Source organism: Paenibacillus sp. FSL R5-0486 (assembly GCF_037975155.1).
In the GTDB taxonomy this organism is placed as follows: Bacteria; Bacillota; Bacilli; order Paenibacillales; family Paenibacillaceae; genus Paenibacillus; species Paenibacillus amylolyticus.
Map to the genome: position 1 here is coordinate 5,017,411 of NZ_CP150237.1, position 57,671 is coordinate 5,075,081.

At 40.8% G+C, this 57,671-nt stretch carries 47 protein-coding genes and 2 pseudogenes (1 of these 49 running past the window's edge); 6 read left to right on the forward strand and 43 right to left on the reverse strand.

Annotation, left to right across the window (positions count from 1 at the left end):
- Window positions 1-393: 393 nt before the first annotated feature.
- A complete protein-coding gene (locus tag MKY01_RS22230; RefSeq protein WP_127545218.1) occupies window positions 394-1,395 on the forward strand; it encodes a Na/Pi symporter in 1,002 nt (333 codons plus the stop codon).
- Window positions 1,396-1,452: 57 nt separating this feature from the next.
- On the opposite strand, the gene MKY01_RS22235 is transcribed toward MKY01_RS22230, so the two are convergent.
- From MKY01_RS22235 to gpr, 18 genes are all read right to left on the reverse strand, one after another.
- A complete protein-coding gene (locus MKY01_RS22235; protein WP_127545215.1) occupies window positions 1,453-1,887 on the reverse strand; it encodes an NUDIX domain-containing protein in 435 nt (144 codons plus the stop codon).
- Between the two features lie 113 nt (window positions 1,888-2,000).
- Window positions 2,001-3,347 carry a tRNA (N(6)-L-threonylcarbamoyladenosine(37)-C(2))-methylthiotransferase MtaB gene (gene mtaB, locus MKY01_RS22240; protein ID WP_047843791.1) on the reverse strand — a complete coding sequence of 449 codons (1,347 nt, stop codon included), beginning with the start codon at window positions 3,345-3,347 and terminating at the stop codon, window positions 2,001-2,003.
- 2 nt (window positions 3,348-3,349) lie between these two features.
- Window positions 3,350-4,114 carry an RsmE family RNA methyltransferase gene (locus MKY01_RS22245; protein ID WP_127545212.1) on the reverse strand — a complete coding sequence of 255 codons (765 nt, stop codon included), beginning with the start codon at window positions 4,112-4,114 and terminating at the stop codon, window positions 3,350-3,352.
- A 137-nt stretch (window positions 4,115-4,251) separates the two neighbouring features.
- Window positions 4,252-4,932, reverse strand: a complete 681-nt coding sequence (locus MKY01_RS22250; protein ID WP_100527023.1) for a site-2 protease family protein — start codon at window positions 4,930-4,932, stop codon at window positions 4,252-4,254.
- Window positions 4,933-4,935: 3 nt separating this feature from the next.
- Entirely contained in the window at window positions 4,936-5,901 is a 966-nt protein-coding gene (prmA, locus tag MKY01_RS22255) for a 50S ribosomal protein L11 methyltransferase (protein WP_127545209.1), read from the reverse strand.
- Window positions 5,902-6,091: 190 nt separating this feature from the next.
- On the reverse strand, window positions 6,092-6,484 hold the full coding sequence (locus MKY01_RS22260; protein ID WP_076318852.1) for a hypothetical protein: 393 nt from the start codon (window positions 6,482-6,484) through the stop codon (window positions 6,092-6,094).
- Window positions 6,477-6,656, reverse strand: coding sequence for a YfhD family protein (locus MKY01_RS22265; protein WP_017687220.1), 180 nt, complete (start codon window positions 6,654-6,656; stop codon window positions 6,477-6,479). The genes MKY01_RS22260 and MKY01_RS22265 overlap by 8 nt, the downstream gene beginning before the upstream one ends.
- Window positions 6,657-6,877: 221 nt before the next feature.
- Window positions 6,878-7,246, reverse strand: a complete 369-nt coding sequence (locus MKY01_RS22270; protein WP_017687219.1) for a hypothetical protein — start codon at window positions 7,244-7,246, stop codon at window positions 6,878-6,880.
- Window positions 7,247-7,486: 240 nt separating this feature from the next.
- Entirely contained in the window at window positions 7,487-8,611 is a 1,125-nt protein-coding gene (dnaJ, locus tag MKY01_RS22275) for a molecular chaperone DnaJ (RefSeq protein ID WP_036615086.1), read from the reverse strand.
- Between the two features lie 129 nt (window positions 8,612-8,740).
- Window positions 8,741-10,585 (reverse strand): molecular chaperone DnaK, encoded by a 1,845-nt coding sequence (gene dnaK, locus MKY01_RS22280; RefSeq protein WP_047843796.1) that lies wholly within the window; start codon window positions 10,583-10,585, stop codon window positions 8,741-8,743.
- Window positions 10,586-10,746: 161 nt separating this feature from the next.
- The gene (grpE, locus tag MKY01_RS22285; RefSeq protein ID WP_036668567.1) at window positions 10,747-11,310 is read right to left on the reverse strand and encodes a nucleotide exchange factor GrpE; all 564 of its coding nucleotides are present in this window, start codon (window positions 11,308-11,310) and stop codon (window positions 10,747-10,749) included.
- Between the two features lie 44 nt (window positions 11,311-11,354).
- On the reverse strand, window positions 11,355-12,386 hold the full coding sequence (hrcA, locus tag MKY01_RS22290) for a heat-inducible transcriptional repressor HrcA (RefSeq protein WP_036615092.1): 1,032 nt from the start codon (window positions 12,384-12,386) through the stop codon (window positions 11,355-11,357).
- 254 nt (window positions 12,387-12,640) lie between these two features.
- Complete coding sequence (locus MKY01_RS22295; RefSeq protein WP_017687214.1) at window positions 12,641-13,111, reverse strand: N-acetyltransferase; 471 nt, start codon at window positions 13,109-13,111, stop codon at window positions 12,641-12,643.
- Window positions 13,112-13,229: 118 nt separating this feature from the next.
- Window positions 13,230-14,414, reverse strand: coding sequence for a radical SAM family heme chaperone HemW (gene hemW, locus MKY01_RS22300; protein WP_036668565.1), 1,185 nt, complete (start codon window positions 14,412-14,414; stop codon window positions 13,230-13,232).
- A 222-nt stretch (window positions 14,415-14,636) separates the two neighbouring features.
- Window positions 14,637-16,451 carry a translation elongation factor 4 gene (lepA, locus tag MKY01_RS22305; protein WP_036615097.1) on the reverse strand — a complete coding sequence of 605 codons (1,815 nt, stop codon included), beginning with the start codon at window positions 16,449-16,451 and terminating at the stop codon, window positions 14,637-14,639.
- A 145-nt stretch (window positions 16,452-16,596) separates the two neighbouring features.
- Window positions 16,597-16,956: a hypothetical protein gene (locus tag MKY01_RS22310; RefSeq protein WP_282320696.1), complete on the reverse strand. Its 360-nt coding sequence runs from the start codon at window positions 16,954-16,956 to the stop codon at window positions 16,597-16,599.
- 53 nt (window positions 16,957-17,009) lie between these two features.
- Window positions 17,010-18,305 (reverse strand): stage II sporulation protein P, encoded by a 1,296-nt coding sequence (locus MKY01_RS22315; RefSeq protein WP_282320695.1) that lies wholly within the window; start codon window positions 18,303-18,305, stop codon window positions 17,010-17,012.
- A gap of 144 nt (window positions 18,306-18,449) precedes the next feature.
- Window positions 18,450-19,451 (reverse strand): GPR endopeptidase, encoded by a 1,002-nt coding sequence (gene gpr, locus MKY01_RS22320; protein WP_282320693.1) that lies wholly within the window; start codon window positions 19,449-19,451, stop codon window positions 18,450-18,452.
- A gap of 175 nt (window positions 19,452-19,626) precedes the next feature.
- Between gpr and rpsT the strand changes: the two genes are divergently transcribed.
- A complete protein-coding gene (gene rpsT / locus MKY01_RS22325; RefSeq protein WP_024628504.1) occupies window positions 19,627-19,899 on the forward strand; it encodes a 30S ribosomal protein S20 in 273 nt (90 codons plus the stop codon).
- A 188-nt stretch (window positions 19,900-20,087) separates the two neighbouring features.
- Here rpsT and holA read toward each other — a convergent pair whose 3' ends face one another.
- The 3 genes from holA to MKY01_RS22340 form a co-directional block, all read right to left on the reverse strand.
- A complete protein-coding gene (gene holA / locus MKY01_RS22330; RefSeq protein ID WP_036668560.1) occupies window positions 20,088-21,104 on the reverse strand; it encodes a DNA polymerase III subunit delta in 1,017 nt (338 codons plus the stop codon).
- Between the two features lie 256 nt (window positions 21,105-21,360).
- Entirely contained in the window at window positions 21,361-22,644 is a 1,284-nt protein-coding gene (locus MKY01_RS22335) for an anti-sigma factor (RefSeq protein ID WP_282320689.1), read from the reverse strand.
- Window positions 22,641-23,189, reverse strand: coding sequence for a sigma-70 family RNA polymerase sigma factor (locus MKY01_RS22340; RefSeq protein WP_017687205.1), 549 nt, complete (start codon window positions 23,187-23,189; stop codon window positions 22,641-22,643). The genes MKY01_RS22335 and MKY01_RS22340 overlap by 4 nt, the downstream gene beginning before the upstream one ends.
- Window positions 23,190-23,540: 351 nt before the next feature.
- On the opposite strand from MKY01_RS22340, the gene MKY01_RS22345 reads away from it, so the two are divergent.
- Window positions 23,541-23,843: a hypothetical protein gene (locus MKY01_RS22345; RefSeq protein WP_017687204.1), complete on the forward strand. Its 303-nt coding sequence runs from the start codon at window positions 23,541-23,543 to the stop codon at window positions 23,841-23,843.
- A gap of 136 nt (window positions 23,844-23,979) precedes the next feature.
- On the opposite strand, the gene MKY01_RS22350 is transcribed toward MKY01_RS22345, so the two are convergent.
- The 4 genes and pseudogenes from MKY01_RS22350 to MKY01_RS22365 all read right to left on the reverse strand — a co-directional run.
- A complete protein-coding gene (locus tag MKY01_RS22350; protein WP_282320687.1) occupies window positions 23,980-24,369 on the reverse strand; it encodes a hypothetical protein in 390 nt (129 codons plus the stop codon).
- A gap of 1,343 nt (window positions 24,370-25,712) precedes the next feature.
- On the reverse strand, window positions 25,713-26,201 hold the full coding sequence (locus tag MKY01_RS22355) for an NUDIX domain-containing protein (RefSeq protein ID WP_282320686.1): 489 nt from the start codon (window positions 26,199-26,201) through the stop codon (window positions 25,713-25,715).
- Window positions 26,202-26,592: 391 nt separating this feature from the next.
- A complete protein-coding gene (locus MKY01_RS22360) occupies window positions 26,593-26,763 on the reverse strand; it encodes a hypothetical protein (RefSeq protein WP_339283536.1) in 171 nt (56 codons plus the stop codon).
- Between the two features lie 576 nt (window positions 26,764-27,339).
- Window positions 27,340-27,431 (reverse strand): annotated as a pseudogene (locus tag MKY01_RS22365) (IS5/IS1182 family transposase); the annotation flags it as partial.
- 104 nt (window positions 27,432-27,535) lie between these two features.
- Here MKY01_RS22365 and MKY01_RS22370 point away from each other — a divergent pair.
- Window positions 27,536-28,642, forward strand: a complete 1,107-nt coding sequence (locus tag MKY01_RS22370; protein WP_339283538.1) for a hypothetical protein — start codon at window positions 27,536-27,538, stop codon at window positions 28,640-28,642.
- Window positions 28,643-29,506: 864 nt separating this feature from the next.
- On the opposite strand, the gene MKY01_RS22375 is transcribed toward MKY01_RS22370, so the two are convergent.
- From MKY01_RS22375 to MKY01_RS22405, 7 genes are all read right to left on the reverse strand, one after another.
- Window positions 29,507-30,349 carry a hypothetical protein gene (locus tag MKY01_RS22375; RefSeq protein WP_339283540.1) on the reverse strand — a complete coding sequence of 281 codons (843 nt, stop codon included), beginning with the start codon at window positions 30,347-30,349 and terminating at the stop codon, window positions 29,507-29,509.
- Between the two features lie 4 nt (window positions 30,350-30,353).
- Window positions 30,354-31,925: an AAA family ATPase gene (locus MKY01_RS22380; RefSeq protein ID WP_339283542.1), complete on the reverse strand. Its 1,572-nt coding sequence runs from the start codon at window positions 31,923-31,925 to the stop codon at window positions 30,354-30,356.
- Between the two features lie 974 nt (window positions 31,926-32,899).
- The gene (locus tag MKY01_RS22385; protein ID WP_339283544.1) at window positions 32,900-34,348 is read right to left on the reverse strand and encodes a S8 family serine peptidase; all 1,449 of its coding nucleotides are present in this window, start codon (window positions 34,346-34,348) and stop codon (window positions 32,900-32,902) included.
- A gap of 28 nt (window positions 34,349-34,376) precedes the next feature.
- Window positions 34,377-34,799 carry a hypothetical protein gene (locus MKY01_RS22390; RefSeq protein ID WP_339283545.1) on the reverse strand — a complete coding sequence of 141 codons (423 nt, stop codon included), beginning with the start codon at window positions 34,797-34,799 and terminating at the stop codon, window positions 34,377-34,379.
- Between the two features lie 837 nt (window positions 34,800-35,636).
- Window positions 35,637-36,542, reverse strand: a complete 906-nt coding sequence (locus MKY01_RS22395) for a DNA/RNA non-specific endonuclease (RefSeq protein ID WP_339283547.1) — start codon at window positions 36,540-36,542, stop codon at window positions 35,637-35,639.
- A gap of 47 nt (window positions 36,543-36,589) precedes the next feature.
- Entirely contained in the window at window positions 36,590-37,645 is a 1,056-nt protein-coding gene (locus tag MKY01_RS22400; RefSeq protein ID WP_339283549.1) for an NAD(P)/FAD-dependent oxidoreductase, read from the reverse strand.
- Entirely contained in the window at window positions 37,632-39,941 is a 2,310-nt protein-coding gene (locus tag MKY01_RS22405; protein WP_339283551.1) for a hypothetical protein, read from the reverse strand. The genes MKY01_RS22400 and MKY01_RS22405 overlap by 14 nt, the downstream gene beginning before the upstream one ends.
- Window positions 39,942-40,369: 428 nt before the next feature.
- Here MKY01_RS22405 and MKY01_RS22410 point away from each other — a divergent pair.
- Window positions 40,370-41,507: pseudogene (locus MKY01_RS22410) on the forward strand (IS3 family transposase).
- 264 nt (window positions 41,508-41,771) lie between these two features.
- On the opposite strand, the gene MKY01_RS22415 reads toward MKY01_RS22410, so the two are convergent.
- A complete protein-coding gene (locus MKY01_RS22415) occupies window positions 41,772-42,764 on the reverse strand; it encodes a DGQHR domain-containing protein (protein ID WP_339283553.1) in 993 nt (330 codons plus the stop codon).
- A 38-nt stretch (window positions 42,765-42,802) separates the two neighbouring features.
- Window positions 42,803-43,195 carry a hypothetical protein gene (locus tag MKY01_RS22420; protein WP_339283555.1) on the reverse strand — a complete coding sequence of 131 codons (393 nt, stop codon included), beginning with the start codon at window positions 43,193-43,195 and terminating at the stop codon, window positions 42,803-42,805.
- 128 nt (window positions 43,196-43,323) lie between these two features.
- On the opposite strand from MKY01_RS22420, the gene MKY01_RS22425 reads away from it, so the two are divergent.
- Window positions 43,324-43,656, forward strand: a complete 333-nt coding sequence (locus MKY01_RS22425; RefSeq protein WP_339283557.1) for a helix-turn-helix transcriptional regulator — start codon at window positions 43,324-43,326, stop codon at window positions 43,654-43,656.
- A gap of 735 nt (window positions 43,657-44,391) precedes the next feature.
- Here MKY01_RS22425 and MKY01_RS22430 read toward each other — a convergent pair.
- From MKY01_RS22430 to MKY01_RS22470, 9 genes are all read right to left on the reverse strand, one after another.
- Window positions 44,392-46,062, reverse strand: coding sequence for an ATP-dependent helicase (locus MKY01_RS22430; RefSeq protein WP_339283559.1), 1,671 nt, complete (start codon window positions 46,060-46,062; stop codon window positions 44,392-44,394).
- The gene (locus tag MKY01_RS22435) at window positions 46,055-47,824 is read right to left on the reverse strand and encodes an AAA family ATPase (RefSeq protein ID WP_339283560.1); all 1,770 of its coding nucleotides are present in this window, start codon (window positions 47,822-47,824) and stop codon (window positions 46,055-46,057) included. Before MKY01_RS22435 ends, MKY01_RS22430 begins: the two co-directional genes overlap by 8 nt.
- Before the next feature lie 201 nt (window positions 47,825-48,025).
- Window positions 48,026-49,081 carry a DUF3298 domain-containing protein gene (locus MKY01_RS22440; protein WP_339287226.1) on the reverse strand — a complete coding sequence of 352 codons (1,056 nt, stop codon included), beginning with the start codon at window positions 49,079-49,081 and terminating at the stop codon, window positions 48,026-48,028.
- Window positions 49,082-49,109: 28 nt separating this feature from the next.
- On the reverse strand, window positions 49,110-50,267 hold the full coding sequence (locus tag MKY01_RS22445) for an ATP-binding protein (RefSeq protein WP_339283562.1): 1,158 nt from the start codon (window positions 50,265-50,267) through the stop codon (window positions 49,110-49,112).
- A gap of 833 nt (window positions 50,268-51,100) precedes the next feature.
- The gene (locus tag MKY01_RS22450) at window positions 51,101-51,562 is read right to left on the reverse strand and encodes a DUF6262 family protein (protein ID WP_062835552.1); all 462 of its coding nucleotides are present in this window, start codon (window positions 51,560-51,562) and stop codon (window positions 51,101-51,103) included.
- A 1-nt stretch (window position 51,563) separates the two neighbouring features.
- Complete coding sequence (locus MKY01_RS22455; protein WP_339283564.1) at window positions 51,564-53,141, reverse strand: tyrosine-type recombinase/integrase; 1,578 nt, start codon at window positions 53,139-53,141, stop codon at window positions 51,564-51,566.
- Window positions 53,142-53,156: 15 nt separating this feature from the next.
- The gene (locus MKY01_RS22460; protein WP_339287228.1) at window positions 53,157-55,517 is read right to left on the reverse strand and encodes a site-specific integrase; all 2,361 of its coding nucleotides are present in this window, start codon (window positions 55,515-55,517) and stop codon (window positions 53,157-53,159) included.
- Between the two features lie 36 nt (window positions 55,518-55,553).
- A complete protein-coding gene (locus tag MKY01_RS22465) occupies window positions 55,554-56,669 on the reverse strand; it encodes a tyrosine-type recombinase/integrase (protein WP_339287230.1) in 1,116 nt (371 codons plus the stop codon).
- Between the two features lie 86 nt (window positions 56,670-56,755).
- Window positions 56,756-57,671: the 3' portion of a ComEC/Rec2 family competence protein gene (locus MKY01_RS22470; protein ID WP_339283565.1), read on the reverse strand. The gene runs 1,772 nt beyond the window's last position; the window shows 916 of its 2,688 coding nt (coding positions 1,773-2,688); its start codon lies beyond the right edge, outside the window; its stop codon occupies window positions 56,756-56,758.

The window sequence follows — 57,671 nt, forward strand, 5'->3', positions numbered from 1 at the left end:
TTAAAGGGGAAATCCGGAGACAAAGGCGCACGCTTCGCTTCTTCAGATTCGATTTCGTCCCCTCCACTACGTTTGCATGAATCACCGTATCTTTCGAATTGGGGTGCAACAGTTAAGTGACGTTCCGGTTACGAATCGATCTTCCGATCGCTGTTGTCTCCAGATTTTATTGATTCCCTTTTTTAAAGGGAAAATCCGGAGACAAAGGCGCACGCTTCGCTTCTTTAGATTCGATTTCGTCCCCTCCACTACGTTTGCACGAATCACCGTATATTTCGAATTGGGGTGGGGTAATTTAGGTCGCTTCCCTCTGAATTCCTTTAGGCTTGTCATGGTTGTCTTTTCTTACTCATAGGATGAGTTAAGGAACCGGACGGAAGGAATGATATTTCTATGTTTAGAGATGTTATATTGCCCCTACTCTATGGGCTTATTATCTTTTTTGGTGGCATGAAGCTGATGGAAACGGCCTTGCAGCGCATGGCAGGGCCCATGTTGGCAGATTGGCTCAATCGTGCCACCTCTGCTCCATGGAAAGGCATGGCCTTCAGTGCAGGTGCAACGGCCCTGTTACAGAGCAGTACTGCGGTCACCGTACTCACCATTGGACTGGCTAATGCCAGATTAATTACCTATGGACGAACACTTGGCATCATCCTCGGCACCAACATCGGGACATGCCTGACGACGGAGCTGGTGGGACTGCAGATCGGACGTGCTTCCCTACCGCTACTCGTCCTGTCGCTAACGGGCTGGGCCATGTTTGTTGTTCTTGGTGAACGCAATCTGGCCGCTCCTAAACGCACGCGTCAGACTCTGTTTAACATCCAGTACAGTTTCCTCGCAGCTGCCGGATTTGCACTTGTTATGACAGGCATTCAGGTGATGCAATCCATTGCCTTACCCTTGCGGAGCATGGGCGTATTTCAATGGTTTCTCGACCGCTCGGCCGACAGCTTGTGGTGGGGCTTCCTGGCAGGTGCCTGTCTGACAGCTCTCATTCACAGCAGCGCAGCTGTCATTAGCATGGCGATTACGCTGGCAGCCACAGGGGTATTGCCTGTGGAGATCGGCATCGCCATTGTGATCGGGTCCAATGTGGGGACCTGCATCACCGCTGTGATTGCTGCCGCGGGTGGAGCATCCGCAGGCAAATTTGTCGCAGCCTCCCATGTTGTATTAAACATTGCGGGAGCGCTGCTGTTTATGCCGCTGATCGGCCAGCTGCATGCAGCTTCGGCCTGGCTGTCAGCGGACAACGGGGCACAGATTGCGCATGCCCAGACCCTTTTTAACATCACCAGTTCACTGCTTGCTTTGCCATTTTGTTACTTGCCAATCTGGCACAAAAAACCACCGATCCACGCCCCCGCGGCGAAGTCACCCGTGGCTTGATGATCTGCCTATCGAGACCCACAGAGCTCGCGGCTAACTGACTCGAACAATAGTGCGTTATACGTTAATGCCTAACTTGTTCAGGGCTACACGCAAGATATCATCGTTATTATCATATCCGCTCTGCTGCTGTAAGGACCATGCTTCTTCCGGAGCATACCAATCCACACCCTTGATTTCTTCAATCTGAGGCTGTAAATCACCCCTCTCGGCTTCAACGAGATAATAATGAACTTCCTTGTCCACCGGGCCAAAGTCTGCATGTTGGTACGTGTAAGCAATGATATCAACCGGCTCTACAATGCGGCCCACCATACCTGTCTCTTCCAAAATCTCGCGCAGTGCCGTCTGTTCAATTGTTTCTCCATCTTCCATTTTGCCCTTGGCGAGAGTTGTTTTACCATAACGATCTACGATAAGCTGAATTTGAAGACGTCCGTCTTCCCCTGTTCTATAAACAACTCCGCCTGCTGAAATTTCTTTTTTGTTCATCGTGCTCTCCCCCATCAACTTCGATATCTTTATCTTATTTTTTGCAAAAGAAGGACCTCATCTCCCCGGGTAAGCTCCCCAAGGAAATGAAATCCTTGTTTCTGACGCCTCGATCACATCGCGGCGGACTTAAGATTCTCTTCCAACACACGTACCAGCGTAGCCTGACTCTCGTTGACGCCAGCTTCAACCACTTTGACTCGGCACACTTTACCGACCATATCCATCGTTCCATCAAAGACCAGTTGAATGTAGTTGTCGCTATAACCGTGCAGCTTGCCACTTCCCTCGCGGCCCTTGGCTTCCCCTTCGGGAATAACATCCAGTACCTGTCCAACAAACTGCTCAGCGTACTCCAGCTGCATCTGCTCAGACAAGTCAATCAGTTCATGCACACGTGCATTTTTGACCTCTTCGTCCACCTGATCTTCCATTCGTGCTGCTGGCGTACCCGTACGCTTGGAATAAGGGAATACGTGCATTTCGGAAAAACCGATCTTCCGCATCAACTCATAGCCATTACGGTACATCTCATCCGTCTCACCTGGAAATCCAACAATGATGTCTGTTGTAATCGCTACATCCGGCATTGCTTCCCGAATGCGAAGCATTTTGTTGTAAAACTCTTCTGTCGTATATTTGCGGCGCATGCGTTTCAACACCGTATCATCACCCGCTTGCAGCGGAATATGGAAGTGACGAACAAGTTTGTCCGAACGTTTGATCACGTCGAGCATGCGGTCATCGATCTGACTGGCTTCAATCGAGCTGATTCGAATACGCTCCAAACCCTCTACCTTATCCAAATCCCACAGCAGATCGGTCAGATCATAGTTCTCCATGTCATCGCCATACCCACCTGTATGAATACCGGTCAGAACAATCTCCTTGTATCCTGCGTGTACGAGTTGATGCGCCTGTTGAATAATGCTGTTCGCCTCACGGCTGCGTGAGAGACCACGAGACCACGGAATGATGCAGAACGTGCAAAAGTTATTGCAACCATCCTGAATCTTCAGGAACGCGCGGGTACGGTCAGCAAAATCCGGTACGTCCATTTCTTCAAATACACGGGTTTTCATAATATTACGTACCGCGTTAACCGGTTGACGGGACTCCTGAATTTCATTAACATATGGCAGAATCTTGTCACGGTCCTGTGTACCGATAACCAGATCCACCCCTGGGATGTCCAGAATCTCTGCCGGAGAAGTCTGCGCATAGCAGCCTGTAACGGCCACAATCGCCTCCGGGTTGCGCCGAATGGCACGACGAATAATTTGACGGCTCTTTTTGTCGCCGGTATTGGTTACTGTACAAGTATTAATCAAGTATACATCCGCTGTCTGTTCATCAAAGTCCACTTGATCGTAACCTTCGTTTTTGAACAATTGCCAAATCGCCTCTGTATCATAGAAATTAACTTTGCAGCCTAAGGTGTAAAACGCCACGGATGGCATAATTACATTCCTCCCATTTCTCCGGATTCATATAGCACGCAAGTTAGTGCTGCCATTCCAGCTGTCTCAGCACGCAAAATGCGTTTGCCCAGTCCAACAGATACAGCACCTGCCTGATCAGCCTCTGCCGTCTCCTTCTCAGAAAATCCACCTTCCGGTCCAACCACGATCAAAACTTCTGCACTTGCATCAGGTGCAAGCTGCTCTATAAACGGCTTCAATGCATCTCTCAGCTGTTTACCATTTTCTTTCTCATAACAATAACATACCAGGCTATAGCCCTCAAAAGAAGATAACAGCCCTTTCCAGGAAAGCGGCTGCTCAACGGATGGAATGCGATTCCGGTGACTCTGTTCGGCAGCTTCCTTGGCAATTTTCCGCCACCGCTCCAACCGTTTGCCTTCTTTCTTGGCATCATATTGCACAATCGTACGTTCTGATAGGAAGGGTACAAATGATACCGCCCCAATCTCAGTACATCTCTGGATGACTGTTTCCATCTTGTCGCCTTTGGGCAAACTCTGTGCCACGGTTACACGAATTCGTGCTTCATGGTCCATCTCGAGAGGTTCCACAATATTGGCTGTCACTTGGCCAACTTCAATACTCTCAATTTCCACGAGTGCTTCTCTGGAGTTTCCGTCACTGACAATCAGTTTATCTCCAGGTTTACCACGCATGACCTTGCCAATATGGCGTGCATCATCACCTGTGATAATCACAGCGTGTTCATTAAACTGTTCTGCAGATATAAAATATCGCTGCATTAGTCAATCCACCCATTCTGTCCTGTTATGATTGGAATTCACCCCACCTGATGACAGGCATGAATCCAATCGCCACAGATGATCATACAACTTTTACGTGTTTCTGACCAGTATTCCGGTTCATAAACAATGCGCTTTTAGCGATATAATTCGATAATCACCTTTGCTAGATCCACATACATCGTTTGCGCAAACTCATACAAAGGTTGAATCGTCACATTTTGCAACGGAGGTATAACAAGAATCAATAGGAAGATAAAAACAGACCATTGCTCCACCCCTTGCAGCTTGCGGCTGATTGAAGGTGGCAGTAGATCCTCTAGAATCCGATAACCATCCAGTGGTGGCAACGGAATCAAGTTAAACAGGAACAGGAAAAAGTTGGTTAAGTTAAAGATAGCGAAAAACGTCGTGATTGCTGTGAGCAGACGCTCATTATCAATGCCGCCGAGAGCTCCCGAACCAACCAGTGAAGCATAGATGATTGTACCGATGATCGCGAGCAAAAGATTGCTCAGAGGCCCTGCTGCAGATACGATGATGCCCATCAATCTAGGTTTGTCGAAGTTAGCCCGATTAACGGGAACTGGACGTGCCCAACCAAAGCCGGCAATAATGAGCAGCAGCACACCTAACAAGTCAAAGTGTACAACCGGATTCAGCGTGACCCGACCCAACAGCTTCGCTGTTGGATCACCAAATTTGTTAGCAAAATACGCATGCGAGAATTCATGCACCGTAAATGCGATCAGAATGGTCAGCAGGAAAAACGGAAGCTGATCGATCGGATAACGAAAGAACGAATTCCAGAAGTCCATACGTTACCCCTTTCTGGCTACAAACGCCAGCCAATCCTCATCACGGTGGATCGCACTCACTTCAAACCCGGAGGCTACCAGTGCATCATGTACAACCTGCTCTTTGTTCTTCCAAATGCCGGATACAATATAGGTCCCACCAGACTCAAGCGCATTATAGACATCGTCTACGAACAACAAAATAATCTCAGCCAGAATGTTCGCCACGACAACCTTAACCGGTAGTTGTACACCAAGTGCAGGGTCCTGACTCCCAAGGACGGACAACAGATCACTCTCTTTAACCGTAATTTGTTGTTCCAGCCCATTCAGTTCCACATTATCCCTGGCACTGATTACCGCAACCGGATCAAGATCAAGCGCCAGTACATGTTTTGCCCCAAGTTTTATCGCTCCAATAGCCAAAATACCAGAACCTGTACCTACGTCAATGACTTCCTCGCCGCCCTGAATAACCGTTTCCAGTGTGCGCAAGCATAGGGAGGTCGTTGGATGTGTTCCTGTACCAAAGGCCATGCCTGGATCAAGCTCAATAATTTTCTCATCCGGACTTTCAGGCGTATACTCTTCCCAAGTTGGCTTGATCGTCAAACGTTCCGATACACGTACCGGCTTGAAATATTGTTTCCAGGCTGTTGCCCAGTCATCTTCATCCACTGTACGCGTCTCATAACGAACCTCACCTGTATCAATTCCGAATTCGGAGAGTTCCTCAATTCTCGGATTAACTTCTGACTGTAATGCAACCATATCCGTACCTTCGGAGAAGTACCCTTTGATGACTGCAAAGCCTTCCGGAATATCATTCAAAGGAACGTCGTATAACTCACCATACGTTGTGTCCCGTTTTTTATTTAAAGTACCGGACTCTTCAATCGAAACCCCTCCAGCACCCGCTTCATGTAAAAAATTCGAAATCATCTCCACAGCTTCTTCTGTGGTATGTATTGTTAGTTCATGCCATAACATACTTGGTTTTTCCTCCTCATTATTCAAACATCCCAACTATTGTACTACACAAGCTAGCCGGAGCACAAAGCCGCACCAGTAAAAGAAAAACAAAACAGGATATCCGCAGCCTAACTGCTCGAATATCCTGTCATCTATTCATACATATCTGTTTCATTTACTTCAGCATTTTGCATAATTCGAATCTCAGTTAGCAAAAACGCCCACCATTCTGCGTGATCATCTCTGCGGCTTGCGGGAGCGAATCGTTGGATACGGACACGGTCAGCAAAATTTCTTGTTTTAGCCTGTTGGCCGAGTCCTCTTTGGGTGTATCATACACCTGACCATTGGACAACATTTCCGTTTCATCACTAATCAAGGCAAGTACATTCAGTTCGCCACTAAATCCTCCGACGACGGCCGTAGGAGAATTATCGGAGCCCGTAACATCGTTTGAGCCCAATGTGGATGCTTCATTGCCAAGGCTCTCGATGCTTAATTGGTTCGGGTGCAGCAATTCCAGGGCTCTCCGTGCAGACTCGGCCTCAGTCCAGCTTGTAAAAACAGCTTCGAGGGTCACTGCCGAGCGATCTTCAGTCATGAAGCTCCCGTCCCTGTCTTCGATCAGCCGCTTCACTGCGGCGTAGTGCTTCGATATCTTCATGATCCGCAGCTTCAGCGCTGAATTCCACGTCCTCATTTTTTGCGGATTGCATACGTTTCATCTTTTCCGTTTTCGTTAAAATCTTGCCTGGACGTTCATGTTCAGCCATTGTAATGCTCCTCCTTCAAATTAAAATGAACTAATATTTGTTACACTGTAAGACTCCGATTGTAGCCCCATCCTCCGATCGCTGTTATCCCCAGATTCCTTCAACTCCCTCCTTAAAGGGAGAAATCCGGGGATAAAGGCGCACGCTTCGCTTCTTCAGATTGGTTCTACACTCTCCGTTAAAGTGTAATTATCTGTCCATCTTATATGGATTTCTTGAAACTAGATCATTCCACCGGCTTGTTCGATAATAGACATAGCGCGGTGATGTACCGATTCATCTACGATGACAGTTAGCAATACATCTCTTCCTGTAGGTCCACCCTGTCCACCATCACTCATGCCGCTTGCAGAAGGGTCCGCCGCAGCCATAATTCCAGCACTGGCATTTGTTTGCATCGAATCGGGCACCCATGATGAAAAACTGCCGGAAACGCCCGGCTTGTAGGAAGCCCCGCTTGGTCCTACACCCGCATATCGGCTGAATCGATTAATTGACAGGTCCTCCACTCGCAATGCCTCCAGTTTTTTGGCCGCCCCTTGAGCCTGCTCCGGGCTGTGAAAGTACGCCAAAATATTTTTCTCGGTCATCCGCTTCACCTGCTTCCCTAATTTCTCGCATATCAGCTATGCATATCATTCTCGCCATGCTATCTTTCCGCAAGTTCGCTCAGAATATACCGAAATGCTCCCACAAATTGCTGTCGTTCTTTGTAGCATAAATCCATGGATTTCACAAAAACCACTGAACCACTAAAAAAGGCGTACAAAAAAGGACACCCCGCGTTAAAAACCGCTGTGGTGTCCTTTTGAACTTACTTTATTTTATTCTCAGTCACCGCGGAAGGCGCGTTTCACTCTATCAAAGAAAGATTGTTCATGCTCATGTGTTTGCTCTCCATCCAGCGAAGCAATTTGGCGAAGCAGATCCTTCTGCTCGTCATTCAGCTTACTAGGTGTAACCACAACCACTTTCACATGCTGATCCCCCTGCCCCATACCGCGCAGGCGTGGTACACCTTTGCCTTTGAGGCGGAAATACGTTCCCGTTTGTGTACCAGCTGGTACTTTCAACTTCACTTTCTCGGTCAACGTTGGGATCTCAACTTCATCTCCCAGAGCTGCCTGAGCAAAGGTAAGTGGGATTTCGCAATAAATATCGTCGCCTTCACGCTCGAAGAAATCATGTGATTTCACGCGAATGACAATATACAGATCTCCCGCTGGTCCGCCACGCAGGCCGCCTTCACCCTCACCTGTCATACGCAGTTGCGCGCCATCATCTACACCCGCTGGAATGCGAACATGGATTTTGCGTTGCTTGCGGACTTTACCGCTACCACTGCACGTTGTACATTTTTCTTTGATAATTTGGCCTGAACCGCTACAGTTCGAACATGCACGACGATTAACCATACGACCAAACGGTGTATTTTGCACGACTTCCTGCTGACCGCTACCTTGGCAGACCGAGCAGGTTTCCGGTTTCGTTCCAGGTTTGGCACCTGAGCCATGACAGGTATCACAGCCTTCGGTACGCGGAATCGTAATATCGGTTTCTTTACCGAATACAGCTTCCTTGAACTCAATTGTCATCGTGTACTGCAGATCATTCCCCCGTTGCGGAGCATTTGGATCACGTCGTCCACCGCCACCGCCGCCAAAGAACATGTCGAAGATGTCGCCAAATCCGCCGCCGCCAAAATCACCGCCACCACCGAATCCACCTTGATTCGGATCGACATGACCATATTGATCATATTGTGCACGCTTCTGACCGTCACTCACTACGTCGTAAGCTTCTTTAACTTCTTTAAATTTAGCTTCCGCATCAGCAGCCTTGTTTACGTCAGGGTGATACTGACGGGCAAGCTTACGGTAAGCCTTTTTAATCTCATCGTCGTTAGCCGTTTTACTAACGCCAAGCACCTCATAATAATCACGCTTTTCAGCCACTCTTCCACCCCCATATCATTCACCATATCGCACATCGTGACAAAAGGAAAGCCAAAGCGCGGGAGCCCCGGCTATGACTTTCCCTCTAATTCGAACGTCACCGATGTTTAATTCGCGTAGAACTACGAATTAGTTTTGTTTTTTATCTTCATCCACAACTTCGTAATCAGCGTCTACGACGTTGTCACGTTTAGCAGAACCTTGTTGCTCTTCAGCACCTTGTGCTTCTTGCTCTTGCGCCTGAGCTTGCTCATACAGTTTCACGGACAGTTGTTGAACGATCTCTGTCAGTTCTTCTGTAGCAGCTTTGATATCTTCCAGGTTGTCGGAAGCCAGAACGCCTTGCAGTTTTTCTTTGGCAGCATTCGCTTTTTCAACTTCGCCAGCATCTGCTTTTTCGCCAAGATCTTTGATCGTTTTGTCAACAGAGTAGATCAATTGATCTGCACTGTTTTTCGCTTCAACGAGTTCTCTGCGTTTTTTATCTTCTTCAGCGTGCAACTCAGCATCTTTCATCATTTGCTCAACTTCAGCATCGCTCAAACCGCTGGAAGAAGTGATTGTGATTTTTTGAGTTTTGTTCGTACCTTTATCTGTTGCAGATACGTTAACGATACCGTTGGCATCAATATCGAAGCTAACTTCGATCTGTGGAACGCCACGTGGAGCTGGTGGAATATCACCCAACATGAAACGTCCAAGCGATTTGTTACCCGCTGCCATCTCACGCTCACCTTGCAGAACATGAATCTCAACGCTTGGTTGATTGTCTGCATACGTGGAGAACACTTGAGATTTGCTTGTAGGGATCGTAGTGTTACGCTCGATCATTTTAGTGAATACGCCACCCGCTGTTTCGATACCCAGGGACAATGGCGTTACGTCGAGCAATACAACGTCTTTAACGTCACCTGTCAGTACGCCCGCTTGTACAGCAGCACCCAAAGCTACAACTTCATCCGGGTTAACGCCTTTGTGTGGCTCTTTACCCGTCAGTTTTTTGATTGCTTCTTGTACTGCTGGAATACGTGTCGAACCACCAACCAATACGATCTTGTCGATATCGTTAGGCGTCATACCCGCATCACTCAATGCACGACGAGTTGGTTCAAGCGTACGCTCAACCAGACCTTCAGAGATTTCTTCAAATTTCGCACGGCTCAGGTTCAACTCCAAATGCTGAGGAACGCCATCAGCAACTGTGATGAACGGCAAGGAGATCGTTGTAGTCAATACGCCGGAAAGTTCTTTTTTCGCTTTTTCCGCTGCATCTTTCAAACGTTGAACCGCTGCTTTATCTTTACTCAAGTCAATGCCTTGATCTTTTTTGAATTCACTTACGAGGTAATCAATGATCACTTGGTCAAAGTCATCCCCGCCTAGTTTGTTGTCCCCGCTAGTTGCTTTAACTTCGAAGAAGCCATCACCCAGTTCAAGAATGGATACGTCGAACGTACCGCCACCCAGGTCATATACGAGGATCGTTTGGTCTTCGGATTTCTCCATACCGTATGCCAAAGCTGCTGCTGTTGGCTCGTTGACGATACGCAGAACTTCCAAACCTGCAATTTTACCCGCATCTTTAGTCGCTTGGCGCTGACTGTCATTGAAGTAAGCTGGTACAGTGATAACTGCTTGAGTTACCGTTTGACCCAGATAAGCTTCAGCATCGGATTTCAATTTTTGCAGAATGATTGCAGAGATCTCTTGTGCGGAGTAGTCTTTGCTATCGATTGTTTCCTTGTGGGAAGTACCCATGTGACGTTTGATCGACATGATGGTACGATCCGGATTGGTGATGGCTTGACGTTTTGCTGTTTCACCAACAACGCGCTCTCCATCCTTTTTGAAACCAACTACGGATGGAGTTGTACGTGCGCCCTCCGGATTTGGAATTACGACAGCCTCGCCGCCTTCCATTACTGCTACGCATGAGTTTGTTGTTCCTAAGTCAATACCAATTACTTTGCTCATCCGAAAATTTCCTCCCTCAACAATTTAAAATGAATGGGTCTGATCTGACCCTTATTTAGATGTTCATGTTGCTAATCGTGCTCTATGTGTACAAACCTTTATATTAAACTTCGCCCACATTGTTCAACCATGGAGCCGACTCATTCCTTCCTATAAGGAATTTATGAGCTGACTTTAACCATAGCTGGACGAAGCACTTTATCTTTCAGCATGTAGCCTTTTTGGACTTCCTCAACAACGATACCTTCTTCGTACTCGTCGCTCTCCACTTGCATAATTGCTTGGTGGAATTCAGGATTGAACGGTTGTCCTACCGATTCCATAGCCGTCAGACCTTCATTATTCATCACGGTTTCCAATTGACGGAAAATCATTTGGATGCCCTTGGAGAAAGATTCGACCTCTGCTCCTTCCGGTACAGTAGCCATGGCGCGCTCGAAGTTATCAATAACCGGTACCAGTTCGGTGACCAGCTTCATCGAAGCGTATTTAGCCAATTCTTCTTTTTCCTTCTGCGTACGACGACGGAAGTTATCAAAATCAGCCTGTGCACGGACATAACGCTGTTGTTGCTCCTCAGCTTCTGCCTTCAGACGTGCAAGCTCATCCTGCTCCTGACCAGCCATCTCTTCAGCTTGTGCTTCTGCAGCGCCAGCTTCATTAATAGGCTCCTGCTCAGTTGCTGTTACCTCTTGTTCTTCTGTAAATGATTGCTCCTCTTTCAAGATGTTCACCTCCTTATACGAATGAAATGGTTCATTCCCGAATCTTATTTGAAACGATGTGTTAGCATCGCCGTCAAGTCACGGGATAGTGTATTTAAAATATGAATGACACGTGCATAATCCATCCGCGTGGGTCCTAAAATACCGATCGACCCCAAAGCCTCACCGTCCAATGAATAGGAGGCTGTAATCAGGCTGCAGTTGGCAAAGGCTTCATGATCATTCTCAGTGCCGATTCGCACTTGAATACCAGATCCACCCGGCACGGGCATCATCAATTTCATGAGTGTTGGTGTCTCTTCCAGCAGGTCAAGAATATCTTTTACCTTTTCGATATCTTTAAACTCCGGTTGAGTCAACATATTGGTGGCACCACTGAGGAACAGACGATTATCATGTTCGTTGTCAAAGGCACTGTTCAGCACCTGCATAACTTCCTCGTAACGTGTAATATGCCGTTCCATCTCTTGCCCAAGTTCGGTATAAAGACGGGATTTCAATTTGTAGATTGGTACGCCCACAAGCTTGGTATTTAACAAGCGAACCACATTTTCCATCTCGGCTACCGAGATTTCTGGTGGAATCTGAACCGTCTTGTTCTCCACTTGACCTGTATTGGTCACGATAATTGCCACAGCTTCACTCTCGTTCAACGGAAGCAATTGGAAGTGACGTAAGGACGTATGGAATACTTCCGGTCCAAGCAGGATCGAAGTATAATTCGTCATATGTGACAAAATATTGGATGCATGCTGAATAACTTGTTCCATGACGTTCAATTTTTCAGCGAAGAACGACTTGAGATCATCCAACTCCTGAGGCTCCACCTGATTCCAAGGGACCAAATGATCGACATAATATCGATAGCCTTTATGAGAAGGAATGCGTCCTGCCGATGTATGCGGCTGTTCCAGGAAACCCATATCTTCAAGGTCCGCCATTTCATTACGGATCGTCGCCGGACTGTATCCAACATCTCCCCTTTTGGAAATGCTCCGGGACCCTACGGGCTCAGCTGAACGGATATAGTCATCCACTATAGCGTTCAGAATCATTCGTTGACGCTCTGTTAACATGGTGAGTATCCCTCCTTCTGACTGTACTGTCCCATGTCGTTAGCACTCCGGTTAGATGAGTGCTAAGCGGTAATACAAAAATACCAAACTGACGTGAACATTGTCAAGTGAGTTTGATGAGTGGGCTCATCTATTTATAGTATAGACCAATGTCAACGAGTCCTAACAACTTTATTGAACATACTTTGAAGTAAAAAAGGACTGCATGTAGGGCAGAGGCTGACTCGGCTCGATTCATGCAGTCCATTCAGTTGTTATGCTGAAACGTTAAGCTCTTTTAATACCGCGATCTCATCGCAACAATCCTGCTTGCTGCAATGAACACAGTCGGTCCATACTTTCTCAGGGAAAATCTCTTTTTCCACCACGGCAAAGCCGTTTTTGAGGAAGAAGGATACTTCATATGTCAACGCCATAACCTTAGGAATCTGTTGTTTCTCTGCTTCTTCTACCAGTCGGTCCAGCAATCGGGAGCCAATACCGAGCCCTTTGTGTCCTTCCGAGATACCGAGTGATCTGACTTCCACCAAATCATTCCCCAGACGACAAAGCGATCCGCAACCCACCACTTCACCATCAACTTCGGCTACAACAAAGTGCTCCAGCTGTCGGTGCAGTATTTCCCGTGATCGCGGAAGCATGATCCCACGCTCTGCATAGCCCTTAATCATTTCATACAGTGGTTCAACATCTTCCGGCACGGCTTTTCTGCATATTACCGACATCCTGCTCTCCTCCTATTACCAAGCTTTCCAGAGGAAAGCTGACTTCGTAGTTGTTAAATTAACACGCTCTGTAAAATCAATATGAATAAATATACAACAGAGCGTATAGAATTTCAAGCTATGAATTCAGCGATATGGACCCGATAAACTCCGCAAAAACGTCATTTCCGAACAGGATGCCCTGCTCGCTCAGTCGGAAGCCGTCTGCCGTCCGCTCAAGCAACCCTGCGTTCAACATTTTGCCCAAAGGCTTCGCAAACACTTCTTCCATCGACTCTCCGAACTGTTCGCTAAAGCGTGAGGCCGAAGCCCCCTCCAACATTCGCAGTCCAACCATCAGATAATCTTCCATGGCTTCCGGGCGAGCAATCTCAAAATGATCCAGACGAGGCAGCCCTGCTCGTGAAGCTTCAACATAAGGATTTATACCTTTAATATTCATATGCCGTTCGCGGCCCACATATCCGTGTGCCCCTGCACCCAGACCGTAGTAGTCCTCATTACGCCAGTAGGTAATATTGTGACGACTCTCGAAGCCCGGCTTGGCAAAGTTACTAATCTCGTATTGTCCATAGCCCGCTTCTTTCATACGTCTCATTAATAGAAGATACATCTCCAGCTCATCATCTTCATGAGGAAGTGGTAACTGGTTCTTCTGATACAGGGTATGGAAAAGTGTATTCTCTTCCACTTTCAGGCTGTAGATGGAGTAATGCGGCAGATCCAGTTCCAGCGCTTTGTCGATACTCTCATTCAACATTTCAACAGTCTGGTTTGGCAAACCAAACATCAGGTCAATGGACAGGTTATTCAAGCCTGCTTTTCGAGCATTCTCCAAACTGCGATATACATCATCCGTATTATGAATACGGCCAATGCCTGTCAGCAGATCATTCTGAAAAGCCTGCACGCCAAAGCTGACACGGTTGACGCCGCCTTCTTTCATCGCAGCGAGTTTCTCCGCATCCGTTGTTCCCGGGTTGGCTTCCATCGAAAATTCAATATCGTCCGCCCAATTTGGGAAATACGTCTTCACGGAACGAAGAAATACGGCCATCTCATCCGGTTTCAGAGCTGTTGGCGTACCCCCACCTACAAATATCGTCTTGATCTCGCCCGGTGGATTGGCCTTAACTGTATGTTCCATCTCCCGTTCCAGCGCTTCGAGATATTGCATCACGGGCTGATCTTTCAGAACGTAAGAGTTAAAGTCGCAATAAAAACATTTATTCGTGCAAAAGGGAATGTGAAGATACACCGCTTGGGGCGCACCTGTCTTCCGGCTGTGTGCTGCCAATGTCATGGCAAGTCCCCCTCTATTTGAAAAAAGGAAAGCCATCCGGCTTCCCTTTCAGCTTAGTTATTTAATATTCTGTGTTGTACCCATGTTTGCAAGCAAACGTCCTACAATTCAATTTCGATACACACATTATGTGATGTACCCGAGACAAAATATCGTTTATCCTTTCATACACAAATTATTGATATACCAAAAGGATTCACGTGACGTTTGCAAGCAAACGTCCTAGTCATCAATTTTCAGTACCGCCATGAATGCCTCTTGTGGCACCTCAACGTTACCAACCTGCTTCATCCGCTTCTTACCTTCCTTCTGCTTCTCAAGCAGTTTCCGTTTCCGCGAGATGTCACCACCATAACACTTGGCAAGTACGTTTTTACGCATTGCTTTTACCGTCTCACGAGCAACGACCTTGGTACCTACAGATGCCTGAATTGGCACCTCGAACATTTGCCGTGGAATCAGCTCGCGCAGTTTCTCACAGACAATGCGTCCGCGATTATAGGCACGGTCACGGTGAACGATGAAGGACAGAGCATCCACCTGTTCGCCATTGAGTACAATATCCATTTTCGCCAGATTGGACTGACGGTAACCGGACAGCTCATAATCCAGGGATGCATATCCTTTGGTACCGGATTTCAACTGGTCGAAGAAGTCATATACAATCTCGGACAACGGAATCTCATAGGTAATGGTAACCCGGGTTGTGTCCAGATATTCCATATTTACATATTCACCGCGTTTAGTCTGACACAGCTCCATAATCGTACCTACATAATCATTCGGTACGATAATATCTGCCTTGACGTATGGTTCCTCGACGTAATCAATCCGTCCCACCTCAGGATAGTTGGATGGGTTGTCGATTTTCATCACTTCACCATTCGTTAAGGTGACGTGATAGATTACACTTGGTGCCGTTGTGATCAACGGAATGTTAAACTCCCGCTCGATCCGCTCCTGAATAACGTCCATGTGAAGCAGTCCAAGGAATCCGCAACGGAATCCAAAACCGAGTGCACTGGATGTTTCCGGTTCAAAGCTCAGAGACGCATCGTTCAACTGCAATTTCTCCAATGCTTCACGCAGATCAACATAGTCCGATGTTTCGATCGGATAGAGACCACAATACACCATTGGGTTAATTTTACGATAACCCGGCAAAGGTTCCGGTGTTGGATTTTTGGCATCCGTTACCGTATCCCCGACTTGTGTATCGCCAACATGCCGGATACCTGCAACGATAAATCCAACATCCCCGACGTTCAGCTCGTCCACGATGGTCATCCGAGGTTTGAACGCTCCAACTTCAATGACTTCAAATGATTTTCCTGTTGCCATCATTTTGATTTTGGAACCGGATTTGATTTTGCCGTCAACAACACGCACATATACGATTACACCTTTGTACGGGTCATAGTGCGAGTCAAAAATCAGCGCTTTCAAAGGCTGGTCAGGATCACCAGTTGGTGCTGGAACACTTTTCACCACTTGTTCCAAAATTTCTTTGATTCCGATTCCTGATTTGGCCGAAGCCAAAACCGCATTACTTGTGTCCAAACCAATAACATCTTCCACTTCCTGCTTCACCCGTTCAGGATCAGCGCTCGGAAGGTCAATTTTGTTGATAACCGGTAAAATTTCAAGATTGTTATCCAATGCCAGATACACGTTGGCAAGTGTTTGGGCTTCAATTCCCTGAGCCGCATCCACAACCAGCAGAGCACCTTCACATGCAGCAAGACTGCGTGATACTTCATACGTGAAGTCTACGTGTCCCGGTGTATCAATCAGATTCAATAAATACTCTTCACCATCATCCGCTTTGTAAGTCAAGGCTACTGCTTGTAGCTTGATCGTTATTCCACGTTCACGTTCAAGGTCCATTTTATCCAGAACTTGTTCCTGCATTTCACGTGAAGTGAGCGCACCTGTGTGCTCCAAGATCCGGTCCGCAAGTGTTGATTTACCGTGATCTATATGTGCAATAATAGAAAAGTTACGAATTTTACGTTGTCTTGCCCGAATGTCAGTCATTCCTTACCCCCAGAAACAGCCTAGTGTCAATCACTTCATTATAACAGTTGAAGCACAGTGCATCAATCCCGTGATGTCTCAACTTTATAATAAAGTGTTATCATGCACCCCCAGAGGTTATATTGTACCTTAAAATTATAGTATTTTATTCAGCAACGCCGCTAAAAAGAGAGACTACCCACTTGATTCCACTGTGTGAGAGATTTTGCAATAATCCAGCCGTTTTGTCTGCCAACACATCAACCGGAGCCTTATCTTGATCTGCCCCAAGCACTTGGCTTGGTGACTGAACAGGTACAAATGGTGGTTCTTTGATTTCCTTTTGGACAGGTGCAGTCGGGACAGATTCGGTAACCTGTGAAGTTGGCTCTGTTGTCACAGCGGTTGACGTGCCTCCCGATGGATTGCCCATATGAAAGTTGCTGCCAGCCAGCTGCATTCCAAACAGAACACCCAGCAACATTAATACAGCGATGGATAACAGTCTTTTCCCGAATCTGGACATGTGCATTGCCTCCTGTCACTCTCTACTATTTTTCCTTCTTACATATATGGTTCCTATCCACCCTGCGACGAGGTTTTGGCACTGGCTTTGTCCACCTTCTGATCTTCCCAATACACTTGGGCAATCATGTCTGCTAGAATCTTCGATGTCCGTTGGAGCTCAGCTCCTGTGTTGTCGATGCCGCCAATCTCAATCAAAATGCTGTTGGGTGAAAGGGTTTGGTTATACTCTCCATTGTTGGCTCCTCCGCCATCTTTGCCCCACACACCACGGGATACCCCAGGATACTTGGCTTCCAGTTTCTTATGAATTTTCGCTGCAAAGGCTTCATTCTGCCGCCAATTTGGATTTTCATGTCCAATAATGAAATACACTTTGGCGTAGCCCAAGTCATTAATAGTTGTTGTTGTTTTGCCATGACGCTGTGAATCGCGATGAATGTCTATGAGATATGTCAGATCATCATTTTGAGCGAGTGCCGCTTTTACCGTTTGACGGGAGTATTTATAAGAATAGTTCCAGTTATAGTCTTTTACTTTAGTGGGGTAATCATCTTTGGCGTGTTCTACGCCGATTCCCAGCTTCTCCAGACTGTCTGAGAGGTAGGTTCCCACTTGAAATACATTGCCTGTTGATTTGCCTGATGATGGATTATCACTTTTCGTACCTAGCAGTGGATTGTAGCCTTCCCGTGGATGGGAATGATAGATAAGAATTGACTTTTGGCCTGTTGTCGGTGAGCCTGAATTGTCTTTCTCACCATTCTTCGCTGGGGGGTCCTCTTTACCTTCTCCATCTCCAGGCTCACTTGACTCAGGTGGATCCGTATTGTCCTGGCCTGGTGGAATATGCAGCTCACTACCGGGTTTTCCTCCACCTGCCGAAGCCGTGTCCGTAAGACCGGGACCGGGCTGATAATCTTCGGGAGCCTCGGCTTTTTCGTTACCAGATCCAGGACGGAGCAGAACAGGTTGGTTGGAACCCATGCCCGGCATTTCTCTCGCAATCAGGCTCTTCGGATCTTGAGGATTTACATTCGTTAGTAATTGAAAAACAAATGAGGTGAGGTTTTCACCGGATATAGCAGACGTCTGTTCCTTCTGAGTGAGATGGGGCATCTCCATACCGAGCATATCAACAAAAAAGCGGCTTGATACGGCACTCGCAAATCCTTTCATGGAAGAAACGGGTGAATTATTCAAGCGTTTCTCTGCCATCCCCCCCAGACCCAGTACGACAAAAAACAAGGCAGATATGATCATAAGCAACAACAACGTACGGCCCATGGCCAGCACGTGCAGACATCTTTTTTTCCACTTCCCAATATTCCAGGCCAATATCTTGTTCATTCTGCTGTCTCCTTCCCTGCTGGACAACTCTTATACTTCAACTCTATGAGCCCGCCCAATTTGATAGAACAGGAAAATGAAAGATTCCAAAAACAAAAAAAGAAAGTCCGATAGATTCGGACCTTCTTTTCAGCAGTTTTAGTTTTAATGTGTATAAGCAGCTACGTTATCCGGATTCACGGCATCATGGAGTGCAGCGTTAAGTCCTGTAGCGATAACATTGGCAATTCCCTCAATAAACTCATCGATTTCCTTTGGGGTAACAATGAGGTCATGACCCAGTGGCTCCAGTACCTCTTTCACCAGACTCAAGCGATCTTGCTCACCGATGTCGTCCAGCATACCCATGATCTGTTTGGTCTGATCCGTTTCCTGGCGGAAGTGTGAGCGCATCATCTCAATCACATTGTTCACAATGGTGGACGCATAACATACGGTTGGTACTCCGATGGCGATGCAAGGCACACCTAATATCTCACGAGTTAGGCCACGCCGTTTATTTCCAATACCGGAACCCGGGTGAATACCAATGTCCGCTACCTGAATCGTTGTATTTACACGTTCCAAGGAACGGGAGGCCAGCGCATCAATCGCAATAATGGCATCCGGCTTGGTCCGATCTACAATCCCCTGTACGATGTCACTGGATTCAATGCCCGTTGTACCTAACACGCCGGGAGCAATCGCGCTGACTTCCCGATACCCTGGCGCAACCTGATCTGGCACCAATTCGAAATACTGACGCGTCACCATCAGATTTTCCACAACAAGTGGACCGAGTGAATCCGGGGTGACATTTAAGTTGCCCAAGCCAACAATCAAGACCTTGGATGTTTTGTTAATTCCGGCCTTAACCATAAAATCTTCCATTTCACGGGTAAACTCGGCAGCAACTCGCTCCTGTAACTCGGTATCACCATTCCGTAGTGAAGGTACTTCCAAGGTGACATAGTGGCCTTTTACCCGACCAATGGCCGTGGCTGCTTCTTCATTCAGGACATCAATACGTGTAATCGTAATACCCTCTTTTTTCTCCACATCTTCCCGCAGTCCGGGAATCGTCTGTTTCTGTCCACCTTGCGCCATTTCCTTGGAGTCGATCGCCAAATCGGTACGAACTGTATAGTTTTGCAAATCCAGTGTCATTCTGTCCTTGCCTCCCTTACCGCATTTGAGCATATTGTGTGGGAAAAAGGGTTTCTTTATACAGCATGTCGAACATCGTAGGAATATCTGTTGCATTTTACATGCTAGCGTGATAGAATATTTTAAGTTGTGAAACGTTTGTATTCATGCAAATGCCTTACAGGAGGTGAATGTAATGCCAAACATCAAATCCGCTGTTAAACGCGTAAAAACGAGCGACAAGCGCCGCGCACTCAACGCTTCTCAGAAGTCTGCACTCCGTACAGCTGTTAAAGCTGCTGATGCTGCTCTGGTAAGTAACGAAGTTGATACTGCAAAAGCTGCGATTCAAGCTGCTTCCAAAAAGCTGGACAAGGCTGTAACTAAAGGTCTGGTTCATAAAAATGCTGCAGCACGCAAAAAGTCTCGCTTGGCGAAAAAACTGAACGCTCTTTCCGCACAAGCGTAAGAAGCGTTACTTATACGATCCAATGGAAAAATCCTGAACAGCATAGGCTTTCAGGATTTTTTAGTATCTGATTCGATAAGTATAAGACAAAGATAAAGCGACCTTTATTCCGATGATTTAACGATCATGGAGCAAAGGTCGCTTTGTTTGTTATTCACACTAGTAATCTATTACGTTTACTTATCCATTCATGCACCAAGTCTCAATAAGAACAGCTCCAGACCAAGTACTTTATCCACCGCTCCTGTTTTCATCTGGTAATCCAGTTCGCTGAGGTGACTCAAAATCATTCTCAGACGTTCCGGCTGAAATTTCCGAGCTTGTTCACCCGCAATCTTAACAGCATACGGATGCAAACCAAGCTGACTGGCAATCTGCTGCTGGGAGTAACTTTGTTGTCCCAACTCTTTCACCTGGATCATGATCCGAAACTGGCGTGCGATTAAAGCCGCAATTTTAATCGGTTCTTCCCGCTGCTTCAGCAACTCATAGAAAAGAGCCAACGCTTTCTCCAGTCGCAAATTAGCGAGTTCCTCCACTAGTGAAAATACATTCTGCTCTGTACTACGGGCAACCAGTGACTCAATATCAGCACGTTTGATTGTCCCCCCATTACCCGCAAACAAACATAACTTGTCTACTTCAGCAGACAGGGTCTGAAGACCTGTTCCTGCATAGCTGATCAACGTTTCCGCCGCTCCCGTCTCCAAGGAAACATCCCGCTGCTTCGCAAGTTTCACTATCCAATTCAACAGCTCTTCTCCACTGAGTGGAGCAAAAGCAAGAACTACTGCCTGTTTCTTGACAGCTTTCACCAGTTTCTTACGCTCATCCAGCTTATCCCCTTGGGCCAGGAAAACAATCGTACTGTAATCTGCCGGATTTTCCATATATGTAAGCAGACGATCAACCTGATGTTCAATCTTGGATTCTTTACCTGCGGTGAACAGGCTCGCATCCCTTACAATAATTAATTTGCGTGGAACCAGAAAAGGTACAGTCTCTGCTTCTTCAATAACAACCTCCACAGCCGTTTCAGACAAATCATATGGAATAATCGCAAAATCACGATGTTCTTCTTCAATAACCTGTTCTTTTAACATATCCGTAAATTGCTGTATCTGGTACTTCTCCGTTCCGTACAGCACATAGATCGGTGCCGTTTCTCCATTACGTATTGCCTTTGTTGCACTTTTTACATCCATTCACGGCGCCTCCTTATCCCTCTTATCCTACCAGAAAAAGCGCAAGACAACAAAGGGACCTTACATCCAGTTGCGGATGAAGGTCCCCTGTCCTACATCTATATAAACGCAGACACCAGCAGTTCTAGAAAAAGCCGGTGCGCGGTCATACGACGTCAGTTGTTTGAACTGAGATAGGACGTTTTGTTACTTCCACTATATGCTTGTCATACTGAAAATGTTCTTTCGTTTAGAGAAGCGCACTCCCCATTTTTAATTATTTCGCAGGAGCTCCACCTGAAACAACAGGTACATTAAACGAGTTCTTCGCCGTTGTTCCGTCCTTGTCCGTTTCGTAATTAAAAAGGGTACCATCCTTTGACCAACTCGCTGACTTCAGTGTCCCCTCTATGCTGCGTTGTTCAACCAAATTTAGAACATCCGGTTCGCTCACAGGTTTGGAGTATATGCTGATTTGATCACCAATAAGCATAACTACATAGGAGCCGTCAGGTGATTTCCATTCTTTTGGTGCTGCTGTTGTAGTCATTCCCTGATCCGGTCCTGCTGCGAATCCTTTGTCTCCTCCAGAGGTGTCTGCACCTGCACTGGAATCAGGTACAGTGTTACCTTCAATCGGAACATCTTCAGTCATATTAGGTGTTGTATCCTGAGAAGTGAAGGATTGGGCATCTCCATTTTCTGTTTCTGTTACTCCATTCTCTTCCCCATCTGCAGAAGATTTAGGAGAATCTCCTGATCCCTGAATTCTCTGCTCAGAATCTTGGTTCTGAGCCGGATTCTTCTGATTATCGGTCGAAGGAGTTCTGGACGAATTATCCTGCGGTCCTTTATTCGGAGCAGGCGTTGATTCAGTAGCCGGTTGTTGAGGTGTCGGATCTGACTGAACTTCAGGCTCCTGTACCTCATCTCCACCGTTCTCTTCAGGCATTGTTTCTACGTCTTGGTTATCTGGTTTAATTGGTGAATCATTCGATTGACCCACAAACACATCGTTGCTGCTTGGTTGGGACGAAGTGGCCGGATCATAATTTTCAATATTCTTGCTTAATGAATTCTCATCCAAATTGCCGCTCTCTTGAGAAGCTCCAGAGCTCATCAGCATGGAATCGGCATTCTCAATCTGTTCAGGCGGATTTCCCCAGATGGCGAATCCCAATATAACTGCCGCAGCCGCTGCACCCATGGACATACGTCCTGCCATCGAGTTAAGCCATTTTTGCTTCGTTTTCCGCTCACTTGAACGTTGTAAATTCTCAAATGCAGCGGGGACAGGATTCATTTCCTGTATGGTGCTACTTTGTTCCTTCCGCGCTTCGTCAATGGCATCAAGCTGTGGCATAATCGCATCAACCAGACTAAATTTCGGGCTTACTTGCGGTAATTCTTCCAGTTCTCTGGAAAGAGCTCTGAGTAAACTAAAATTCTCGGCGCACTCCGGACACTTTGCCACATGCTGTAGCATCTGCGCGGTTTCCGCCTCGCCCAGATCATGATCCAGATAGCGGTGCATCCATTCCACCACCTCTTCGCATTTCATCCTGTCACACCACCTTTCTGATATTCCTGTAGTAGATTCTGTAATTGCTGCCTGGCTCTAAATAAATAAGATTTCACCGTATTCAACGGAAGATCGAGACAATCCGCAATTTCATTGTAGGATAAGTCCTGCAAATATCTTAGAACAATAACGGTACGATGATGCTCGGGAAGCTTGTTGATCGCATCCTGAATGTCCTGGGCCACATATGTAGACATGACCTCGTACTCCACATCCTGATTATCCTGAAAAACCATGTCATGTTCATCAATGGAGACAGACGGCTTGGTTCTTCTGAATTTATCAATACAGATGTTCGTGACGATGCGTTGTACCCATGTTTTGAATTGGGCCTTTTCTTCGTATGAATTGATTTTGGTGTAAATTCGGATCAACGCTTCCTGCGCAGCATCCAAAGCGTCCTGTTCATTATTTAGAATGTAATATGCGGTCCGATAGACATGTTGTTCAATCTCCCGCAATAGGGTAATTAGAGCGTCGCGATCGCCCGATTGAGCGGCTCTGATGAGTTCCGGCTCTACCACAAAGGATCCCCCTCTCCCTGCAACCTTACAGACGTGATCATCAATAAAATTGTTGCAAAGTTAAGTATTTTTTTAATTTGCCATAACAAAATAACGGCGTATGTATTAGGGCCGCTGAAATCTTCTCTTAGAATAACAGAAATTGCATAACGAGTCACCAAACGTATCCAAAAGGGATTCCATTACTTACACGACTCAATTCAAATGCAATGGCATACATTATAGATAAGCACTTTTTTGGTTCCTAAAATAAAAAAAGTCGAAATTTGTCCAAATTTAAGCTGATTTTAATGCAATTTTCATGAAAATAGTGTATTGTAAATTTACATTCATAAACACGAGGTGATGAGCATGCCAGCTCTTGCGAAAATTCAAGCTTTAAAAGAACAAATGCCCAAAGAATATCAAAGTATTTCCCACTTTGTTGAACATGCATTGGAGTCCATTGATACTCTGGTCGAGGAACATCGGAAGTACGTAGCTGCACAGGCATTATACGGCGATAAAATCGTTGGATCGGAAGAACGCTTGTACAGAGAAACCGTACTGGATGTCAGAGCACAACTATTGATGACTCTTGAGAAAACGGTAGAAGATCTGTTGCACAAGGGCGACAAACACTGGAGCAAACACTTTAAGGATGGCGTAGAGTAGTTCTTATATTTCTTCTACATTTTGAAAAAATGGCCCGTTTTCCGATATTCTCCCTCCTGGAGTGTAACGGAAAGCGGGCTTTTTTTGTGCTGTGCTGTAACTTGCAATCAATTGAAGTGATGAATTGGTATATTTATCAGTAAATCGCCATCAGTTTGCCATTGAGAAACCCTAAAGCTCTTATGCCTGCGGAGCTGGCATACACCCAAACCTCGATTTTGCCTTTTGAACTCGTTTCATACGTAATGCTCGATGGATCTCCCCAAGCAAGGCGCACCTGAGTTATGTTCATTCCTAAAACTACTTCTCCAGCAATGATTTTATTCCAAGTGGACTTGGACCAATTGTATTTCTTATACGGATCAGAAGAGAAGAATTGGTTGGAATCGGCAAGCATCTCCGTCACACTGGAAGGTGCACCTCCTGCGTAGGCAGAAACGGTTTTTCCTTTTGCATTACGGAAGATAATAGAGTAACTTCGATCACCGTATTTAATCTTTTCAATTTTGATATCTGATATGGTCACTTTGGTATCTCTAGCCCTTCTTCAAGGCGGGCCTAACTAATATTGGGTAAAAATATCCATAATCCTGCAATAAAATTACTTAACACTAATAAAAACCGCAACTACAACCATATTTTTACACGAAATTAACGAATAACATACAAATACTTCTATTCAATAATCTAAAATGGCATATAAACGTACAACCGCAACAAAATTTCAATTGAATATAGGGTGATTAAATGAATCTAAAAATCTTTTTCAAATACTTCATGGGATTCTTTCTTCTCAGTAGTGCTTTATTCATTGCATTTAATATGATAATAGGGCATAAAAGTTGGGATCAAATTGATCACATACTCAACTTGTTCAGCGCAACTATAATTAGCTTGCCGATTAGTATCTCAAAAGCAAAAGAGTGAGAGTCGTTCCTCCCTAGTCAACTATACTAACTGACAACCAAACTATCCTCATAACGCATAACGATTGAAATGTGTTATTATCATGAAATTCAAAAAGAAGTCGTTCGCAGCGGAACGACTTTTTTCTGTTATTGGTTAACCAAATACTACTTTCTCAATGTCCCTCACTCATTCTTTCTCAGCCTGTGTATGCTAAAATATAATAACTCCCTAAGTCTATCAGTTGTTGAATATAGTTATTCAAGATGGAGGTTAATGCTCATAATGACAAAATCCCATAGAATCAATAGGCCGCGCGGAAAAATACTTGCAGCTGTATTAACTGCAATTTTCATTTCACTTGCAATGGGGATATATCACTATGTCCCTATAGATGAAAGATTAGAGAATACTTACTATTATTCATTCGGGTATAAATTTGCGGTTGGATTATTGATTAACCTCGCTATTTTACTTTTCTTAATTACGCCCCTTTCTATATTGGTGGATGGATTACTTTTATACAGAAAAAAAGATAATACGTATATGAGATTGCTCGTTGCTATTGCCGCATATGGTCTATTAGGCTTCATAGGTGGGATCATCTACTCGATATTTACACTTAACTTCAATACTTTTTCCGCTCTGACTATCCATATTGTTGTATGTTCTCTTGTCTTTTTAACCTTCCAGTTGGTATTAAATCGGAGTTTTCTTCACTCATCTTCACACCGATAAATAGATTGCGTACGACTTAACCCATAAGGTTTCCATTTGGTAAACTTATGGTTCCAATACGTGATTAGCACTTCAGTGTTTTAATGAATGGACAAGGCAATCAGTCTAACCATTGTATGCTATTGATTTTTGGCATAATAAAGCAGCCTATCACATTGATCAGCTGCTTTTTAGTTTTATTGAGTTATCGTTTCCCGTTAGTTCAATACACGATCCCTCGTACAACTAAATACTTCTTTGAATCTTGACATTAAATTCTGTCGTTGACGCAGTGACATACTCCATATAATTCACAGAGCCGTTAAAGTTCAAATAAGCTTCATAACGCATGCGGATTCCAGGTAAAGTAATCAAATCCAGAACATTTTCCTTGGGAACCCACCTGCATTCGCTCGTTTCATTAGAAGTAGCTAACTCTCCACCCACAGATTTACACACGAAATCAAACATGACCTTCGTGGGGACATCAGTCACACCGTCATACCACTTATGGATTGCTGTATTCGAAATAACACTAATCAAATAGCTAACCGTGGCGTCTATTCCACTTTCCTCTTTGATTTCACGGATGACACCATCAATTAGGTTTTCTCCTACTTCAGTTATCCCACCAGGATACACCCAACCATCGTCATGGGCTTTTACTAAAAGGATATTTCCAGTTCCATCCTCTACAATTCCACCTGCAGATACAATATGTGTCGGGAACGTCATTTTACAACCTCCAAATAAGATAAATTTGTATATTTATTCCACATACTTCTCATACTTTCCTGCCTTTGTGAATTTCTAAAAGATACTGTCGACATGATTGAACTAACTTGCCCGCTAGCTTAACGTAAAAGAACCCCTATAGATTAGCTGGCTGTATACTCGAATTATCATTCTATTGGAAATTCACAGCAACTTTATGCTTCCAATTTCGACTCCTCAAACTTATGCTTCTGTTTGTGTTCCGAAAGGCAAAAACAACGGAAATTAAAGCAAATTCCAGCACACATATGGGTGAAAATTTATCTTCTTATGGGTTAAGTCACATTGCGTGCCGTCATATCCGTTTTTCTAAACTCTTCAACCTGCTTACTATGCGGCCATGTAGTATCCATCACTCAACTCCGACCAGCTTGTATCGAATATCGATCTTCCCATCTTTCACTCTCATCTGAACCTCCCCCATCTGATCTGTACGATAAATATCTGACCCGGTAGCTTCTAAACGTTCCATCACTCCCGGATTGGGATGCCCATATGTATTGTTAACTCCTGCAGATATCACAGCGGTTTTGGCGCTCCAGTATTGGAGCCAGGCTTCGGTTGACGACGTTTTACTGCCATGATTTATATTGTCTTGTCAATACTGCACTATAATCTATTCCTTACCAGTTCGATGCTTTTTATAGTGCTAATTCCAAAACAACAAAATATGTACACTATTTTTAAGCTACAATAAATAAGGTATGTTAGTGTTTTATATTTTATAAAATCATTCTCAGTGACTAGAATAGAGCATGTCTTCAAACCTAATTTAACCATAGCAAAATAGAAGCCAGAGATAAAAAGGCTGCGAAAGTGCAAGACAGTTTATCGTAGCGTGTATTCAGTCTGCGATAATGTTTAAGTTTAGTAAAGAAGCAATCCATCAGATGACGTTCTTTATAAAGCCACCCATCATACTTGCATTGAACCTTACGATGCTTGCGGTTTGGAATGACAGCAGTAACTTTTGTTCATAAATCAGATTTAAAATGTTGTTCATATCATCATAACCTCGATCCGCCAAAACAGTTTTGCCGGAAAGATCCATGCCTTGAAGCATTTCATATCCTTTGACACAATCATGTTGGTTTTCAGCGGTTAGGTTCAATCCACAAAGGGTAGTCCAAAAGCATCCACAATCACGTGTATTTTAGTGGTTATTCCACCTATGGAGCGTCCAATGGCCTGAAATTAATTTTTCTCGTCCTCCATCATTAATGTACCCATGAAATAAGAGTTCATGTATAAGAGCCGTTTAAACGAAGATAATATCTTATGATACAAATACTTGAATGGAGGACAGAATAATGACACAGAAAGTGCTACGTTACACAAACAATGAGGTGGAAGCAAGAACAGAAGTTACCAACTTGGGCGGTCGAGTCGTTCACCAGTTCAGCCCAACCGCATTTGTAGCAGAGTTACCGGATGCTGTAGATCTGAATGATCTGACGATATCGTCTGCTGATCCGACACAGCCACTTGACGAGATTACTCAACTTGCAGTTACCGCTTGGACAACAACTCAACAAGCAGCCAAATCGGCGAAATTCACATCAGCTCCATCACCTACTGAGGGCTTAGCGTGGGATGCCCCAGGGTTTGAGCCTCCACATGATTCCTCATCAGCAGTTACCCTTATGGCCGAAAATGTAGCCGAATCCACTGGGACACCAACGAGTCTGTATATGATCGGATCAGTAGCTGTCGGCATCGTTCTCGTGTCTCGAGATACAGGGGCGGAAGCTTTTACTGATGCAGAAAGGTCAAAAATTATTCAGGAAGTTCAGGAGGGCCTTGATTGGTTAGCCGGGGTTGAACCTAGAGCAAGAGTTTCTTTCAACTACGATATACGCCCTATCACTGTCACATCGCTTCCAGGTCCGTACGCAGGAGCTTCAGATCCTTACGAGCGATTTGAAAGGGACTGGCGGGATGCCGCACTCGCATCCATGGGATACGCAGCCGGCCGAGCAGGATATCAGAAGTACGCTAATGATCTTCGTGCAAAGCGACAAACTGACTGGTCTTATGTGGTATTTTTCACTAAGTATCCCCTTAATCACTTCGCATACGCTGTCGTCGAAAAGGTAGTAATGAACTATGACAACGACGGCTGGGGACCGGACAATATCAACAAAGTTTTCGCTCACGAAACCTGCCATATTTTTGGGGCAGCAGACGAATATGGGTCTTGTTCCTGTGGAGAAATCAGCGGACACCTCGGAGTGCCAAACAACAACTGCGTTAATTGCTCTCCACCCGGTTCCCAAATCCCATGTTTAATGAATGCCAATACTTTGCAAATGTGCGAATTTAGTAGAGGGCAAATCGGTTGGGACGAGCGATTATTTCCAGCGACTGAAACTAACCTTGTTAATACATCAGTTTCTACTTGACTCTGCGTTGATTTTCAGCAATTCGTTTTTCACCAAAGGTAACTGTTCAATCTAATATAGTTGAACCAGTAAAGACTCCTTTAGACCGAAACTTTAATTTTTACAGTTCTAAAGTTAAAAACGATAAGAAAAAAGTTTCTTGTGCAGGCCAAGGTGTAGATCCAGCATCACTGGAGATCAATCTCCTCATGTACAATTTAGAATCAGATAATCAGCCCGTTGAATCCAGTAGCAAACCGCCTTAAAAGTGGTTCTTTATTGAAATATCACCAATTAGGGCGTATTAATTATTCTTGAAACAACAAAAGTTTAGAAAAACAGCAATCCTCCAGATAGAGGACTGCTGTTTTTCGTTTATGCGATTAGAGAACTGTATCTGTTGAGTAATAGGCAAAAAGAAAAGACGTAGCTGATCATCTACAGTCGCGTGCGGCGCGCTAAGTGAAAGGAAATGTACGGCATAGCTCACCATTTTGCTGAGTATAACCCTTTGATGTTTTACCTCCCCTCAATTATGAGCGCTCCCGGTCTTTGCTGTCATTCCAAAAGTTCCACGCAAGTGTGATTGGTGGCTTTAAAAGAACGTCTCCTGGTGGAGTGCTTCTTTAATAAACTTAAAACTTAAACATCGCAGACTGACTACACGCTACTATAAACTGTCTTGCACTTTCGCAACCTTTTTTATCTCTGGCTTCTATTTTTCTATGGCTAATTTAGGTTTGAAGACACGCTCCAGTAGATGAGTTATTTATAATTAAGAACTCACACATAAAAATACAGAAAGAACTTCTATAGATTATTCAATATAAAGGTATCTTTCTGTATTCTTTTTATATAAGATATTCCTTCAACAGTCTATTAAAACTACGAAGATGTACGTTGGCTACAATACCATGAATCTGCTGCGAGTGCTTGATACATTGCTGATTTCCAAGAATTTTTACGAGAACTCAAACAACTATCTGCAGTTTCAGTTAGATGCAGTCGAACCGCTTCTGCCCCACCCAAATCGAACAACCTTCCAATCTGGTAAGAAATATCTGAAATTTCAGAGGCTGCCTCAGAACTATATAAACTATTTAATTCATACAGTTCAAAATGGTACTTCACCCGTTTTTCCATAAGTTGGGTTGCATTATCAGGAGATCGTATATAAAAAATTAACGACACTGGATCTGTATGAATAACCTCTGCAAACAGCCACTGATCACCATCAATGTTATCAAAATAAGGATGTAGAGTTTCTTGTTCACTATTAATTGGATTCACTGAACCCTTAATTTTATTACAATCACTACATGCAGGCACTAAATTATTTGGGGAAATAGCCAAAGATGGATGTTTAGTTTTCGCCAAATAATGATCCAAAGTTTTAATAGGCAACTGCCCACATAATGGACATTTATCAATACCTTTAGGATATCTTAATGTCATATAAAACTCTCTACCAGGACTATCTTTTTTAGCCAGCCTACCATCATAAACTTTAATCATTTCATCTTTAGTAATGTCACCATTAACATGGGACTTCTCTGCAATTTCGTGTAGTTTTGCATTACTCGCTTTGAGATCAAATTCGTTTGAATCTATAATGATTTCTGGCAAGCATTTCTCTAGTCTTCTTTTTAATGATTTATCTTTCACCTTACTAATGGTTTTAATAAAAACATCTTCTACTTTGATTGTTGGCTTAGGGAGGGAACGCATGTACTTATTCCTCCTCTTTTTCAATAGAAGCTACAAGTCCTCGTACAATTGCACGTGCCTCTATTCCCAACTCATTATTAAAATGTTCCAGTATCGAAACATAGTCACTATGTTCTTCGACTGCTTCAGTTAACATCTTGTAGAATCCTGAGTAAAATACCTCTAGTTCGAAAATTTCTCTCGTTAATGCACCAATACCTTCACCAAAAGTCTCAATTTCAGTACGGCTGGACCATTGAGTTTTCCCTTGTCTGCGAAGCTTCCAAACACAGCTACGAGGTACTTCTTGCAGAATGACTGGGGAATGCGTCGCAATGATCGCTACCGCATTTCTCCGAGTCAATAGATCCGATAAAGCCCTAACAAATGCAGAAAGTAAGGGTGGGTGTAAATGAGCTTCAGGTTCGTCTAATAGAACTATAGTTCTTTCTTCTACCGTCTCAACTAGTCTAGTTAGAGTTAGTAACACAATTTTGTGTCCAGAGCTTAACCGATGGAAAAACTTTTGGGCTCTAGATTTTAATTTTTTTTCCTCGTCTGTACCCTGATCCATTAAATCTGTTTCATCTAATTCTGTTTGACTTCCATCTTCGTTTTCAGACTGTAGAATACTTGGAACATCTGATTCCATGAAGATTGGATCGGATGAAAGCATCTCTACTGCTCTGAGCCATCTAGTTGTTTTACTACTCCTGACTATAGCATTTAAGCTATTTGCAAATTCATATTTCAAGTTATCCGGACTTTTAGGAGGTTTCTTAAATTGTTTTAAGCCGATATAAGAGTAAGGGGTCCCCTCTAACTTGTTTCTACGTTCTGGAAGTGGCTCTGCTGGGTCAAACGCGCTAAATGATACCGAAACTACGTTTGCGAATAAATTCTCAGAGGTTATTTCTTCAGAAATAGGACTAAAATACCCAACTTTTGAAGGATTTTTTTTGTCGATTAAAGAATCAATCATATTATTCATTAAGAAAGTTTTCCCAACAGCATTTCGACCAATTAAGATATGAATATTGGTTGGAGGGTTTGATTTAGGCCCTACTTCAAAAGTCAATTCGAGACGCTCAGTGTTTGTATAATATGGGCCAACATATTTGAACTCATAAGGAGTAAGTCTTGCATCTCCTTTAGCCAATCGACGATATTGTCCTAGTACTGAAGTTCTTTGCACACTTCTCATTAAAGATTGTCCAGTAACTCTTTGTGACATCGCTTTCTCATATGCAGATGACAATAGAGCCATATCATTTAATGATTTTAGTATACCTTCCCGAATATCATCTCCAAGATTATTTAGAGACTCGTAGTAAGATACATCTTGTCCTACTGAGAAAAATTCATCATTTAATTGATCAAACTCCTCTGGTAAGTCAGGCCTTTTTTGACTTCTAGACATATTAACTTGACCAATTTTCAGACTCCCGATATATTCAATCTCACCAGAATGATTAACATATCGTAAAGAATACATAGTCTTGAATTCCCACCAGTCATTCCAATCGTCTTCCACAAGATAAAACTGGTTTATTGGATTTGCCCGTATATGGCCTCCATTACCAACAACTTTTACCAACACTGTAGTAGCCTCCCCTGAAAAGCTCCATTTCTATAACATAGAATCCAGTTTATTATTTTATATCGACATATGAGAATCTAAACTAAAGAGTGATTATCTTAAATTAAAGTTATTTTCTTGCCAACCACCCTTTTAATTGAGATACGTTCCTATTTCTCTTTTTCCGAATATCCTTTCGTCACGTTAGGAAATAACTAAAAATCTAATTCAAAACACCTAAAATATAAATATCAACTAAGGTCCCCTTGTCATATAACACATGGCTTTTACCTCGGATGCTTCTTCACTATCAATTGTATTATGTATTAATTACTTTTAGAGATGTGATTGCTCTTCAGAACTACAAAGTAACTTATCTTGAGCTCTATCTCCTCTTGGTCTCCACAAGGTTAGATGTGTCTAACTTAGCTAAGTGGATAACAAAAAAAGACACTAGGAATAGTGACTATAGTCTTACTCCTGTCAAGTAGACAGAGGAAAAAAGCTATGCTCACAGTGCGCATCGATATTCAATCGGTGCGCACTGTTTGAGTTTGGCTTGAAAGCGTCGGTAGTTGTAATTGTACATATAATCTTCCACGGCTTGTCGAATCTCTACTTCTGAATTACACTGGGCAGGTTGCTTTGCGAGAGTGGCTGCCCTTCACGCCGAATGCTACTAATCGTGTGTTGTAAGCCTGAGACGGATGCGATCATCTGCCGATGCATAAACAAAAGAAGTATTGTTTAAAATAGGATCCCTCTTTTGATTCAGAGCGGGTCGGGGTGGTTCCCACCCCAAGTTTCTCAAACTCTGCTGTGTCGAGCTAGACAGGCGATGCCAATTATTTCGCACAGTATGCTAAATATAGTGGTGCATTCGCATGTCGCGACTAGCCATCATTAGGATAATTTCATTCGGGAATTGAGGGACAGCCATTAGTTGATCCTCCTTCGTGCGGTAGTTACGAACTATGACAGTCTGCGGCTTGCTATCCCATACGTTTTGCTTCATCGATCGCGCGTGATGCATCAATTAGACCAGATCCAGTGGCAAGGTCGGGACCCGGCAAAGCCGGATTTTGAGCGGATCGGCCCTCTGTGACGTCTCGAGCTGTTCGCTGCAATATTTCTCTAATTTGAAATGGATTTAAGTTACGATTTGCCTGCTTTATAAGTGCACAAATGCCTGCGATTTGAGGCGCTGCTGCCGAGGTTCCGCTGAAAGCCGCCCACCCATCGCTTGGAGAAGTTTCGTCGCCGCGAGGATGTATATCTCCGGATAAATCATTGTCAATTTGGTCCCCTGGTTCAACTGGAAGCATAATATAGGCTGCTTGTGGAGGCAAACCAACTAATCCACAGATATCCGGGCTCTGACGGTTTGGATATACTCTGCTCTGAAATCCGCTAGCATAAGGTGTCGCTTGCATAGTACCGTCTTCCCGTACAAATACGCCGCCTACTGAAATCACATCCGGATGCATGCCAGGGAAAGATAATTGACCATTGCCTGCAGAAAACACCACTGTAATACCATGACTCACCGCATTAGCTACAGCAGCTTCAAGCACCTTGTCAAAGCCAGATAAAACACTGCCTTCGATAGGAATTCCCCAACTACAGGTGATAATGTCAGGATTCAGCGCTACTGCAGCATTGAATGCGCCGGTACTATTGAAGAGGTTGATCTTCACCATAGTGAAATCAACGTTCGGTGCCAACGAGAAAATGTTGACTGACTCGCCAGTACCATGTCCGATTTCATCATGCTCAGGATCAGCTGCACCAGGTCCGAGCACGACCTGATTTGAACGGAAATTGTGTTTATCGAAAAACGGATGTTTATAAAACCCACTATCAACCATAACCACTTTTATGCCGTGTCCGGTAATTCCGCTCTGATGCACACCCTCAGCATGCAAAAGTTTAACCAGATCTTGAGGCGGCTCCAGATGATAATAATCTTTCTGAGGAGGGGTCGCGAAAGGACGTTCCGCCATCATAACTGTCGGCGCATAATAAAAGACCCGTTCGCCAATTGCCACGCCTTCCAAGACGTCAGCGAGCGGACTTTTATCGGTGTTAATTAAGCCTAGCATCCCCGAGTTTGTCGAGTCCAGTATGGTGGTAGATGACTTTCCGGCTATTCCTTTAACCTCGCGTTCCTTTGGTACAATTGAAGTATTAAACACTTTTTCGTATGTCTGCAGCGAAGCGGCAATTGAAATGGATACATCACCTACATTTAAAACTTCAAAACCGTTATCCTTTAACTTAGAGACCGCCTTTAGCACCAAATCCTCTTTTGAATGATAGTGCTGAACCGTTTCACTTGTAATTTTACTTGACACGGAAAATACGGACTGGCCCCCAATAGAGTGAACGGAAGCCTCTGCAAATATAACATTTGGCAGTTCGGATGAAATGGAATTTGCCATGTGAACCAATACTCCTCTCTTGATCTATTTAGGGTTTTATTGAAATAGGTTTTGGAAAGACGATTGCATCTACAAAGGGTTGCATTACTTCCGGAATAACAGGATCTTTATTAGGAATAAGGTACTCTGGTCCCTCACTATGGGCTTTCGAAGCTATCATTTTCACATCCAACAAGGCTTCAAATTTTTCAGGTAGCCCCATTAAAGTTAATGTCATTCCTGCTTGTACGACCTCAATCTCGGATTGTCTAAATAGCTTTTTTGCTTTTTTTATTGTTTCATTAGAAATTTTGAACTGATTTATATTTTTTGATGAAACAGGCTCACTTAAATGAAGAAACGATTTGCCCTGCATTGGCTTTAAAACCGCTTCCGCCATCATATGTCTATTTGGATTTACGATATTGGCTTTCCCCCTAGATCTTTTTGTTCGTATTGGTTTTGTGAACACATATAGACTGCTCCAAATACAGTATTAAAATACAGGGCCATACTAACCCTATTCGTTCCAGTTGAATATAAAGCTAAAAAACGGAGGGTTTTCTTAGGAAATTGAATGAATTTTAGTTTTTATATGAGGACGGGTTGTCAAGCTAAGTGCGACAGCTCCTCTGAAAAGGATTCGTGAGCGGTCTCCAACCCAAGCTTCCCCTTCGAGCACAATAAACACCACATCGATATCTTGATGATCGTCCATACAAAATCCCCATCTTTTGTTATAATAAGAGCTTATCTGCATCTGCTTTTAATTTAGATAAACATCTAATCGGAAATCGGACGATGTTCTTGTCCATTCCGGCAATTGGTACAAGTTCTTGTCCTTGGCTCGGTACACGAACTTGTACCGATAAAACAAAAAAGCCGCTAAAATAGCGACTTCAACGGGAACATGTTCTTGTTCCTGACATTTTTTTCATCACTAATCATAATAAAATTAACCTTGATGGGCCATTTGCCTGAATAAAACAAGAGGGGAACTCCCTGGTTCTAGCTTATTAAACAACCTTATCCTGGCGTTTCTGTGGATCACCTTACTGTCAGATCCTTTTTTTAATATCAAGTCTTTTCACTCAAATTCTTCGTCTTTATTGTTCTGCATGATGGTGTTTTTCAACACAATTTTTGATTAATTGTCATTTACTGGATTATCTTTTCTTATATTAACTACTCTCCCTATTAAAACTCCATAATGTTTGCTTCCAATTCAGCAAATGGTGTTAGCAAAGTTCACTATAACAATATAGTCCCTATTAAGGGAGCAAATTTGAAATTCTGCTCCCCTCACTCACTAGGTCCGATCCAATATTAGATCTGCTCGAGATCGAATTACGTGCATTTCTGGCGTAACTATATTCAAGCTCTCCGTAAATGTATTCGGATTAAATAATAATGGATTGGTCTCGTAAAGGTGTTCTTCAAACACAATACCTGTAACTTCTGTAATCGCTGTTAAGGAAACTTGATACATCGTTAAGGTTTCCATTCTGTCTAAAAACCCGAATGAGTTTGAAGTATGGAATTGCCCCTCATTTCTCCAATAGTCATCTTGTAATATTTTGAATGCAGTAGAATGTAGTTGTTCATCGGTTCCAATATAAAATGCGACTTTCCAGAAACCAGCCGGTATTTTAATTCCACAGCCTAGGGGTTTTCTAAATCCACAATATTCCCGATCACTCTCTGTATATATTGGTCCTGTGAAAATAGAAAGCTTTTTGTTTTCACTTTCTGTTCTTTCAATTATCCACCTCTCAATGTCCCCCCATTTTGTAGCGTGAAATTTCTTATGTTGGGGCATGATATTCGCAAAGCAAAAGGAATCACAATCTGCATCATTACCCTCTGCTTCTTCTCCCCAGCCTACATCGTTTCTTCTGACTAGATGACCTCGATCCCATAAATCTACTTGGCCTCCAGCGTAAAGCCAGTCTCCTACTTGATTTCCCTCACCGATTCGGTCATCAAAATGCCAGTCATTACATCTGTCAATTCGCAAATCTTGTTCTAGATCCGTATTGTTTGCTCCGTAAATTGCAAATTTCCTGTCTTTATTCATAACGATTGAAAAATGAGTAAAAGGAAATACCTTCCCTTCCTCTACTGCTGTCTGAGCAATATCTTCCCTTAACTGAGGAAAAGGAATGGGGTATTGCTCCCCCAGAAAAGTTACATTAAACCCTTCATTTAATCCCATCGTTTACACCTCTTTCTTATCATACAAATAACGCGTTTATTGTCGTCTTAGACAGAAGTATCAGTTTCTAACCATCCCTTTGAACGATTGATCGGTAAGAGCAAATAGAGCTCCTTTAATTTTTTTACATCATGTTGAAACCACTTTCTTATCCATTTACAATACTCCTCAGTCCCAAGATGCTCTTTACAACCAGTCATGTTTACTTTGTCAATCAAATGACCCACCATCATACCTGACATGATTGCTTTTAAGACACCGTGTGATGAGGCAGGATCTAGCACAGAAGCAGCATCACCAACTAAATAGTAGCCTGGACCAGCAGGTTGTCGAACAGCTCTCCAAGTCATATCTGCTCCGAGAGTTTTGCCTATTGGGGTTAATTCCTGATATTCTTTTGGAAGCCACCTATTTTCCAGCGGAATATTACCGAAAGATAAGCGTGTCCATTGGTACATACCAGCTCCGATCTTTGCCGTCCACGTCCATCCTTCATGATCGGCAACAATAGCAGGTTCATCATCACGGAGATGACATTCTCCTTGCACATACCCATATCGTGCAATAAGTTGAGGCGAGTAAGTATCCATTGGTAATCGCAACTTTTTTGCTAACCAGTGCTGACGGCCTGTACCATCGATTAGAAATGAGGACATCAATTGACCTCCTACTGTAACGACGCCTACCACACGATTATTTTGTATAATCGGCCTCAGTGCGCGATGCTGAAGATAAACCTCTACGCCCAAAGACATCGCACGCTCGAGCAGAATGGAATCGAATTCGGTACGTCGTGCCTGGTATCCATACCAATCGCCTGTTTCATCAGCACCAAACGGGACAAATTGACGATCTTGCTCCCATGTAATCCAGTGTCCCTTATGACGTAAAAAACCTGCTTGGTGGACGATCTGTGCAACACCTAAATGGTGCAATACAGGCTCAATACCTGGATGTAATGTTTCTCCCGGTTTTTGTCGTGGGAAAGACTCCCCATCAATCATGGCAACTCTGAGTCCCTTACTTGCGCAAGTGATTGCAGTTGCTGCCCCAGCTGGTCCACATCCAATAACAATGACATCGTACTTTTCATTCATTCCCATTCTTATATGTCCACACTTCATCTTCACATGTTACGTAACGAAGTAAAATATTCGGCTCACTTACAAATAGGATGACTCTTTCTTTGATTGTTAATCGGATCTTTCTACTATTACTTTGTGTAATAGCATCTCCTGACTTATACACATCAAATCGATAGATATTACCTGCAAATTCAGTTCTCGTTTGCAACTGGGCTCTTTTCAGCTCTTCATTATGACCTGCAACTACTTGAAAAGATAAAACTCTCCATTCACTTTTTTGTCTATTTAAGCTATTTTCAGGGCTTGGAGCCAATCCTAACGCTTTATAAACATAAGCCATCGCTAATAGTCTTTGTTTATATTCCATAACATCTATTTTCCCGGTAAGTGACAAAGTGAATTTATTGTTCAACGCATTTTCAACATAGTCTGCATGAGATAAACGATTGTACTCCACTTCACCTTTGGTTTGATCTAAGATTGGACCTGGAACACCATCCCAAGGTGCCCCCCCCACAATCCCAAGTTCCTCATCCGTTAAAGGACATACCGTTGGATACCTTGTTTCAAACGTTCTTGCTGCATCAGGTGCAACTGCTGGCCAAAAAGTACTCAAAGCTGCACACAACTTGGCATCTTCAGGGAATGGACTTCCTAGACCATATCCCGCAATAAATTCTTGTCCTTCCTTACTGAGATCGTAGCTTACATCCCAACCTGGTGCGAAAACTCCAGAAGCCGCATCTGGCAAATAGGAATGTCTCGTTGTAAAAGGGACACGTACCATTGTTTCATCTGGAATTTGCTCATACAATGTTGATACGATCGCCGTTGTCGTGTCATCGTTTAAACTAAACACTGATGACCCTTCATTAGTTAATTTTATATTTACAGGATATCTTATATCAGATAGCGTGTAAGGCAAGTCATCTTTGTTTTCCCAAACATAAATTTTTATAGTTTCATTTACTTCCTTCTCGTACCATTCCATTAGCTCTCTCTGGTCACAGTTCGGGAAGAAGTCTGGGGCTGTTACCATTGAATAGGCAGGGTAATATTGTATATCCGATATTTCTGGACAAACTGCTTCTATCCATCCATCCCCTGTATAGTCTTTATAATGTATGGCTTGGTAGCCTCCTTTCTTTAGCTTTGTTATCATCTCTTCCGCTGTCATATTGTTGAGGTTCTGTTGGCTTCCATTGTCTAAGAGTTCATGACGTACATGTACATATTCAGGCACTGGTCTTCCGAAAATAACATTCTTTGTTTCCTCAAGGCTCTGCTGCTCTTTATAGAAACGAAATTGTAAACTTGAGGAAAAGGGCCGAATATCTAAACCTGAAATAGTCCCTTCCTCTAAATCACTGCTTTTAGGAACAATGAAGGTCAGTAACTTATTGTTATATTCTGCTTTTTCAATAAGTGCTGGATGTACATCTGGGACAAGCACGTGAGGTCCAAAATCAGTATTACCGGACCATGCAGCTATTCCCTCAGTGAAATAAAACGGTGACTCGTGAATATCTGGTTCTTTCCAGCCGGTATCATAAGTTCTTTCACCCACATATTCTTTATCATTTAAAACCTGATGTATACGACGAATTTTCTCGTTAACAAGAGTCGCCTTAAGCTCTAAAGTTAACTTCAGTGGATTACCTTGATCGTCTTTTAAACATTCCGAACCGGTAAAAATCTTATGAATAGGTACCCAAAAGATTCTATCTTTATCCTCTTCTGCAACCTCAGTGATACTCATTGGTCCAAAATTCCCTGAATCACCTTTTTTTTGGACCGCTAAGTAAGCTGAGTACCGCGCGGGTAGGACTCGAAATGCAAAATCATCGCCTTCAAAAAAGGGAAGAAATCCTCGGCTTTCGGGGTTATAAAGGGGCTCCTTCGTTCCAACTCGTGCTACCCCAGTGCGTGAGAAACAAACATCAGCATGTTTTCGATGAACTGTTTCTGGTGAAGGGCGATATTCCGTCGAAAACACTACAATAGCTAGATCTCCACCTGCACGCTGGTGGAGTTCAGATAAGCATGGTGGCTTGATGCCATAAACATAATTCTCGACGACATCAAGCTCAGCTAACGTTGGAAATACAGACAGTGGAAAACCATTATGCCCCAGATTGACATTCGGTGAAGCTAAGGCGTGATAAAGCAAGCTTCTTGCTGGGTAGCCAGGTTCAATACCACGATTTCCTTCCATTGAGAAATCTTCAAAACCTTTTATGGTACGATCAATCTTTAATTTTTTACTCAGCTCTCCCTGCAAGTCTGGTGCAGTGATATCTACTCCATGTATCATAAGTAAATCTCTCCATCCATGCGGAGCTAGCCGTTTACATATTTGTTCGACCTGTTTTGTTAATAAAACCATCATATACATCCTTTCATTGTTTGTATGACTCACTTTCAGTATGGGCGTAATTTCGACAAGAAATTCACTTTCTATCCTATCTAAAACATTTGAATAAAACACAGATACATGGATCTTATGTAATTAAAAGTAAAATAAAATTGATTTCTCTATTCCTTTTGCCTTTCCATTAACGAAATAAGATATATATATAAACTATCTCAAAAGTCAGTAATAAGGGGGATAGGAAAAGAACATATAAATCGGAACATGTTCACTCCTGCATAGGAGAGAGAATTAGTACTGATAAAACAAAAAAGCTTCTAAAATGGTATTATCCCCTTTTAGTAGACAAGAGAAAAAAGACATCTGTTAAGATGGACTTAATCTTGCATAATGTAGGGGATTTTTCATGGCTAAAAAAGGACACTTTCCGGTGGTACTCCTCAGAATTAAATGGAGGCAGCCCGGCTGGTCAACGAAGAACATATGAGCATACGTGAAGTCACGAAACGTTTGGATATTCAAATAAATCTCAGGTACAAGTATGGGCTGCGAAAACGAAACATGGAATGAGCTTAGAACCAGCCACATCTAAACGAGTACGCCCTAAAACGAAGTTTTCCAGTATGGAAGAAGAAATGGCTTACTTACGAGCGGAGATTGACTATTTAAAAAAGCAGTATCCAAATCTACACAAGGAGTGACGAGTAAAGCTGTCAGATTTCCGATTGTAGAGGACTTGCGAGTGCACCATAATCTGGCTTGGCTATTGAAGTTAGCTGCGGTTTCCCATTCGGGCTATTATAAGTGGAGAAAAAGTAGACAGGCGACAAGTGAACGTAGACAACAAGAACATGAATTGGAATCACATCTGCTTGCCATTCATCGCGTTCATCCCTACTTTGGTTACCTTCGAATGACAGTGGCTTTACGGAGAGAAGGCCTGAGAGTTAACCACAAAAAGGTGTATCGATTAATGAAACAATTAGGGATCTGTTCTGTCAATCGAAAAAAGCGTCGATTCTTTGGGAAACAAGCTTCTGTAGTGAATCCAAATCGACTTGAGCGCCAGTTTCAAGCGAGTTCACCGCGAACTAAACTGGTTACAGACATCACCTATATTCGCGCTGAAGAACAGTTTGTGTACTAGTCTGTCATTCAGGATTTGTATAATTACGAGATTGTGGCTTGGCATCTTTCCGAACGAAATGACCTTGCTTTGGTTCATGAAACGCTGGATAGACTCTGTCAGCACACGGATCTGAGTGGCGTAATCCTACACTCGGATCAAGTATTTCAATACACATCTAAGCTATTCACCGTAAACTGAAACAACTCGGCATTCTAGGAAGTCACTCCCGACGCGGGAATTGCCTGGACAATGCCTGTATCGAGTCGTTCTTCTCTCATTTAAAGACCGAGAAAATATACTTGAATTAGGCAGCAAACCAAGCGGAGGTTGAGCAGCAAGTGAGCGGATATATTCTGTTCTATAACCAGAACCTATTCTAGAAAAGACTAAACGACCTTTCCCCGGTGGAATACCGGGAAACGGCCGCAGCTTAAAATCGTCTTTTTTTCACTGTCTACTTGATAGGGTTATGACCAACATAGCGCCTTTTAATGGGACTATGTTCTTGTCCTTCGACACTGCACGAATAATGAAGCTACTCAGGGCCTCGTCCTCATAAGGCATGACCTTCACTGTTAATGTAACTTCCATGCCAACCATAGTTTTCTCCGTTCATTTCCATGTAAATCTAATCTAGTGGAGACTTAAACCAACATCCGATCTGTAAGATCCTCTGCAAGGGCTTTAGAGCCCGAAATCCCCTTGATATACTTTAGATGACCATCTGATGACCAATCTATCCCCTTTAATTTTTCAATCTTTTTGGGAATCATCTTATAATCGATATTCCCCTCTTCATTGATACAGCTTTCAATGAGATCCGAGCCTGCCATAGATAAAGCATCCAAACAAACAATATGAGTTAATCGCTGTTCTTTATAATCAATCCACTGTGGATAAAACTTCTCTTTAATTGAATTGAAATATAGCAAAGACAAATGTAATTTGACCTCTTTGGTCAAAGCCGAACATTGCGGTTTCTTTGTCAGATACTTCAATGTCCGGTACAAATTTTGAAGGGTAATATGTCTTCCCTTGTTTCGTTTACCAACGATGCTACCAATATGATGAAATGGACTATCTGCTCTTACAAGCAATTCAGTTGCAACCCAACTAATATCATCTGAAGCTCTAGTAAGGTATTTACTTAGAGAAGGGGCAATTCCTTTAGCTTTGGTATTTATGATATTAAACAATTGGATTTCCTCGTCATCATCTAAGTAATGGAACGCTACAAAAGGAACAGCCAAATCGGAATTTGTTTCCTCTATATAGCGTTTTATTCCTCCTAAGCGATGTTGCCCATCCATTAGTGACGCTTTGGCCTTACAAATGAGACGACCAAATGTTGGACGTTGCTTGTCATATGCTGTAAACTCCCAATTTGAGGATGCATTTAATAATAAAGGAGTGAATAGAGCTTCGTCTCCCTTAGATAAATATAAAGCAAATTCATTACATCTTCTGATATCAACTGGACGTTGATATCCCTTACCTGATGGATCATCATACGATTTTACGAAAGTTAACAAAAAAGAATCATGAGCGGAAAGAGAACTTTGATATGTTATTTTCCCACGTATTTTATTTAAAAGAACATTCTCTATCACGATAGGTCTAGCTAAATTGGAATTCATAGTTGTCATCATACTCCTTGTTGTTTGTCCAGGTTGTCCTATAAATTGGGGTCAATTATATGTTTAAGATAGGGGATTACATCAATGTTTTCATCATCCCCTGCTACCATGAACTGATACGTTCTAGCAACATTAGCCTTTAACTCCTCCGTAAACATAAGGCCTACTGTTCTATATCTCTTATCTGAGTTTACGATTGGAAAAGGTAATTGATCCACGGCAGATATGGCTATTATTTCTTCATGGACCGCACTAATCCATTCCTTTCCTCTCGGGGTAAATTCTTCTCGCAGCAATTCGAACCGCTCTTCGTCCGTTATCAAAATGAAATAACAATTCTGATATAAGATAAATTTTTCAATTCTATACACATTTCGATAGTTATGCTCATCCATTAAAACAAGGATATTCGCCTTATTATTATTACTCATACATGGCTACTCCTTTACCGTTAAGAATGAGAAGATCCGTTATTGATTATACCTATATTATAGGTATTTTGTATACCCTTCTTGTTTTATTTTAATTTGGCTATTATTGGGCAAGGGGTGATCATCACATGAATTTCAAAGATACGGGAAGCCGAATACAAGAACTTCGAAAGACACGATTTCATAACCGTGTATCTTTTGCCCAAGCTCTTCAAACTTCAGATGAGAATATTAAACGAATTGAAAGTGGTAAAGGTCTACCCAGTATTGACCTCCTTATTAAAATGGCTCTAACTCTAGAAGTGAGTACAGATTATATCTTATTTGGCCAACTAATGAATCCAGAGGATGAAGCAAGTATTTCTCTTATCAGATTACATCAACAATTAAGCCATGCTGGCAAAAAAGCCTTACATAAAATTGCTACGGAAATTTATATTTTAGAAAAGGGGATAAAATAAAAAATCGCCCCGAAAGGCGCTCTTCCTCTTCTCCAGATATTTATTTCCGTTTATCTTTTACGTTTTTCCGAATTACATCTTCTGTAATATCTCCTACAGCGCTCCTTCTAGCCTCGATTAACACTGGTTTAAGATATCAAAATCATCTAAATCTGGTACAAACAAATACACCCTATCAATTTGAAGGCATTCTGTAATATGGGATTAAGCCAACCAACGAAACCTAAGGGTAATTTGTGTAATATTTGAGGATACTTCATAACCCATATCCGATAGCCCGATATATTGATCTAGTCCAAGCCGTCTTTCAATCTCACTATCAAATGTAAAACAAAAAGAACCAGTTGCATTTTTATAGTGCACTGGTCCTTTTTGTTTTAAAACTCATTAAATGAAATTTTTCTTTTACAAACGTCACACTTTACTTCAATAATCAAACCAATCCCCGTAGGCATGAACGTATAAGCAAACTTTGCTCCTGATACGTCGAGAGGTATGCATGAGTCCCATTGTTTAATTTCTTTCTCCATTTGACTTGTTATTTCGAATTTCAACATGTTATCCCAACTTCCTTACATTTTAAACAGATGGTACTCATTTTTTCAAAGGGTCTCTCCATCATGACAAAAAAATTCATTGTACTATATTATCGATCCAATACAATAATAATAGGGTGAATACCAATCATACTTTTAATACCTCTTTAATGCTCTGATACTTCCGTGTCTGAAGCAACTATTTGACTAGAACCTTACTGATTGCAGTATGAAAAGGAACTTGAGGGATTGAACAATAAATATCTTGCCTAAGACTAGATGTATTGTGAAGATGTAAAAAGGGTGATTCCTCCGCTGACCAAAGATCTCCTTGCGCTGGGCGATAGCGAAGAGTAGCTTGCATAATATAGCAAGCCTCAACTGCTCTAGTTACACCTACATAATGTAAATTAAGTGCTTGGATATACTCTTCTTCTGACGTCCTAGCTCCTTCAAAGGGTAGTATCCATCTGTATAAATCTAAATGAAATACAACTTTGAACTCTAATCCTTTTGATTTATGGAGCGTCATTATATTAACCTCATTCTCTGTAGCCGGCTTAAAACTATTTAGTTTTTGAGTATCTCCTAGAATAAGCTTTAATTCGTTACATACTTCTAAATCTCTATCGTCTGGATGAACCATTTCTGCAAAACATATAAATAAATCAATATTACTGATTAATTCTTCTTCGCCTAATATAAAAATTGCATGAATTACATTAAGTGCTCTTTCAAATTTCCGCACATCTAAATCCTCATTAAAGTAGCTCTGTACAAAATCTAATTTTGTCGTGAGTCCACCTCCAAACATAAAATAAGAAGATAACATATCATTAAATATAATTCCCCAATGTGAATTGCTTCTATCTAAGGCAGTCTCAACAAACAATTTATTCGGAGTACGAAGAAATCCTGCTGCTCTTTTTGCTGTCTCATTCCCTCTACATAGAATTGCAAAATCATTGTTATTCTCAAGATTGTACCTCTCTTTTAGTAAAGGTAAATTAAAATCTATCGATTCAAAAATATTATGATCTGTTCCTGGAATATACGTTTTAAAAACTCTTGGATCATCCGATAAGTTAATATTAGGAATTCCCATAAGAGCTAATGAATAATCTGAAATGCTTTTATGACACCTATGGTTCTTAGTTATTTCTAAATATCTGAAATCTTCGTTTGAAATCAATGAAAATAAAAACTTCGAGTACCTCTGACTAAATGCATAAATTGCTTGATTTAGATCTCCAACAGCGATACCAACCATTCCAGCGTCCACTAACTTCAGAAAAATATGATGTTGAAATTTGCCACAGTCCTGATATTCATCTATAAAGATATGAGTATAACGCGCTAACAAGTATGATATGCATTCAGGAACAACATTTAAAATGTACTGAGCCGTTTCAGCACATATTTCTAAAAATACATACCCTTCACTCAGTGATTTTTGAAGTAGTTCCAATAATTCTTCATCATTAAAATTTTTATTAAGATCTTTTAGTCTCGCATACTTCGGAAAATCATCCACCGAATTTTTTACTTCCCATGTAACATTTTTTCCAATTAACAACTTTGCAAAAGGAATAATTATCTCGGAAATATAGAATTTATCAATTGTTCCAAAGAAGTTATTATTCTTTTTAACCCCTTTTTTTCTGCATCGAAGTTCTAATTCGTCACTTGCTTTGTTCGTAAATGAAATTGCAATTACACCTTGATAATTTAATAACGTCTTAGAAATCACACTTATCTTTTCTACAACCGTAAATGTTTTACCACTTCCAGGTTTTGCAGTAACAACTAGATTTCCAGTTTCTTCAATGATTACATTTTGCTCATCAGTGGGAGGAAAAGAATTACCCATTCTCCTTCACGACCTTTTCAGCTAATTCTTTAATTTTTTTTAAGGGCTTAACAATATCGTCTTTTTCCAAGCAATCCAAAGCATCATAATTATTTTTCAAAAATTCAAACATATTCTCTGCTTTAGCTTTTTGCATAATTTTAACCGTGCTACTTTTTGCTCTCGTGTTATAGAAACTTTTCAGGTTCCTATATAGATTGCTTTCTACTAAATCATTCTCTAAATCTTTATGTGATAAATAAATATTCTTTTTTTCTACTTCCTGTGTAATATGTTTTAGAATATCAACTGCTTTTTGGGGAATCTTAGATTCCTTAGGCCATTCGTTGTATGACTCATTTTTCCCCCAATATTCAAGAAGGACAGCATTTTCGTTTTTATCTAACACTTCCTTAAATATCCCCATTATTCGTGACACACCCGCTTGAAACGAAAACTCCTGAGTCTTAGTTCCAATAGTCTTTTTCTTACTGAAAATATCATTATCAGTCCTAAATACGAATGGTATATCCAATGCTTGGCATATTTTTATATATGGTTTAAATCCAACTCCATTTACAGAAATTATTGAAGCATTGAGACGATCAAGATCTATATTCATCTTCTTAGACACAGCTGTATAAAAAAGTTTCTCTGAGGGACCTTCAACTAAAAACACGGCGTTCACAAAAAATATATCCGAAGTAATAGCATCTAATCTATACCCAAAATCATCAAATTTCAGGCTTATGTCTTCACTACATCCTCCGTTTGCAGCACTAGTTTTTTTATTATGTGTTTTCAATTTCACAATTTTATCCGGACGGAAGTCAGCAGCTATGTGAGGTGAATGAGTAGTTATAAAAACTTGTTCTTTGAAATTATCTAATAGATAGCTAGAGAGTTTTCTCTGTTGGTGAGGATGTAAATGTGCCTCCGGCTCCTCAATAGCAAAAAAGGTAACTCTCTCAAGTGTTATTTTACTTTTTTGCTTAGTTACCCAAGTGGCCAAGAATATTTGGTTATTTCTTCCGTCTCCACCTAATGTGAGAGTTTCACCTTCAGATGCGTAAGTTAATTCTAAATTTTCAAGCATCGTTTTTACGTCGGAGTTTGCGTTTTTAAAACTCAAGTCTTGATTCTCATTATGTATAGCTAAATCTTTCAATTCTTGATTCACACTCGCCAAGGATTTTTTTATATAATTTAACTCATCCACTCCTGAACTTACATCGTTTAGTACCACTTTTAGTTTATCAATGGAGATCTTATCTTCTTCTGCTAATTCCGCAGAGAGTTGTGACTTCGCATTCTCTAATATTTGATTTTTTTCTCTTTTTATGAATGATGATAGATTTCTATTAGAATTAACACATTCCATATTGAGTCTTTTGATATAAAAACGAGGCGACTTCAGTTCCAATGCATCTACTGAATGACCAGAATAAGTGCTGAACTCGCCATTTTTGGAGTTCCTATATTGAACATAAACAGTTCCATTTTGGATATCACCTTTAAATGTGCTTATCAAACAGTCTTCCGTTACATTACTGATCTTCACTGTAATTTCTATTGAGTTAGCTTTTGTATAAACATTATAATCACTATCCAGTAAATCTAGATCTCTATCACTCAATCCTCGATCAAATAATATTCTAAGCGCAAAAATTAAATTAGATTTCCCCACATCATTTGCTCCAATTATCAAAGTTTGATTAGAGAAGTTAATACGCTCATCACCAAAATTTCGAAGACCCTTTATTTTAATCCATTCAATTAACATCTAGTTCATCCTCCTTAGATTGAAACCTTAAAATTTTCTTGTTAGATCTGGAAATTTCTGATCACATCAGTAGGTTCCAAATCTAACAAGAATTCATAAAAAGATCGGACAATCTTCCTGATCTAGTAAATAATAGTTGGTAAGCACCTTCCAGTTAAATGAATTGATTTATACATAGTAGTCAGCTTAAACCAAACCAATTTATCTTTTTGAAATCTTAATTGCATTAACGGACTCTTTAGGAGATTCAGATGTGAATTCAAGATATACATTATCAAATTGATACGTGAGGACAAATTCACCTTCATACTCTGTACTTTCAAACCTTGTGCCTTTGCCCAAGATCTTCTCGATATCATCGAACCCTTTCATAGGAAAAGCTCTAGCACTTAAATATACATAAGCCAGTCGCCCAGATTCTTCACTGAAATTGAAAGAAGCATAGTTCCATCTCTCAAAAATCCAGAATAGCCCTCCACTCTCATAATAGGATTCTCTCACTTTGCTATTCAGTGCATCAGATACTTGTTTTATGGTTTTTCCAAAGCTTATTTCTTTGAAACCAGGTAATTTTCCTTGCTTTAAATATTTAACCGAGTCTTTTGTTAAATCTAAAAAGGGCAAAGTATTGTTGGACTGGATTCTTGTGTAGGGTACTTTTACTTCTATAAACCCAGCTACATAAGGGCCTACTTGATACGGGTCAAAAATTATGACAATCCCATCATTATAATAATAAAAACTGGATTTTTTACTTAGCGGGAAATTTCTAATCTTATCGTCGAACACTTCCTTCTTAACCCGTAATCCAGACTCAATACCGTCGAAAAGGTTAACACTCTGTTGGTTCGTCTTAGTAACGTTATTTAAAAAAAGTTGTGATCCTGTTTTCAAATCAAAATTGTATGTAGTCGCTTCTTCATATCCGTGCACCCCACCCTTGTAGTAATAATCTTTAAATACAACGGATAATCGCTGATTATTATTAAATTTCGTCTCGGATGTCGTTTGTCTGTAAAAGTAATTTTGCTGTTTCTTTAATTCTACGTTTTCTTGGGATGCTTTTACAGCATAAGTCTTCAAGACCTTATTGATTTTGTCCTTTACTTGTTGATTTCCACCGGTGATTTGGACATATTTTTGACCCTTATACGTATGGATCTTCGTGTTTACAGTATGAGGTTTAGCTGCTGATACGATGTTATTAGGTATGAATAGAACAAACGTAATACTAAAAATCAATATTGTAGCTAACACTTTCTTCAATTCAAACTACCCCTTTGTTTTATATAGTCAGTTCACGGTACTCTTCAAGCATACGTTTTAATGCTATAGAGGCTTTAATTCTCTCTGCTGCAACCTCCCCTGGTCTGCTTTCATCTAATACATACTCATTGATATCTGAACCTATATGATTGATCATGATATCTTTATTATTGAAGACATAGTCTTCAAACTGTACTCTTTCAATCTCGTCGTGAAAAATCAAAATCACTTCTAGAAATCTCCTTCTGGCTATGTGTGCCTCATGTTGGTCCTCTTGAAATAAAAAGTTATGCAGAAGGTAGTTTATATCGTTATTGATAAAATATTTATATGGGATAGTGTCCTGGTGGTAATCATCTAAATCTATAAACCCCCAGTCCGGAGTCGTAGTAAAATATCTCGCTCCATCTAAATAGACGATTCCTTTACTATAAAGGGTAGTACCATAGTAATTTGCTGTTATAACTTTGTATGAAACTGAACTGTCTGTCATGGTATACGCGTAAAACTCTGGGGTATTTCTTAGATCACTGTCATCAGTTAAAGACAAAGTAAACTCTGGGTTTTCCCGATTGTAAAACTGGTCTTCATCTCCGATCCAGGTTTCCTTAGATCTCAATTTGTGCATTAGTTTCTCATAAGGAGACAGGTGTAGGCCAAATCTTTTCTTCCATAGATACTCAATATCGTTGATATCAGCACTCTTATCAATATCCGTATTTGTATCCCCTACCCTGGTATAAATGTGATTAGCCCTAACACATCTCTTTGTTTTCTTATCTTCATAACTTTCGGTAAGATAATAAGGCGTCTCCATTGAATTCATTATAATCAAAACATCTATTTCATGTTTATCTATGAGCAGAGTACGTAATTCAACTCTCGGTCTTACACCACCTGCAAACTTTTTGCTTTTCAATTGATTAATAAGTTCTTGTTGATTTCTACGCTGTTCATCTCGCTCTACACCTATAATTTCTCCAGTTTGATCCATTACACCAAAGATTATATAAGCATCGCGATCAGCTTTGTTGTTAGCCATACAGATAATGTCATGTAATAAGTTAGCTGTATTCGAATGATGTGATTGTTTGAAATCCCAGTATTCGTCTTCTCGTTTACTCATGATAAGCTGTTCTATTTCGAACATGAGTAATTCATTTGAACTTTTAACCATTCCGTCCCTCCAATTTGTATATATTATATTTTCAACCCTACATAGCTCGTTCATGATTTTATATGTCATGTGATTCTATACTCTATCCCCTTTTAGATCACACAATAGGAATATTATAACATGTATTAATATATCTTATTTGCCTATCTATAATCAGATATATCAGTCAACGATTAAATTTATTACGAAGAGAGAACAGAATACCCACCTATCATCCGTAAAGGTCTCGAATCCGGTGACCTAAAACCGATAATAGACAGGACCTTCCCACTCGAAGACATTAGTGATGCTCACCGTTATCTTGAAGCCGGAAATCACATAGGAAAGATTGTTTTGACAGTGTCATAGAAGCATATGACCAGCGCTAAACGTTAGATGACCTGAATGCAGATTGTGTACTATCGGAAGCACAATCGTGTAGCATTCATTAGCTCAATGAATGTTACACGATTTCACATTCGCTCCCTAGGACTATCTTAGGTTGTCGAAATTAGAGTCGCCTTTTTGTTTTACTACTAGTTGACTGCTTCTCAGTTGCTGTCCTCAGCTATAAATCCAAACGCTGATACACTACTTTAAAGAAAACAGCCCTAATCCAATTCATATAAATGTTGGCACATATAACTATTCGTTGAGAACAGATAAGCTTTTGATAACTTTTCATGTACTAAATCCGTGTGACACTTAATCAATGATTCTAAAAGACCCCTATGGTTTTTCCAAACATACTCTACTAGCATCACCTTACATGGTGTTGAACTAGTATGAACTCCTTCAAAAAAACCTAAATTATATTATAATATCTACAGATATTTTCACTTTTTTTTCAGATCTTAGTACTCTTTTTCGCTTTCTATATCTGGTATGTCTATAGGAATACCATGATTGAATGCAATCATTACAGCACGGTGATACTTCCCCAATAAAAATTCATAATTCTTAGAGAGGAGTTTTTGCTCCTCTTTGATAATTTTATATCTTTCTGTCTCTTTTTTTAGCTGTTGTGTTAATTTAACAATTCTCATTTTCAGCTCTTCGGTATCTTCTGTCAGTTCTTCGTTAGGCACAGACATCAAATTGTACTTTCCTATTTTGTTCTTCATCAAGAATTTTTTAACGTGAGACTTGTTTAAGGTACTTCGACTTAATCCTGTCCTTACTACCAATTTACTTAAAGTTACTAGTGCTCCTTCAGAATTCAAGTCATCTATGGCATTTTGCAATTTCGTTAATGTTTCCTGCCTAGCAATTTCTTGTCTTAATAAAAGTTCTTCGGGTAAACTTCTTTTTTTCAAATCAATTCTCCCTCATCTTTATTTTATTAACAATATTCTGATAAGCATTAATATTATTTATAGCATGATCCTTCCAAATTGGATTTCGACTAAATAAATGAGCCTTTTTTGACCACAACTCTATTTGGGCTTCAAAGTACTCCTGCTGCGTAGAATCAGGCATAAAGTTAAGACATTGAAGACACTCGGAAGGATTCGAACACCCAAGCATATCTGAACAAATTCCTATCCCCCCAAGTCTTCCTGCACGTGGACTTTTTAACACACGTTGTTCTTGATCTACACTTTTTAAAATATTACCTTTGAAGAATACATTTTGACTAACTTGTAGATCATTTGTTATCTCATAAATTTTATCTTGTTTTTTTTGAAGTTCTTCATTGTTAATGTGTATATAGTTTCTTACTAGCATTTCAGAACCTTTGTGATTAGTCATTTCTCTAACATCGTCTAAATTGAAGCCGAAATATATACGATCAGTAATACCGTTATGCCTTAACTGATGTGAACTAAACTTATAGCTTATGTTGTCTTCCGTTTTCACATCATAATCTTTACATACCTTATTAAAATGTAAAGTTAGATTTCTCTCTGTACATACTATTGGTGTTTTGCGCTGAATTAATTGAGTAGATTTATCCAAATGGAAGGTATTTGATTTTTCCATATATTCTACTTTATAGATGAATAATAAGTCTTTATCTTCTACTTTTCTAATTGCTTCTTGATATTCTTTAGCAATATATTGTTGTTGTTTCAGTAAGCTCAATAAATAAGCACCATGTCCTTCATTTTTGATTTCTATAAGTCTATTTTCAGGCTCTAGATAACCTCCATTTTGTTTCCAAGTTGGAATTTTTAAAATTGCACAATTGGGTCTTAATGCAGGCAAGATACAGTCTAACTGCATCCCTGTTATCTCAGAGATTCTCGACGGTATGCTACGCAGAATCCAATATGCCAAACGAACATGTAAAGGGATTTTTTCGTTTCTGAAAATTTGATCAACTTGATTAGTAACATATTCCGGTATCATTTTTTCTGTATTATTTACAATATTCTTTCTTAATCTTGGATAGGGATTTATAACCAGTAAGGGTGATTTTGACGGCATTTCTTCGAAATCTCTCATAGTCTTGAAGAAGACTCTCAGAGATCTATAGAGTTTTATTTTTGTTTCATAAGCATACTTTTTATCCAAGAAACTTATATACTCTGCAACGTGATTCTTTTTCACTTTAGATAATTTGATTGAAGAGTGAAAATTTTCAAGATATTTACAGAAAGTTATAGTTTCGAAAACTACTGATGAAATAGTTCTTGCTGAAGCATATTTTTCAGCAAGTAAGATTATTGCAAAGTTTTTAATCATAGATCTGTACGATGAGGGACATTTACTGAAATATAAGGTTGTGTTAGTTAATGAAGACCCTGGTTTTTGTACAATGTTCAAATACCAAGTATTATCCTTAAACTCACTCAAAGAACTGTATACCTGCAAAACTTTTTTTAGTTTAGACACATCAATTTCTTTATGATTTGGGTGCATATCTGTTATATTTGAACTTTGAGTTTTCATGATTTCTCCTAACTATCATAAAGAAATATTTTTTATAACTTCTCGATATACCTCACTTAGATACTTCATTCTTTTATATTCAACATACTCACTGTAATCTGTTATGTGATTTTTTTCGTAAAACGTTTTCAATGAATTTAACTGATTACTTTGATCTCGGAACATCTCTTCCCACTTATCAATATAATCCCTTCCAGTACACAAATTACTACATGTAGCACATTCAATTTTATTACAAACCCCCTCAGAGATATGCAATGAACATTGTCCCAATTCTACAGTACGAGTCCCAAGGCAAAAGTCAATATACAACTGCTTTCTCTCTTTTTCAGAGAACTTACTCCACTGTTCATCAGTAAGCTGAACTTCAAATTTTTTCTGAAAGAACTCACTATTCATATCAGCAACTCTCATTTTATCTACTTCTGTGTAAAACAAAGCAGTAGTTTCAAGCCATGCATGATCAAGTGCGGTCGATACTTCTTCCATGGAGGCACCATTGGAAACTAAATTAACAGCAAAAGTCTTTCGACTTTGACGTGTTGTTATATTCCATAAATCACCATTATCATCCATAATGTTTTTATTCTTGATTAGAGTTTTCATTGCTTTCATAACATCTGAAGGATTGACAATACCATAATTATGACCGAACCCTTTTGCTTTCTTAATGAACAGATAGATAGATTTAACTTCATCGCGGAATTTTTGGGTTTCTTCTTGATATTTATTTATTCTTTGAGCTAGTTGATTAGGAATTGGAACAATACGCTTCTCCTCTAAACCTTTTTTTACTTTACTTTTTTCAGTTTTATAATTCTTGACAAGCATATACCACATCTCATTTTTGGTATCGTACTTCAAAGCATCATATTCTAGTAAACTTACTTCTTTTGCCCGAAGACCAGTAGAATTGAAAATATCGAAAATAAGACGGTAAGTATCACTCATCTCGTATTTGTATTTATTTAACGCTTCCATAACTACTTCTGGAATGAATTTTGTATTATTTTTCATGTTATTTAAATTTGTAAATTTAAAGTCATCAAAATAATTATGTTGTGGAACATTAAGTACTTTTATTGGATTAAACTCATTTTGTTCAGTATTATAAGCCTTTATAAAATCAATTAACTGACTCATATGTGTAAAGATTTTTGATATAAATGATATAGAAGCATTTTTTCCTGATTTAGTTTTATATGAGGTTTCTAAATGAATTTTTAGTAATCGAACATCACTTTTCTGAATCTCACTAAAATCGGTGAAATTTGTTTTAACTAATTCTAAACCTCTTATGCCGGTTGCTACTGTGAAAAATTTATGCCTTGCATTCGGAACATTATTAATGAGAAGAGAATTTTTCATAAACGCCATAAAGCCTTCTCGAATTTTTTTGTATTTTATAAATGAGAAATCAAAATACACTGAACTTAAAATATGGTTTTCTCTCCAGTAATACTTCCAAATTAAATTAGATCTCTCCATGTGGCTATTATTTGTTAAAGGAAGAATCTTAAGTTGTTTATCATACTCGTTATTAACGAGATTCTCTAATCTTGCTTTTATATCTTCTTCTATTCCTTTGAAAGATTGCCATGAACCCTTAACAGAAGGATCAATAGTTTCTTTAATCAGTTTAACGAGAGTAATCCGTCTTCTCTGTTCAGTAAAAAGCGATGCACAATATTCAAAATACTTAAAGGTTTCATGTTTAAAAAAACCGAATAAAATATTAAATATATTCGTACGCCCTAAAACTTGTGTTTGTTCAGTTAGACTCTCGAAATTTAAAATCTTTTTTTCTATTGCGGGTATTGTCATGACAAGAAATTTAATATTATTCGCAACATCTTTGTGTGGAAAATTGATTAAGATTATGGGTACAACTGTACCTTGGTTAGAAATGTAATATTCACTAACTTTATTACTAAGGCAAACATAGATATGTTTTGAATCAACATTTTCACTAGCGTTAGCACATAGTAGTCTCTCCATGATCTTCTCCAGCTCAATCGCAGGCTTATTATTATTTTCTCTTATGCCTAATTTACTAAGCCCAAAAACCTCTTGTGTAATTAAATCTATACTACTTGTGTTCATTTCCTTTATTTGTTTTTTTATTATTTCATCAAAATATTCATCCATTAGAAGTGATGCAAAAGCAAATATTAATTTCAATGTATTACCTATCTTAAAAAAATTCACAACCTCTTTCAAACTCTCTCCTTTATTCAAACATTCCAAAAGTTTATAAAAGTTAAACTCAACTTTCTTAACATCGACAGATTTAATTTTATTCCAATTTATTATCACTTCTATACCTCTGTACTCTACTCTCTTTAAACCTATTCTCCCTTTCACACAACTTATCATTAAAGCCACTGATATTCACTCCTGCTGGATATACATTTATTTTTCAAACGATGAAACTTTCATTAGAATACTTTTCATATAACTCATATCTTTCATATTTTTATAAGAATTGATTGTTGCGGGATTTGTCCATCCCATGATTTGTCTTATCATTTCATCTGTTAGATCCCCATGTTCACTTTGATATTTTAATAGAGACATAACCTTAGTTCTTCGACCATCATGAGTTGCAAATAAACTTGAATCTAGTCCGCTACGTTTCACAGCTTGTTTAAATGCCTTTCGATAGGAATTATAAGTAAGTTTATTACCTTGATAGCTTCCTTTCCTTAATGTAATAAATAACTCTTTTGTAAAGTATGCACCTGATTCTTGTTCTGCAATTGCTCTTTCTGATAATATATACGAGTCAATTATTCGACATAAGTTTTCTGGCAACAAAAGGTCTCTAGCTTCCCCCTCTGATAAACCTTTAGATTCGTGTGGCTTAATGAATCTTAAATTTTGACGCCTACACTCTACAAAATCATCATAATGTAGGCTTAGTACTTCTCCAATTCTAGCCCCACATAACACAGTAATAAGAAAAATAGCTTTATCTCTTAAAGTATTAAATCCTGTTGATATTGTTTCAACTAACTCATCATCAAGCCACCTTATCTTAACTCTCTTTTTCTTTAAAATTCGTAATCTGCTATCAATATAGTTCCCATAATTAAAACAATAAATTTTTTGGTATCGATCTATTCTCCTATGCATCTTCGTTTTATGTCGCTTATCCAAAAATTCATCTGACCTTTCATCGTTCAGAAAACGATAGAAACCAGTTACTACAACTACATATTCTTTTAAAGTGTTATAGGATATAGCACCATTTATTGAAGATACATTAGTTTGGTTTGAATTTCCCCATAATATATAATCAAGAAATCTTTTAAAATCTTTATCTGTTGCTTTCAAATAGTTTTTATTAGATTTTTCTAAGAAATTTAAATACTTACATAAGTAATATGCATACTGCCTTCCAGTATTTAGACTTCTAAAGCTTTTATAATCTAAATAAAAGTTCACTTCATTAACAGGCATATTATGATCTAGAATAAAGTAACGGTAAACTAACTCACTATTAATTTTCACCATAGCTTTTTTCACATTGAACAAATATTTACACCTCTTTCTATAGTAAACTAATTATTTTTTTCACTATATCTTTGATAAACTTTACTATATGTATAGTGTTATTTCTGTGCTTTATTTAATAGTGTTAACAAAGTGAATATAACATGATGAGCGACCTTTAGAACATCAATGGAGACAGATGCTGAAGCATCTTTTGAATCAACCTGCAACGGTCGTGTAAGTATCCTTTGTACAACTCCCTCTGTAACTCCAATATCTGCACCTTTCTGTTCAAACTGGGCAGCCAATGAGCCATCCTGAATCATATAGAGCAGGTCCTGCTCGGCTGCCGCATCCATATCTCCGGTGAACAACATGGAAGCCCCGGCCATTTCCAGCAAAAAGACAACGGAATCATGATTCTGATTTTCAGACACTGGTAAATTGCCTGATGCATTTACATCCATATGTGCCAGATCCGGAGCTATAAAATGTAAAATTGTCTCTTTATCAGCCTTATAGGACATACCCTGCCGAATGGCGTATAGAGGGATTTTCCGTTCCATGGCTGTATTCAGCAACTTATCAAAGTTATCCTTACCGCTGGTCGTTCCATTAAACATGAAACGTTTAACTGGAATCTGTTCCAGCACAGCCTGTAGTCCTCCGGCATGATCCTGGTCAGCATGCGTGACAATTACAGCATCCAGTTGATGGATACCTCTTTTTTTCAATAGAGGAACAACGACCTTGGCTCCCACCTCATACGGATCACGTCTTGTTTTCCAAGATTGTTCGTTGTTCCCAAAACTAACCGTTCCCCCGCCATCCACCAGAATGTGTTTGCCTTCCGGGGTTGTAATCAATGTACTGTCTCCCTGACCAATATCCAAAAACTGCACGATGCCGGTTCCAGCAGGCTTGGGAGTCTGATATGCCCACCATAATCCAGCAATAAAGCTGATTGCGAGCAACCCGCACAACCATTGCTGAGCTTTACTCATTCGTTCATTTGAATAATAACCTGCACCTCGT

What these genes read in the sequence shown, in the direction of transcription:
- MKY01_RS22460 (WP_339287228.1), bottom strand. Translation starts at nt 55,517, where the DNA reads ATGATAAGTTGTGTGAAAGGGAGAATAGGTTTAAAGAGAGTAGAGTAC.
- MKY01_RS22385 (WP_339283544.1), bottom strand. Translation starts at nt 34,348, where the DNA reads ATGGCAAATTCCATTTCATCCGAACTGCCAAATGTTATATTTGCAGAG.
- MKY01_RS22405 (WP_339283551.1), bottom strand. Translation starts at nt 39,941, where the DNA reads ATGATACATGGAGTAGATATCACTGCACCAGACTTGCAGGGAGAGCTG.
- dnaK (WP_047843796.1), bottom strand. Translation starts at nt 10,585, where the DNA reads ATGAGCAAAGTAATTGGTATTGACTTAGGAACAACAAACTCATGCGTA.
- MKY01_RS22375 (WP_339283540.1), bottom strand. Translation starts at nt 30,349, where the DNA reads ATGCGTTCCCTCCCTAAGCCAACAATCAAAGTAGAAGATGTTTTTATT.
- MKY01_RS22415 (WP_339283553.1), bottom strand. Translation starts at nt 42,764, where the DNA reads ATGAATTCCAATTTAGCTAGACCTATCGTGATAGAGAATGTTCTTTTA.
- MKY01_RS22335 (WP_282320689.1), bottom strand. Translation starts at nt 22,644, where the DNA reads ATGAAATGCGAAGAGGTGGTGGAATGGATGCACCGCTATCTGGATCAT.
- MKY01_RS22395 (WP_339283547.1), bottom strand. Translation starts at nt 36,542, where the DNA reads ATGGGATTAAATGAAGGGTTTAATGTAACTTTTCTGGGGGAGCAATAC.
- MKY01_RS22310 (WP_282320696.1), bottom strand. Translation starts at nt 16,956, where the DNA reads ATGTCCAGATTCGGGAAAAGACTGTTATCCATCGCTGTATTAATGTTG.
- rpsT (WP_024628504.1), top strand. Translation starts at nt 19,627, where the DNA reads ATGCCAAACATCAAATCCGCTGTTAAACGCGTAAAAACGAGCGACAAG.
- gpr (WP_282320693.1), bottom strand. Translation starts at nt 19,451, where the DNA reads ATGACACTGGATTTGCAAAACTATACAGTTCGTACCGATTTGGCGATC.
- MKY01_RS22245 (WP_127545212.1), bottom strand. Translation starts at nt 4,114, where the DNA reads ATGCAGCGATATTTTATATCTGCAGAACAGTTTAATGAACACGCTGTG.
- MKY01_RS22455 (WP_339283564.1), bottom strand. Translation starts at nt 53,141, where the DNA reads ATGAAAACTCAAAGTTCAAATATAACAGATATGCACCCAAATCATAAA.
- prmA (WP_127545209.1), bottom strand. Translation starts at nt 5,901, where the DNA reads ATGTTATGGCATGAACTAACAATACATACCACAGAAGAAGCTGTGGAG.
- MKY01_RS22345 (WP_017687204.1), top strand. Translation starts at nt 23,541, where the DNA reads ATGCCAGCTCTTGCGAAAATTCAAGCTTTAAAAGAACAAATGCCCAAA.
- MKY01_RS22295 (WP_017687214.1), bottom strand. Translation starts at nt 13,111, where the DNA reads ATGTCGGTAATATGCAGAAAAGCCGTGCCGGAAGATGTTGAACCACTG.
- MKY01_RS22445 (WP_339283562.1), bottom strand. Translation starts at nt 50,267, where the DNA reads ATGGTTAAAAGTTCAAATGAATTACTCATGTTCGAAATAGAACAGCTT.
- MKY01_RS22370 (WP_339283538.1), top strand. Translation starts at nt 27,536, where the DNA reads ATGGAGGACAGAATAATGACACAGAAAGTGCTACGTTACACAAACAAT.
- MKY01_RS22260 (WP_076318852.1), bottom strand. Translation starts at nt 6,484, where the DNA reads ATGACTGAAGATCGCTCGGCAGTGACCCTCGAAGCTGTTTTTACAAGC.
- holA (WP_036668560.1), bottom strand. Translation starts at nt 21,104, where the DNA reads ATGGATGTAAAAAGTGCAACAAAGGCAATACGTAATGGAGAAACGGCA.
- MKY01_RS22315 (WP_282320695.1), bottom strand. Translation starts at nt 18,305, where the DNA reads ATGAACAAGATATTGGCCTGGAATATTGGGAAGTGGAAAAAAAGATGT.
- hrcA (WP_036615092.1), bottom strand. Translation starts at nt 12,386, where the DNA reads ATGTTAACAGAGCGTCAACGAATGATTCTGAACGCTATAGTGGATGAC.
- hemW (WP_036668565.1), bottom strand. Translation starts at nt 14,414, where the DNA reads ATGACATTGGCAGCACACAGCCGGAAGACAGGTGCGCCCCAAGCGGTG.
- mtaB (WP_047843791.1), bottom strand. Translation starts at nt 3,347, where the DNA reads ATGCCATCCGTGGCGTTTTACACCTTAGGCTGCAAAGTTAATTTCTAT.
- MKY01_RS22400 (WP_339283549.1), bottom strand. Translation starts at nt 37,645, where the DNA reads ATGGGAATGAATGAAAAGTACGATGTCATTGTTATTGGATGTGGACCA.
- MKY01_RS22230 (WP_127545218.1), top strand. Translation starts at nt 394, where the DNA reads ATGTTTAGAGATGTTATATTGCCCCTACTCTATGGGCTTATTATCTTT.
- MKY01_RS22250 (WP_100527023.1), bottom strand. Translation starts at nt 4,932, where the DNA reads ATGGACTTCTGGAATTCGTTCTTTCGTTATCCGATCGATCAGCTTCCG.
- lepA (WP_036615097.1), bottom strand. Translation starts at nt 16,451, where the DNA reads ATGACTGACATTCGGGCAAGACAACGTAAAATTCGTAACTTTTCTATT.
- MKY01_RS22235 (WP_127545215.1), bottom strand. Translation starts at nt 1,887, where the DNA reads ATGAACAAAAAAGAAATTTCAGCAGGCGGAGTTGTTTATAGAACAGGG.
- MKY01_RS22430 (WP_339283559.1), bottom strand. Translation starts at nt 46,062, where the DNA reads ATGGGTAATTCTTTTCCTCCCACTGATGAGCAAAATGTAATCATTGAA.
- MKY01_RS22435 (WP_339283560.1), bottom strand. Translation starts at nt 47,824, where the DNA reads ATGTTAATTGAATGGATTAAAATAAAGGGTCTTCGAAATTTTGGTGAT.
- MKY01_RS22270 (WP_017687219.1), bottom strand. Translation starts at nt 7,246, where the DNA reads ATGACCGAGAAAAATATTTTGGCGTACTTTCACAGCCCGGAGCAGGCT.
- MKY01_RS22355 (WP_282320686.1), bottom strand. Translation starts at nt 26,201, where the DNA reads ATGACGTTCCCGACACATATTGTATCTGCAGGTGGAATTGTAGAGGAT.
- MKY01_RS22265 (WP_017687220.1), bottom strand. Translation starts at nt 6,656, where the DNA reads ATGGCTGAACATGAACGTCCAGGCAAGATTTTAACGAAAACGGAAAAG.
- MKY01_RS22425 (WP_339283557.1), top strand. Translation starts at nt 43,324, where the DNA reads ATGAATTTCAAAGATACGGGAAGCCGAATACAAGAACTTCGAAAGACA.
- MKY01_RS22420 (WP_339283555.1), bottom strand. Translation starts at nt 43,195, where the DNA reads ATGAGTAATAATAATAAGGCGAATATCCTTGTTTTAATGGATGAGCAT.